Raw genomic sequence first — 56,648 nt, forward strand, 5'->3', positions numbered from 1 at the left:
GTAACTTTAATTTTACAGAATGGACTTTCTCTTTTTCTACCCTAAATTTCTATTTACACAAAATATTTTACGCTATCCATCCTCACTCGCGGTATAACTATTCTCGGTTACAACAAAAGGAATTGGTTCATTGTTTTTTTCATACCCGTTCGGTGCTTTCATCTCCCGCAATGAATAGGAACCCCACGGTAATCCAGTTACCTCGAAATTTCCATTTCTATCTGCAATTAGCTTCAAAATATCTTTCGCATTTTCTGAACGGGTCCAACCATATCCAGTAGCATTTTGGGTTAAATACTCCTTGTTCTGATTCAAAACCGCAAACTCAGCATTTGCTAATCCTTTTGACGAATCCATCAAATCAACTTTCCGAAACTTCTTCCCACCTGTTTTTAAATCAACTTTTTTGGTGATCTTTTCATGATCAGTAATTAAATTCGCTGTATTTAGAATGGCAGTATCGACCTTTTCATGGCTCATCAACGTCATCTCATAGGATATCGTCAACGTCTTTTTCTGATACTTGCCAAAGTCATTAATCTGATTCGCTGAAAGTTCAAAACCATGATCACCTAAATTTTTAGCAAACAAGTTGGACACATCCGTTCCGTCGATAGAAATGTTTAAACTCTCTTTATTTAACGACAGAACATCATCCGCTGAATCGGCTACTTTAAAAAATTTGTAATCCAATATATCTGCTGGAATTACGGTTGATAACTTGAATGGAATCACAGAACCATATTCATAACTAGCATGCTTATCAGGAATTATTTTGGAAAACGGTGGTTCCTGATGTGCTTCTTCTTCATTTTTAGGATACAAATGGATCGTACTTAATTTCTGATCCCCATCATACATTGGTAGTACCACTACCAAATTTCGACTATGCTCTTTTATATTTTCTGGTGCAGCAGTTTCTTTGAACAGATACACCGCATCTTGATTTCCAGATTTTGTGTTCAAAGAGAATTCCGCAATTCCTGCTTGACCAGCAATTGTACCAGTTTCTTTTTGTGCAATCGACTGACCATTAGTGCCCTGCTCAGCTAATTTCGCTTGTGCCTCTTCTACTGACTGACCATTTTTTCTCAATTGATAAAACTCTTTAGTTAAATCATATGCCTCAAACGTTACACCATCGAGCCCACGATAATCCTTTAATAATTCCGCATGAGCATCATCAAGTCGTCCAGTATTTTTCGTTTCATCCGGCATTTGCCCTTCCGGAAAAACAATCTTGTGTAAAATGATTTGCACGTGATTATTCTCTTCCGCATGAGCAGATGAAGCACTCATTCCTACTATTGGTAGTAGGAAGAACAATGCAAGAAAAATTCGCAAAATATTCTTCATTTACGCCACCTCCTTACGAGTGCGACGATAAATGACATAGCTGCCGACAATAACCAACGCAACTGTACCTAACAGGTAAAACGACTCCGTACCCGATCCGCCTGTTGCAGGAAGAGGGACCTTAGCTTTATTTGGTACATTAAAAGAAAGAGTTAACGTATTGTTAGCATCGATAGGTTTGATTGTATTAGGATTTTTTCCATCAATATTTATTGTAAAAGTATGATCGCTATTAGGTGTGATCACAATGGGTTGATTCAATTTGTTGTATCCTTCAGGTGCCTCTATCTCAGTAACGGTATATTTTTTGTTAAAGTCTAAGTTATCGAATTTCACACTACCATCCTTAGAAGTCAGTTTTGCTAGTACACCTTCATCAGAGGAAAGTTCAAACACTGCACCGTCTAATTTTTTATCCGCATTATTAGCATCAGTCTTCTCTAAATTAATGGCAAAATCTTTTTTCTTATTTACAATTTTGTAATCTCCGTTTGCCTCAAAAGTTACTCCATCAGCATTAAGAACTAATTCTGTGGGATTCGCATCATTACTTGCTTTTATAGTGGCAACAGGGACTGTTATTCCGTTACTCGTACTATCCGAAATCGAAATATCCCATGTTTTATCTGATTGAATATACCCGTACGGTGCTGATAACTCTTTCAAGGTGTAATGCTGTCCAGAATGCAAATTAGCATTTTTGAAACTCATTAATCCATCATCTGTAGTAACTGAAAGTGGTTTGACTAAGTCCCCACCAGACAATTCAAAAGTAGCCCTATTCACTTTTCGACCGGATTCATCTGTCTTTAATAATTGTAGATTAAATGACCGAACTACACGATTCATTACTGGATTTGTCGCTTTAATACTTGAATCCATCACTACGACTGCTTGATTTTCAAATTTATAAATTCCTTGTTCTTGTAAATTGTTTCTTGACGTAAAAGGATCTTTTACTGTTGTATCTCTTTTAAGAAATTGCCTGTTTTCTACTACGGTACCGACCCTATCTAAAGCCTTCTTTTCTACGACAAATGGTATTTCAAAAACTAAATCTTGACCATTCAATTCAAGTTTTGCTAGCTCATCTGCGTTTAAAGGAATATCAATCTGAGTGGTTGCCGCACTTAATACTCGCGTACCAATATTTTTTCCTGCAAAATAAATATTTATCGGTTGACCACTAGCAAGTTGAGTTCCCGGTGGCAAATCATCTTGCAACTCAATCGAACTAGGCAATCGATTTACGATCGTATCAACTCCCAATTGAGCAATTTTTTGTGAAATATGGTAATAATAAATTTTTTGTTTATCTTTAGCGCTAATATCTAAAGCAGCGGCCAAATTTTTGACCTCTTTTGTTTGTCTATAATCAGAAAAAACATGATTATAATTAACAAAATTTGAAAGATCAGTGAGCTTAGTGTCTGAAGATTCTGCATATGCATCTCTGCTATTATTTAATCGCCCGTCATACCCCGCCTGATCACTTACCGTTTTTATCGGTTTCGGTTGTACTTTAGTAATTACTGCACCATTAAAGGAGATATACGCCCTATTAGCTAAGGAGCCAAAGGTAAAATCTGTCGCATTGCCTGTTGGGGTACCGTTTATTGAAAACATAACTGCGCTTTTTTCGTAGCCAGTTTCTCCTAACTTGTCATTAAACGCACGCTTTCCGAAATAAGCTGGTTGATTCCCATACGGATAAGGACTTGTAATTTTCTCATTAGATCCTTTTTCTGGAATTCCGAGATCCAATGCCGTGTCTGCCGTGGTTAATCCTTTTTGATTTTTTTTGTCATCATTTTTAAAAACGAACTCAGAGCCGAAACCGCTGTTACCTCCAATTTCACTTTTCGCATCAGTCGCATTGTTTAACGAAGCAAAGGTAAGATAAGAATCATTTATGTTTTCAATTTGTTGTTTTGTTTCCGGATCTATAAAAGTAAACGTCGCAGTTAAACCATTAATATGATCATAGACCATTCCTGAATATAGACTGGAAGCAAAATCTAATAGTGGTGTATCCCAGTTTGTAAATGATTTTTTCGAACTAGGTTTAATATTTTTAATCGTTAAAATTGCTCCTACTGCTTTTCCTTGGTATGTCCCTACAAAATGATAATTAAGAGTGACTGTTGCCTTTTTTGCCGCTTCCACATTGTTAAAAAGGATAGCTCTAGCAGACATGACTTTCTGACCATATAATACGTACACGTTATTTTTTAAATCTGTTTTATTATTCAATCCATCACTTGGACTTTTAGGCCCTTTTTCATATAGCGTATAATCATTTGTTCCGGTTACCGCGATAGTAAAGTCACTTAGCGAATTTATCGCATTAGAATCAATTAGCAATTCATTCTCTGATGGTAATAATTCGGAATTTTTGGGCACTACACTGGCGCTTCTAGTAATTTCTTGCGCTGCCCCAGTTTCGCTTTGCCGCTTTTCAGCTTCCTTTTTAGCAGATTCAAAAGTGGCCTCATCCGCATCTCCAAGATCTACTTTATCGCTGGATGAGTGAGTAGGACTCGTTGACTCACCAGATTCCGCTGTAGTTGAAACTGTACTTTCAGGTGCTGTCGTAGTTGTCAAAAGGGTCGAGGATGATTCCGATCCGTCACTTGAAGTTTCACTTGAGCGATCAATTGTTAAATTAATCGGAGCCTGATTTGCCAAAAGATTGATCGGCTCATTAGATTCATTTTTTTCAAGAATTTTAGGCGTTAACGTAACTTGACCCACTTTAGCCGTTTCAAATGTCAGGACATTTTTCCGATTTTCTTTTGATGCAGATTTTTCTGTAACCTCTTTAATTTTAGAGTCAAAAACATAAGGTTGAGCATTATTTTGCACGTTCAAATTTTCAATTTCTAACGATTGTTCTCCTTGTTTTAACTCTAATTGGAATTGATTCTCTTTTTCTGTAGCTTTCTGCTCTAATTCAACTGTCCATTTAATTGAAGTTTGGTCAACTTGATAGGATATGTTTCCTTTTCCATGATTCGTATCAAACAGTTTTACTTCCTTTCCTGGATTCCTCGTATCTTCAGCCCATACCATTTTCCCTGAAACAAGTGCACTAATGAATGGCAGTAGTACAACAACTAGCATAAACCCTGCCCACTTTGAATGTATCTCTTTCCTCTTAAACAAACGAATCCCCCCTAAAACAATTGTCACTTTTAATTAATGAGAAATACAATTGATCACTTATTCACTATTTCCTATTAAAAAAACCAAAAGCTCCCGCAAAAAAACACTCGTTTTCTTTCCTGAGAATATAATAACTATGTTATAAAAGCAAATTATCTGTAACAACCAATAACTATATATGTAATATTTTTATAATTCATATGTTACGAAACCTACATCTTCCTTTATATTATAGTTATTTTTATTTTTTTTGAAAAAAACACACTATTTCGTTAACCAAATTCCCACAAACCATAGCACTATAAAAAAACAGATATCCATACCTGAAATAAAATTACTAAGAAGTTAATGAACACTGATATAGAAGTAGAATATGAAGAAGCCCATCGCAAGTAATCTCCGGCGCTGCTAACCAAGTCAGCGACTTATTTCAAAATCGCCAAGGAAATCGTCAAAAACAAACAATCATCCGTAAAAATCTACAAACAAGACGGACAACTTCAACAAACGTTTGGTTATTCAAAATTAAAAGATGAAGGGCGCAATAGTCTATCCATAGTCTCTGGCAAGTTGCAGTATTTACTTGTGTACTTAATTGTAGCTTTCTTAATCATTTTGAGACTCGCAATAGTCACTCTCTTTTTTGGGTTCAGTTTTCGTCTCAGTTATTTTCATATCCTTCCTTGTAAATATTTTTGCCAATTATAGGTAAATTCTTGCTTTTTACCATTAATATTCTTCAGGTAGTAGCATCGCCTGATACGTCTGATTAGTGATAACCAAAAGCATTTTTAGGTTGAATTTTTTTAATGTAGCTTCCATCTTAAACTGATGGTAATGATTGAAGAACGGTTCTTCTTGACGTTGACTATCTGGATTAAATTCAAAGATTTATAAATAATCTAATGATACGTATTAGAAAAAGGCCAACACGGTTAAACCGTGTTGGCCTTTTTCCCTTTTTAGCAGATTACAAATAATCTTATCAAAGTAATCATTATTATCCATAGAATAATCCTTAGCTTACTTATACCCAGAGTAGAAGAATAGCTATAATCATCTATTAAAAATTTCGGATCAACACCACTCATTCCCTATCAGTATCCTACGATCAGTCTCTATAAGTCCCTCTGTATCAACAGTCATTTTAGCAAAAGATTTCGATACATAGCTATTTATCTTTCATTTGATATCGTTGTACTGACTCCGTAACTAGTCTAACGGCTTTCTCAATCATCCTATTAATAGTTTCTTCTTTGATAATTTATGATATGATGCCCTAATCATTGTGCGCACTTTTCATTTTCAACAATTGCTTCCATAAAATTCACTTTAATCTTTACGATAACAACTTAATTATTGAACTATTTTTCTTTCGAATATAGCTAATTCGGATAATAATAGTTCAATATCTGGGAATATTGATCGGCGAACGTTTTTATGAATAATAGCATAAGTCGTTTTAGTTGGAGGGTTATTTTCGATACTATATACATTAATAGTATGGAATTTTCGAATTGTTTCAACATTTTCTTTAGGAACAATGGTCCAAGAACCGGATGGGATTTCCATACTACATATAGCTCCAATTGTATCTATACTTAAATAAGGTTCGGTATTGGCTGGTAACCAATACTGGCGCCAATTTAAATATTCTCTTCCCCAGCTCTGAAAAATTTCATTTTGAGGTTCTAAATTTTGAATAGATTTGCTACTCACATTATGAGGTGAATTTGAGAATTCAACTAGAACATATGGCTACGTAAATAATTTTTTACATAAAACATCAGGATAATTTATTTCATCAGAAACAAACCCTATATCTACCTGTCGACTTTGTATATAGCAATAAATTTCAGAAGTTTGTGCCGTCCGAAGCGACAATAACATTTCTGGATTTGTATATTTTAAAGAAATCATCAATTTTGGAAGAATAGAAGTAGCCAGACTGTCAATAGATACAATCGATAATTTTGTTTTATTTCTTTTTTTCAGCGATTCCATATCAGCGTATATTTTGAGCCATTCTTGAGCCAGATCTAAGAACTGTTCTCCTTTTACTGTTAGTTCTAGTTGTCTTTTACCTCGCATTCGGATAAATAATTTATACCCCAATTCATTTTCAAGTATTTTAATTCGTTTAGAAATGGTTGGTTGTGTAACAAACAGAAGATTAGCAGTTTTGGTCATGTTTAAGGTTGTAGCAGCTAGTACGAAGGTATCAAGTAGTTCATAATCCATTTCCTATTCTCCTTATATGTTGTAGTTATTATTTTAGTTTCTGTGAAATCATTTATTGTTATTAATACACGTAACTTTCACAATAAAAAGAGTAATGATTCTTGAGTAATATGTAACAATATAGCTAGTCCATTTTATTATACCTAAAAAGTAATTTTTAATGCATTATGTAAAAATTGATAAAAATAATGAAGCTATTACGGTTGGATAGTCAATTAAAAAATTCGATTTATATTTTGAACGTTTACCAAAATATAAATCGAATTTTGCTGGTTACCTATTAAAATTAAATGGTTGTTAATTCGGCTATTATTTTTAAAAATTGTTCCATTTCAGCAACAGTATTCACATGTAATGGTGAAATCCGAACAACTCCTTCACTTTCAGTATCGAAAGCCTCAATCATTCTCTTCGAATACATGCTTGCAGCTGAACGTTCGTAGGCAACGACTCCTCGTGCATCCAACTCTTTTGCTACGGATGCACAATCCAAATTATCCAATTCAATACTTAAAATTAAATCTTTTTCTTCCAAATTCGGACTATCCATTTGTACTTTTACACCAGCCAAATGTCGTAGACCCGTAGCGCTTTTGGTACCTTCTAGCAAAGTATGCAATAAAAATCGTTCATAATTTGCAATTCTTTCCATCCCTTGTTCAAATTGCTTTCTTCTAGTCTCAGATTTTGCTTGGTCAAGGGAACACACGTAATCAATAATTGTAGAAATTGCAGCAAAGTTGGCGGGGGCAGGGCTCCCAATATCCCATTCATCTTTTGACTTTCCTAATAATCTATGATGTTCAAAGGAGGCAATACGATCAGAGATGTAGGCGACACCAAATCCTCGTATACCAAAGAATTTGTATGGCGCAATATTCATGGCATCAATTCCGTACTTTTCAGGATCTAAACTTGCGTGTGGAGCATGCTGCACTGCATCACAGATGATAAAAATATCTGGGTTAATCTTTCGTGCTTCAGTAAAAATAGTGTCAATATCATAAATATAGCCAGAAATATTAGAAGCAGCCATACAACATAAAATAGCTGTATTTTCATCAATAAGCGATAGGATAGCTTCGTTGTTCACGCCACCTTTTGTTACATCCGCAGTTGCAACACGCAGCTCTCGATCGTACTTATTAGAATAATAGGTCATAGCATCAAATGCTGAAGGATGTTCTAATATAGTAGTTACATTATTTGTACCTGAAGAATTTTCGCTAATAACACGTACGAGTTCCATCATAATTTGAGAAGCCGTGTAACTAGGGTATATCACTCCCTTTTGGGCATTGAAAAGAACCTCTTTGATATCTTTTCTTCCTTTGTCCTCAATTTCTAATAATTCCAAAGCAACCCTATTGGTATGTTCAGATGCATCTGGCATCTCATCAATCTTCTTAAAAGATTCTTCAGCAGCCTTCAATCGTAGCGATCCACCAGCATTGTCTAAAAAAATCCGTTTTTTACCTTTATAGTCTTCTTCAACATACTTAAACTTAGAGCGAATACTTTGTAACTCCGCTTCTGTAAAATACTTATTTTCCATTTTCTATTCCCCCTACTGATGTATCAGATTTTGCATGTTTAGTTTTGTAAAAATAAATAGGTAATCCAATGAGGACAAGTGCAATACTCAATAAAGCAATTCCAGGTTGATAAATAGTCGTGGAGATGATTACAAATACTCCACCTAATACCCCTATAATAGGGATGAATGGATACATTGGTACTTTATAAAATCGCTCTGCATCAGGCCAACGCTTTCTTAATATAAATATTCCGACAAAGGCCATTGTATAAAATACCCAAATAACATAAGAACCAATATCCGTTAAGACGTTGAAATTTGGTAAAAATATTGTGGCAGTTACAGTGATTACCGTAATAAAAATCCCACTGTTTACCGGCATTTGATGCTTTTTACTTACTTTTGCAAACCAATTGCTATAAGGTAACCAATCACGTAATGCCAATGCATACGGAACACGCCATGATGCACGAGTAAATCCTGTGTGCGATCCTAAAATTGAAATTAAAATTCCGACAGCTACAACTTTCCGCCCTAATTCACCCATAAGTTTTAGCGCAACATCAGAACCTACAGTGGCACTGCTTGCAAGTTCAGCCGGACTCATTACTCGCAAGTAAGCAACATTGATGATTAAATAGGCCGCGCTAACGGTTAGCAGTCCAAAAGTAAGTGCTCTAGGAATATTTTTTTGTGGATCTTTAATTTCTCCAGCGATATTTGTAATATTAATCCAGCCATCTGTAGCATATAAAGATGCTAGAATACTCAGTGATAATCCTTGCAGTAATGGATGGGAACTGACAGTAATAGGAAGAATCTGAACTGGCTCGGGATTACTATTAAAAAACAAACCAAACAATATAATTAATACGATAGGAACAAATTTTAAAAATGTCGCTATACTGATAGAAAAATCGATTACTTTGTTGCCAGACAGGTTAATGAAGAAAAGATACAGAGTTAATCCAACTGCAATTGGAATAGCATACTTTTGATCTAAACCAAATAGAGCAACAGCTTGAATGCCAAAAACTACAGCACTTGCAGCCTTTCTAATAGGATAAAACACAATTGTTTGAGCCCAACCAACCATGAATCCTAAAGGCTTAGAATAAATTTTTTCTATATAAGTCATTAACCCACCTGTTTCAGGAATTAAAACACCTATTTCAGCAATAATTAATCCCCCACATAGCCCTAGAAAACATCCAATAACCCATGAAATTAATCCAAGTGAAGCAGTTCCAGTTGCAGCAAAAATAGCCTGGGGTTTAAAAAATATCCCTGTACCAATGACTGTACCAATGACCATGACATATGCACTAAATCCAGAGACGTTCCGCTCCAGATTATCGTTAATCTTTATTGATTTTTGCGTATCCATGAGCTCCTCCTTAAAAAATTAATATAGAATGATTGCAATCGTTTTCTATAAAACAATAATAATACAGTTGTATTATATTGGAACTTCTTTTTTTTCATTAAAGATATTCCATATAGTTATAATTTTAAGATTTGTAAGTACACTAACTGTACATCTGGTCGTTTCTACTTGGTATTAATCATTTGCCAGTATCACAACTAAATTTCCTTAGGGACAATTTCATTCACTCCCTTAGTGATGTAGCGATTTTCGTGTGCATCAACATGCTTGCTCCTACTTTTAGACACAAAATAGCCCAATCATCAGTTGGATGATTGAGCTGTAAAGTAATAATATATGTCTACGAATCTAGTTGTTTCCCATTATTAACGTATACAATATATCCTGATATCTACTTAATATATAAGCTGGTAGCCCTTTTGGAGGGGCTTGCAATGCCACACTAGCTTTATTTTTTAGCACTCCTACATGGGAGTCACTATATAATCTAAAATAGTCATCTTCAGTAATCTTTTTGCCCGCTTCATCTCTCAGTTCAAAATAATTTTCAGAAGCATTATATACAGCATCCATATCCTCTTGCTCATTATAACTGTCAATTATGGATTTGAGTCAATATCTTGGACATATTTTAGTAGAGACTGCTAAATAATTTTCTCTGTTTCTAAATCTTCTAACTCCTGTGGATCGATTTAGCAAATATAGATCTTCCATTTGTAAATCATTGCTTCGGATAAGCCCTATTCTTTCACCCATCCTCGAACAAAACGTCCAATTTGTTTCAGCTCAACAATTATCTGTTTGAAATTTTCTTGTTATCAATTCATTCTAACCGATAGATTAGGTTGTAGTAATAAAAGTCCATTCCATATAAAATGAATGGCTTGCACATCGAGAAAAACGTATAGTATCAAAGAAAACGGATGCTGTTAAGCGCCCGTTTTCCTATTCCTCGTATTGGCAGGCAAGGTTTTATTTCTTGCGAACCGGCATCCATACCTCGCCATATGCATAATCTTTCTTATGATCATCCATTTTAGTGAAAGAGAAAGAAGGGACATCAATCACCTCATAATCCGAAATGGGTAGCCACTCGGTATAAATTCGAGCCGTCGTATTTTGCAAAGTATCTGGAAAAGGCCCTTCATTGGGAAATACCGCCCAAGTGCAGGACTCCACTTTCACCTTTTCCAAAAGTTCGCTTGCAGACCCATTTGTCGTCAACACACCAATTAGGTGCGTCAGGTCGCCTTCCTCTTTAATGAATCCAGCATCAGCATTATAGGATGCATTGACGACCTGATAAGGCTCAATATTTTGCAGTGTGTGCATTTCATTTCTCTGCTCCGGCGTGATGCTCATTGCTAATTCCACAATAGCGCTGTTTACGCCTTCGAACTGCATGGGAACACGCTTGCTAACCCCGGCCAGATAAAACTCCGACTTTTCTACAATTTTACATTCCATACTATTTCCTCCCGTAACTGTAATGATGAACGAAAGCTTTGGGAAAGATTTGCTGATCTTTTTCTTTGCAGCATCCGAGGGCAGAAAGCCGCTCCATGCTTTGAATGCACGGGTAAAACCGTCCAACGACTGATAACCATATTTATAGGCAATCTCCGTAACCTTTTGTCCCCGCAGTAAATCCTTATTCGCTTCTGATAATTTTCGATTTTTGATATATTCGCTGAGCGTCATTCCCGTAAGGTGAAAAAATACCGTTCGGAAATGATAAACGGAAGCCCCTGCGTATTCGGAAATTACTTCAAGTGACAAATCATCGGTAAGGTGTTCTTCGATATATTCAATCACATGATTAAGATCTTTTAGCACATCCATCTCCCCTTTCGTAGCTACATCATATCAATTCTATATGAGCGATTACTCGACTTTTTGATACAAAAAAAATCGAATATAAAATATCCTAATTCTGTTTCTTCACCCTTCGCATAGGAGTAGATACATTCAATACCTTCATCTGCATCCGTTATTCCGCTTCGGCGAGCTTAATTCATCCCTAACTGCTTGCACCTTTGCCTTATTTTTCCGTATGTCCAAACAGACATCCATCACCAAATTAAAGCACTCAGAGATGGGTAGCGCAGATCTTCATCCACCACTAATTGTTGTAAAAACTCCAGCATTTTTTATATACTCGGTAAACAGGCGTTCCAGTTTTGGAGAGATGTACAGCCAATCCCAAATGTTAACCCTAATATTAATTTACCCTTTTTCATTTGTTTAACACTACTTCTCACTCAACTCTCTTTTCATACTAGCAATAATGACTACTGTCCGTTCAAGTATTAATAATCTATTTCACATAATTACATCTAATGTTTTAACATGGGAATAATTAAAACGAAACTTTCAACTTTTTTACAAGTCGTGTTGTCTTCAATTTTATCCCTATCTATTCAACATACTTTACATCATTACCTTCAAGTATGACTTCACAAATTTAACTTCACTGCCCTATCATTATGGCCATAATCTTCTAGAACAGTATTAAATCTTTCGGATCAACACTAACTCCTCCGTATCATTATCCTGCAATTCAGCTCTATAAATTCCTCTGTATCAACATTCATTTTTTCAAAAATATCATCATTTGTGGTAGGGTTCCCCTGCATTGATCCTCATTGCTCGATAAATTTGCTCCACCAGAATCAGCCGCATCAACTGATGTGGATAAGTCATTTTCCCAAAAGATATTTGTGCATTGCTTCGTTTAAGCACGTCATCACTTAATCCTAAAGATCCACCGATAACGAAGACAAACTGGCTATTGCCACTGGTCTGCAACGTATCTAAAGTTTTCGCGAAGTCCTCACTGCTGGGATTTTTTCCATTGATAGCTAAAGCAAAGACGTACTCGCTTTCTTTGATCTTGGCGAGAATTCGTTCGCCTTCTTTAGCTTTGACTTGGATCATTTCAGCCTCGCTGAGTTTTTCTGGGGCTTTTTCATCGGGAACTTCAATTAATGACATTTTGCAATACTTTGATAAGCGCTTTGTATATTCGGCAATGCCTTGGACAAGATATTTTTCTTTTAATTTTCCCACGGATATAATTTTAATGTTCATCAGTTTTCTTCCTTTGATTGTTTTATTTAGTCTGTCTGCATATTTTTTCTTCATCTGTAATCCTAGTTGACTACTTTTCCACTGCAATTTTATTTCAAAAAGTAAATTCGCTACTTTTTTCCACTAAGTTATACACACTAATCACAGGTTTATCCCCAACTTTCGACTTATTTCTTCCTATTTTAGGTGTGTTTTCATATACAAACGTATGTTTTGCACCGAGTTATCCCTATTATCCACAGTTTTGTGGATAACTTTTTTTATTCTATCAACAAACTTTTTCCTTATTTTTCCACGACAACTGTGGAAAAAATTTTTTTCGTCATTTATCCATAATTTCTTACAATTTTTTTTCATAGAAAAGTCAAATCAGTGTAGTAGACTTAACTCACAGTAAAATATTATACTTAATATAACTTAATTTGTAGCAGAGGTGGAGAAAAAGATGGTAAGAAAAGATATTACACCGACTCCTAGAAAATCTGGCGGTTTCTTCAGACGTTTTGGTCTAAGTTTACTTGGCGGCGTGATTGGTGCGGTTTTGACGATTGGCGTTTTTTATGTCGCAAATGGTTCCTTATTATCCCCTGACAATCAAAATGCTAGCGGATCCCCAAGTGCTGGTAACACAAAAGTCAGCAACATGAAAGTGGATGTGAATTCCGATGTGACTGAAGCGGCGGGCAAAGTGCAGGATGCGGTTGTTTCCGTTATCAATTTGCAAAAACAGCAATCACAAGGTGGCTTAGGTGGCTTTTCAGATATTTTCGGTAACGGAAGCGAGCAAGAACAATCGGATGACAGTGGTAAATTAGAGGAATCTTCTGAAGGTTCCGGCGTTATTTACAAACGCGAAGGCAACACCGCGTACATCGTAACGAATAATCACGTGGTAGAAAAGCAAGATGGACTTGAAGTCTTGTTAAAGGACGGCTCAAAAGTGAAAGCCTCTTTAGTCGGTACTGATTCTTATACGGACCTAGCCGTTTTGAAAGTGGAATCAGACAAGGTGGCTGATATTAAACCCGCGACATTTGGTGATTCAAGCAGCCTGAAAGTCGGCGAACCAGCGATTGCTTTGGGTTCTCCATTAGGCTCACAATATGCGAACTCCGTAACGTCTGGGATTATTTCATCGCTCAATCGTCAAGTCATCAATCAAAATGAAGACGGTCAAACGGTCAACATCAATGCAATCCAAACAGATGCTGCAATCAACCCAGGGAATTCTGGTGGTCCGCTTGTCAATATGGCTGGCCAAGTAGTGGGAATTAATTCAAGTAAAATTGTTCAAACCCAATCAAATGTCAGCGTTGAAGGGATTGGTTTTGCGATTCCAAGTAATGATGTCGTGAATGTCATCAATCAATTGGAAAAAGATGGGAAAGTGATTCGTCCAGCATTAGGGATTTCAATGGTCAACTTATCCGATCTTTCAACGGAACAACTTCAAGAAATCGTCAAAATTCCAAGCTCTGTGACCCAAGGTGTCGTCGTAGCCAATGTACAATCCTCAACCCCAGCAGATCAAGCTGGTTTGAAGAAGTACGATGTCATTACTAAAATTGGTGATACGGAGGTTTCTACCGGAGTCGAATTGCAATCTGAATTGTACAAGCACAAAGTTGGTGATACCGTAAAAATTACCTATTACCGAAAAGAGAAAAAAGAGACAGCGTCAGTTAAATTAAGTCTCGATGCAAACTCATTAAAATCCAATAGCCAACAACAACAAAATAATCAATAAACAGGAATTAAGGGCTGCGAGGATTCGCGGCTCTTTTTTTCTGTCTTCAAACAAATAGAGAAAAAGCCCAGAGTAAAATTGCTCTGGACTTAATTGCTCAATTATTTTCCTACTTCGAACTTTTCCCCGGTCTTAGCATTCTCGTCCAATACTAAAATCCCTTTTTTCTCTGGTGCATTTGGTAAATGCAATTCTTTCGCGGAACAGATCATGCCGTAGCTTTCTACGCCTCGCAGGCTGCCTGGCCAAATCATCATACCATCCGGCATCATCGCACCAGGTTTGGCTACAACAACTTTTTGGCCCGCTTCGATATTGGCTGCACCACACACGATTTGTAATGTTTCGCCACCATCAATCTCTGTTTCTGTAATATGCAGATGATCAGAGTCTGGATGATCGATACAGGTTTTTACATAACCAACCACAAATTTGGGTGTCAGATCAGCAACTAAGCGCTCTTCAAAGCCGGTTCGTTTTAATTGCTCATTTAATTGGTCGATTTCTTTTTCTGTCAGTTCCACTTGGCCATTGCCCTTGATTGACAGATAGTCTGAAACATCAAAAAAGTTCCAAGCAACGGTGGTGCCTTCTACGGTTTGTACACGAGCAATGTTGCCTTTTCGCTCGACCCGATTTTCTTTATTTTCATCATTCTTGACGATTACCATTAAGGTATCGCCGACATTCTTTTTATTATACGCAAAAATCACGCTGCTACCTCCAGTCATAGTCCTCTCGTATCTTAACAAATCTAGCGGACCTTGTGCATGAGATTTTTTTCATTTCTGGTTTAATTTTCTGCAAATTCTTCAGCATGTATTTCATTGCAAAATAAAAAGCTGAGACATTAAATGAATCCCCACTTCTTTTTTGCGAATAAACGGTGGCACAGAAGTCGCTTCTTCCCAAATAAGCCGAACACTTCTGTGCCAATCTCTTATTTTTTCGTTGGATGAACGATCAGTACGTCACACAACGCTTCCTTGATGACATAACTGGCGACGCTTCCCGTCATAAAGCGTTCCACTGCGTTTAACCCTGACTGACCAACCATAATCAAATCAACGTCATATTTTTCTGGTAAGGTTTTAGCCATAGCTTCTTTCGCTGATCCGTAAGCAATGACTCCTTCAATTTTATTGTAGCCAAATTCCTTCCCTACCGCTTTACACTCATTGATCAAGTTCTTGGCATCGGTGGTTAATTGGTCCATAATATTTTCATTTAATGGGGAATAACTCATGAATGTATAGATTTGATGATCGATCACATTTGCCACATAAACCGTTCCGTGGTTTCTTTTCGCGACGTTCAATGCTTTTTTGAATGCCTCCATTGCTTGATCGCTACCATCGATCCCAACTAATATATTTTGATATGATTGTGTGAACATTCCGATCTCCTACCCTTCCACTCGTTGCAAGAAGCCAGTGATTTCATCTTTTGTTTTACGATTTTTATTGACTAAACGACCTATTTCTTCGCCGTCATTCACTACAACAAAACTAGGAATCCCAAAAATATTCCATTCTGCAGCTACATCGATATATTCATCTCGATCGACTTGAATAAATTGAAATTGAGGAAATGCTGCTTCGATCTCCGGCATTTGCGGCTTGATAAAACTGCAGTCACCACACCAATCAGCAGTAAAGAAAAACACATTCTTGCCTTTTTCTGCATAACCTGCTAATTCTTCAATACTTTTAGGGATAATCATTCCGTCACGACCTTTTCTTTTACTACCTTGATTATACACGTTTCCGACTTTTTGAGAAAGAAGAGGCGCCTCTCCCAGATAAATAGCGAACAGGAACGATTTCGAAAAAGATTGGCGCATGTTTTTCATTTCCGCGGTATCAATGGTAAAATAAAAGCGAATAGACTGAAAGAGGAGGCAAGATTATGAGTACAGCAAAAAGATTCGCTCAAGGGCTGGCCATCGGCTCATCCATCGGATTAGCTGCAGGAATTGCAACAAATCATTACTATCGAAAAAAACAAAAGCTTTCTCCTGATAAAATTTTACATCAAATCAAGGCAGATTTTTTAAATGAGGGCCCGATTGAAGGCTCTTGGATTTCTTTTGAGACTGAACGCATGCAAAAATTTGCGATTACAATGGATATTCTTTCCGGTGGTATCACCCGTACCGAAGATGATCAATTAGTCGCCTATGAGTTTACAGCGGACGCGAAGACCGGTACCGTTCTAAGTATTGATCGTGTGATTGAATAAGTAAAAGCTCTCAACTTTTCAAAAAGTTGAGAGCTTTCTTCTTATTTATAAATTAAACGGTTCCCCGCCAATTCTTCCGTAAACTTGCGAAGTGCATCAGTAGACGCTAGGGATAGATAAACCAGAGCTAGTTCCAGGTTGCCCAGCGACTTCTCATAATGAATCCTAACCAAATTTCAGCAGTGCCTCCTTTGGTTATTCTTGATCTAATTGCAGTAGTTTCAAATTGAACCTACTGCCGCACCGTTGTACGAATGACTTTTTGATTAACTGGACAGCTAAGCTGACAATAACATTTGCGATAGCGGCCTTAGTTGTCGCATAATTCATTAGATAGTCGCTAAGATTGAAGGCTTGTACAGAAGTCATTGTGATGATACTGCTGGCGATTGTTAAATAGGGCAGCGACTTTTGGTCGAGCTCAAGCATTGAAATGATATTGACCTTGCCTTTTTAACTTCTGCTCGTCAAGCATTTTTCTCGGGTCAATTAACTTTGATTCAGTCATTTGCTCCCTTCATTTTCTAGCACAATTAAAAAGGTAAAAAATATTTTGATTATCCACTGAAAATCAAGTCCTATCAAACTGTTTTTGCGAGAGAATCAATGAACCATTCTTCAAATTGGTTTGCATCCACGCTGATTGCTACTTCTGCATTCGCAGGTAGCCCTAGGAAATTTTCCAGATCAATTAGGGAAGCCCCGTAAGTTAACGAGGCGGCCGTTTCGATCTCTACTCTAGTAGCAACGAGCGAAAAAATTTCCAGTTTTACGATCAAAGCAATGGCTAACGCATCGTACATACTCAACCCTTCCGAGAAGCTGCCGCTACGGTAATGAGTGAACAGTCGATAGATCATCTCGCCGATCTCACCAAATCCTTTGATTTTTTCTGAGGTGGCGGGCATAATCTTGGCTTGATCCCCCACCTCTAACGGCGCAACTTGGATCGGTACGCCACTATCAAAGACCATCTTCGCCGCTTCTGGATCAGCCGCAAAGTTAAACTCCGATAAGACGCCGGAATTGCCTCGACCAAGACTACCGCCCATCACGACAATCCTTTCGATTTTCGGCAAATCTTGTGGATATAAATGCAGGAATAACGCAATATCCGTTAAGGGGCCGATCCCGACTAAAATCGTTTGCTCAGTCGCCTGGCTCACCACCTCGTGCATCGCCGCCACCGCTGTTTGAGCAGTCTCGGCAAACATTTGTGGCTCAGGAAAATCATAGCCATCCATGCCTGATGCTCCGTGAATTTCACTCGCATCGATGCGCTCACGAACCAAGGGTGTTTGACTCCCTAAAACCACGCGTGGGTTCTTTTGGTAAAGGGTCAATAATTTCTCAGTATTGGCTTTTGTATAAGCCAAACTCACATTACCAAAAGTAGGGCAAATCAATTTTACTTCTAGCTCTTCACTAAAAAGGGCTAACGCTAAAGCAACGGCATCATCGATTCCCGGATCGGTACTGATCACGATTGATTTTTTATTCATAGACTCTCCTACTTTCTATTTCTCAAAAATATCATACAATAGCCCGCTTTATTTCGCCAATCTGCAGTCAGAAAAAAACGAGCGCTCCTAAAAAGGAACGCTCGTACGAATTTATTTCTATTTGACCAAACGATAGATCGCATCTGCATAGATCACTGCAGAATTCAAGATGTCTTCAACTGACATATATTCGTTGGCTTGATGCATCGTATCTTCAAAGCCTGGGAATTGTGCGCCGTAAGCAACGCCTCGTTCTAGTAAACGACCGAATGTTCCACCGCCGATGACCATTTCTTCCCCTTTGATGCCTGTGTGTTCTTCAAAAGTATCTAACAATGTAGCCACCAATGGATCATCTGCTGGTACATAGTGAGGCAGCATGTGGTGTCCACCTTGTGTGACTTTCACATCTGAGCCGAATAGTTCGTCTAATTTTGCTTTGATTTCTTCAGCCGTTGTGCCTTTAGGATAACGGAAGTTCAAAGTGATATGGTTGTCATTGTCTTGACCATCTTTGAAACTAAAGATTCCTGCATTCATTGTCACTTCGCCCATTTTTTCGTTGTTGAAAGCAACGCCTAATTTTTTACCATACACATCTTCATGGATATAGTTTGCGCTGTTTTCGATGAAGGCTTTCGCCCCTTTATCGAAGTCATAATTATTTAAGAAGACCGCTAAGAATGTACCGGCATTGGTACCTAGTTGCGGGCTCGCACCGTGGGCAGCTTTACCGTCCAAGTGTAAAGTAACCGTATTGCCTGATACTTCCGCTTTTCCGCTAACTGGATTGTTTTCTACATAGTCAGCAAATTCTTTCGCTAATTTTTCAGCAGCATCGCTGTCTGCAACTTTAACTTCTGCTACCGCATTACCGGGAACCATATTTTCACGAAGACCTGCTTCGAAGCTTACTAGCACATAAGCCGTTCCGTTTGTTCCGTCAAAATGAGGAATCATTGTTACATTCCCTTTTTCACCGTTGATGATTGGGAAGTAAGCATCTGGTGAGAAGCCAAAGTCAGGTTTTTCTTCATGCTCGAAATAGTAATCCATATCTCCCCAGCCGCTTTCTTCATCAGTACCAAAGACGAAACGGATTTTTTTAGAGATTGGCAACCCTAATTCTTTAATAATTTTTACAGCGTAATAAGCCGCTACAGACGGGCCTTTATCATCGCTTGAACCGCGAGCGTATAATTTTCCGTCGCGAATTTCTGGTTCGTAAGGATCTGAATCCCAACCATCACCAGCAGGTACTACGTCTAAGTGACCGAAAATTCCTAATGTTTCATCGCCTTCACCAAAATCAAAATGGCCGGCATAGTTGTCGACATTTTTAGTTGTGAAGCCATCGCGTTCTGCGATTTCAAGCATTTTTTCTAATGCTTCCACCGGTCCAGGTCCGAATGGTGCTTCTTTGGTTGCTTTGTCGTCTTCACGTTCACTTTTAATGCGTAATAAAGTGAATAGATCTGCTAATAGATCGTCTTTACGTGCTTCGACTTCTTTTTTAAAATCGATTGTCATTGAAAGATTCCCCCTTTAATTAAAACCATTATAATGATAGCATTCTCTGAGCTATAATAAAAATGAAAACTCTTTAATAAACGCTAGGAAAGACGCGGCTTTTTCACGTATAATGAGAACCATAATGAATTTTTTCGATTGAGTTGTTAAATATTCATCAAAAAAAATTTACTTAATGAAAGCGGGTGACAAAATGACGCAATTAACGAACGAAATTTTACACCAAGTTATTACCTCGCGACCCGAAAATTCTCACAAAGGAACCTTTGGACGCGCAGTCTTGATCGGCGGCAACACACAATACGGCGGCGCTATCCTGATGAGTGCAGAAGCCTGTATTAAAAGCGGTGCTGGATTGACGACCGTAATCACTGCCGAAAAAAATCATAACCCACTACACACACGTTTGCCAGAAGCGATGGTATTAGATTTTTCTGAGACAGCTTTGATTCATGATGTACTTAAGACTGCAGATATCATTTTGATTGGTCCTGGTTTGGGACTAGATAAAGACGCCCTGAGCTTGCTAAAACAAACTTTAAAAAATCAACGGCAAGATCAATGGCTGATTATCGACGGCTCTGCTATCACTCTGTTTAGCAACGAACACTTCTCTTTAAACTACCCAGCGCAAACCGTCTTTACCCCTCACCAAGCGGAATGGGAACGCTTGAGTGGACTCGATTTCATCCATCAAACCGATGAAAACAATCGCGCTAAACAGGTCCTGTTAGGAGCTAAAATCGTTTTAAAAAGTCATCGCACGACGATTTACGATGAGGCGGTGGCCTATTATCATAATCCCCTCGGCAATCCCGGGATGGCAACTGGCGGGATGGGGGATACCTTGGCTGGGATGATCGCCGGTTTTTTGGCTCAGTTTGAAAAAAATATTGATACGATCGGTGCCGCCGTTTATCTTCACAGTTTGATTGGAGACGAGTTAGCCAAAGAAAATTATGTCGTCTTACCAACAGCTATTAGCAGCGCTCTCCCTCACTATATGAAAAAATACGCAGACGAAAGGAACTAACCATGAAAAAATATCCCGGCTACATCCGTAAGCCCTTCTACTACGAAACAGATAAAATGGGCATCATTCACCACGCCAATTATATTCGTTGGTTTGAAGAAGCCCGTGTCGATGTTCTCTCCTTTATGGATTACCCATTTGAAAAAATCGAAGCAGAGGGGATCATGATTCCAGTCTTAGGCGTCAGCAGCGAGTACAAAGAAATGATCCGATTTGGCGATGAGATCGTCATTCAACCGATCGTTACAACATACACCGGTACCCGGATGAACTTCGAATATCGGATTTACAAAGGGGATATCCTAGCCACCGTTGGCACTAGTCAACATTGCTTTATGTCATCAGAGACCAAGCGGCTAATCCATCTAAAAAAACAACATCCTCGACTACACGAATTGTTTTTAGACTATTACGAATCGACGAAAGAAAACTAAAAAAATGCCCCTGTGACAAGAATTTGTCACAGGGGCATTTTTAATTAGTTATATTTTTTCTTCAAGTATAGATAGAATGGAATTCCTAATGCGGTAATCGCAATACCGACCATCGCTAATTGGAATTGGTTGATCAATGTCATCACTAAGATGAAGACACCACCAATGATCGCAACGATTGGAATGATTGGATAAAGCGGTACTTTGTAAGGACGAACCAAATCTGGTTCTGTTTTTCTTAATTTAATCACTGCGATAAAGACTAATGTGTAGAAGATCCAGATAACGAAGACCAACATATCTGTCAACATATCGAATCCGCCGATCATCATCATACCGATGGCGATCACTAATTCTAACATTCCTGCGATATAAGGAACTTGGTTTTTGTTTAATTTAACTAATTTGTCAGAGAATGGTAATTGTTTTTCAAGACCCATTGTATAAGGCAGACGCATACCAGTCATGGTGTAGCCGTTGATTGTTCCGTATACAGAGATCAAGATACCGATGGTTACTAATTTACCACCCATGCCACCGAAGATTGTATTAGCAACTTGCATGGCTGCGTTGTCGTTTCCAGCTAGATCAGAGATATTCATTGTACGTAGGAATGCAAATTGAACTAATAAGTAAACTACCATGATTCCTAAGATCCCACCTGCAATCGCACGAGGTAAATCGCGGGCTGGTTTTTTCAATTCACCGGCGATATTACCGACGTGAATCCAACCGTCATAAGCAAACATTGTTGCTAATAAACCGGCACCTAAGGCTGGAGCAAAGCCGCCAACTGCAGGGCCTGCTTCTACTGGGAACAAGCTAACCGTTACATCACCTTGACGTAACAGACCGAAAATTACGATTAATGCCAATGGTACTAATTTACAAACTAACGTAAATGATTGGAACATTCCACCGGCTTTTGAGCCTAGGAAATTGATCAACATGATTGAAGCTGCTGCAACGATTGCGATTGGTACTAACAGCCCTTGACTCATGCCGAACAAGTTAATGAACTGCGTTGAGAAGATGATCGCCAACGCTGCGACGTTCGCTGGGAAGTAAATGATTACCTGCGCCCAACCTAATAAGAAACTCCAGAACTCGCCATAAGCGCGTTCGATGTAACGTAGCATGCCCCCTGTTTCTGGGATTGCTGCAGCTAATTCCGCTCCGGTCAAGCCGGCACAGACACTGATTAATCCTCCCAAGAACCAAGATAACATATGTAAGCTCGTTGATCCTGTAACTGCTGCCACACTTGCGGCTTTAAAGAATACTCCCGCCCCGATTACGGTACCCATTACTGTTGAAAGGGCTGGGAAGAATGTCATTGTCCGTTTTAATTCACCTTCGTGTGAACCAACGACATCTTGCTGGTTGACTGCCATAATTTTTCCTCCTTATGGTTTGCGAAGCGGCTCTTTGCTCACTTCTTAACTTGATTTTTTAAAAACAATAGACCTCATCACCTGACAAATTAAATAAAATAAAGAATTGCTCTATAACAACTATTCAAGGCGTAAAGTCTCTGTCTGAAAATTATTCTAACATGAGCAAAGAAAAAGGGAAACGTTATTTTTAACATTTCCTTTTTTCTTACTCTCCCCTCATGCTGCATTAAGAATTACAGACCACTTTAAGAATTTACTCTTCCGAAAGAGATTTTTGTTTCGACACCTTCTGCTTCAAATTTTTCTGATAATCTTTCTAACATTTCATCAGTCATTTTATCTAAATCAAAATGAGGATTGAAGTCCCATTCTTTGCGCGCATCGCTGTCATCGATTGAGTTAGGCCATGAATTGGCAATGCCTTGACGAACAGGATCCACATCATATTTCATTTCGAAATCTGGAATACGACGTTTAATTGAAGCAGCAATTTGTTCAGGTTCAAATGCCATCGCTGTAATGTTAAATGAGTTGCGGTGTTCTAAACGGCTAGCATCCGCGTTCATTAATTTTACGATTCCTTCGATCGCATCGTCCATGTACATCATATCCATATACGTTCCTTTGTCGATGAATGATGTGTATGATTTGTTTTTCAATGCTTCGTAATAAATATCAACGGCATAGTCTGTAGTTCCGCCACCAGGTTCTACTTTATATGAGATCAAACCAGGGAAACGAACGGAACGAGTATCAACACCATATTTTTCATGGTAGTAATTTTCCAATAATTCGCCGGCTACTTTTGTAACACCATACATTGTTGTTGGGTGCATCACTGTATCTTGTGGTGTATTATCTGGTTCAGCATCTGGTCCGTATGCCGCGATTGAAGATGGCGCGAAGAATTTTGTTTCTGGTCCGATTTCACGAGCGACTTCTAAGGCGTTCATTAAACCAGTCATATTCAAGTTCCAAGCAAACGCTGGACGTTTTTCAGCCGTTGCTGAAAGTAATGCTGCTAAGTGAATAATGGTATCTACTTCATAACGTTTTGCCATATCTAAAAAGTTTTCGTAGTTTGTTACATCTAATTCTTCAAATTGACCATTTTCAACGACTGGACTGCCTTCAACTGTACGAATATCTGTTGAGATGACATTTTTAACACCTAAGTCTTTGCGTAATCTTTCTGTTAATTCTGATCCGATTTGTCCTAACGCACCTGTGATTAATACTTTTTTCATGACTGTGACTTCCTCTCTCATTATCCTATTTTGGTTTTGCTAATCAGTTTTATTTGATGATATTTAATTCTTTACCGACTTTTTCGTAAACTTTGATTGCATCGTCTAACATTTCTTTTGTATGACCGGCATTTGGCATGTTCCGTACACGGCCTGTTCCTAATGGTACCGTTGGGAACACGATTGGTTTTACATAAACGCCATTTTCAATTAATTTCTTAGAGAATTCTTGTGCTAACTTTTCATCGCCAACAATTACAGGAGTAATCGGTGTTTCTGAGTTACCAATGTCATAGCCAATTCGTTTTAATTCTGATTTGAAGTAATTCGCATTTTCCCAAAGTGTTTCAACGTATTCAGGATGATTTTGAATCAAATCAATCGCTTCGATACAAGCACCCGCAGCTCCCGGAGTTAATGAAGTTGAAAATAAGAATGGACGTGCTTGAGATTTTAACCAAGTGATCAATTGTTTTGTTCCAGCCACGTATCCGCCAACTACACCGATTCCTTTTGATAAAGTACCCATTTGGAAATCAATATGATCTTGCATGTGGAAATGTTTCACTGTTCCGCGGCCTTCGCCCATAACGCCTGTTCCGTGAGCATCATCTACGTAAGTGATTACATTGTATTTTTCACAAATTTCTACGATTTCAGGAATTTTTGCTACGTCGCCATCCATTGAGAAGACACCGTCAGTGATATACATTACTTTATTGTATTCGCCGCTTTCAGTTGCTGCCTTAGCTTTCGCCTCTAAATCTTCCATATCTTGGTGATTCACGCGAATGATTTTTGCGCCGGATAAACGACAGCCGTCAATGATTGAGGCATGATTCAATTCATCTGAAAGGATCGCATCGCCTTTTTTCATTACTGCTGAGATTGCGCCCATATTACAGTTGAACCCTGATTGGAAAGCAATCGCTGCTTCTGTTCCTTTGAACTCAGCAATTTTTTCTTCTAATTTTTGGTGAATGTCTAAAGTTCCGTTGATTGTCCGGACAGCTCCAGCTCCAGCTCCGTAATGTTTTGTCGCTTCAACATCTGCTTCGATCAATTCTGGACGAGTAGCGAATCCTAGATAGTTATTAGAGGCTAAGTTGACCATTTTTTGACCATTCACAGTAATGATCGGCCCATTGCTTCCTTCTAAAACATCGATTGTGTTAAACAATCCCTTTTCCTTTAAATCTTCCAAATTCGTTTCTAGAAATTGATCAAGAACTTTTGAACTCATAACAATTCTCCTCCATACTGATTATTGCGCAATTTAAGTTGTTATTTTTATTAGCAAAAAAAGCGAACAGCTTATTTTAATGTTTGCGCTTTCGTAATTTACACTCTTAGTTTATCGGCGATTGATAACGTTTACAAGTTTGTGAACAGACAATTCTTTGAATTATCATAAAACGCTAACTAATTCTAATACATTTTATTTAATAATTGATCTCTCCCCCTTTTTAACATAACAACCCAAAAATTGTTCACTAAAAGTGAGAAGTTTTTAAATGAATTTTTTTCACAATAAAACGGATTTTTTTTATTCTAACGTAAAATAATACCTATTAAATGCTTTTTGGGTCGGAATATTTGAAACTAGTTTACTCACAAAGAAATTTTGACGATCTGCTAATTTGAATAAAGAACATTTTTTTAAGTGCAAAAAAATTCTAATACAATTCAAATAAAATCAGGAAACGTTTTCATTTAAACTGAGAGTTTTACTTTTTTGACTATTCATTTGTGAAAATCACTGTTTTTTTAAGTAAAAAAGTTATTCACAAAGAAATATTTTTCTATTTCTTAAGCCTAATTTTTACCCACGAATGTTCTTCCCACTCGACTTTTCCATCTGTTTTTTATTAACACGCAAAAAAAGAGTCCTCACATGATGTGCATCGATAGATATTTCCTTAAACAAAAAAACGAGATACTGGACTCAGCATCTCGTTTAATCATTCTTATGGTAAATCATTTCCCGCTGCAAAATATACGTCATACCATTCTTGCTTCGTTAACGTAATCGCTCCGCCAGCTGCACTCTCTTTAATGCGCTTAGGATTCATGGTACCAAGGATCACTTGCATATTCGCTGGATGACGTAAGATCCAGGCTACCGCAATCGCGTTTTTATTCGTATCATACTTCTTGGCTAATTTCGCCAATAGCTCATTTAATTCTGGGAACTTGTCGTTATCAACAAAAACCCCTTCAAAGAAGCCATATTGGAATGGTGACCATGCTTGGATCGTCACCTCATTGCGGCGAGCAAATTCCAAGATGCCACCATCATGATCGAAAGAGCGTGTATCCGTCATGTTCGTATGCATCCCATAGTCGATCATTCCTGTGTGCATAATAGAGAACTGCAACTGATTAATCATTAATTTTTGATCAACAACAGCTTGCAACATTTGGAATTGCTCTGGGTTGAAGTTGGATACACCGAAGTGACGGACTTTGCCATTGGCTTGTAAAATATCGAAAGCTTCCGCGATGGCTTCAGGTTCCATCAATGGATCTGGACGATGTAGTAAATAGCTATCTAAATACTCGATTCCCATCCGTTCCAAAATACCGTCTACTGAATCTAATAAGTGTTGCTTCGAAAAGTCATAACGCTTCTCATCACCGGTGACGATGCCACCTTTTGATTGAATGAAAAATTTATCCCGTGAGATGTTTGCTTCCTTCAGCGCTTCACCAAAAATCAATTCTGATTTCCCGTCGCCATACATATCTGCTGAATCAATAAAATTAATCTCATTTTCTAAAGCTGTATCTAAGACTTCCGCCGCCTCGGTTGAAGTTAGCGCTGCCATTCGCATGTTTCCTAAAGCGATTGCTGAAGTTTCCCAATAGCTGTTGCCGATTTTACGTTGTAACATGGTGTTCATCCTCTCTGAAGAAACTTTTACTTACCTCTAAAAGTATAGACTATTTTGAACAAATTACTAGTGAAAAAGACAGAACAGTAAGTTGATGAACCTCCACTTATTCCTATCAGTATTAATCAGCTACGGCTTGACCCTCTTTGACTTTCTCCGTATGCTAGTTTTTAAAGGGAGGGATCATTGATGTATTCGATGCTAAAAAAAATCATTACAGAAAAAGATATTTACCGTCAAATTTTACTATTAGAACAGTTGCTCAATCACTCCCAGCTAACCGCTAAAGAATTGGCGAGGAAAATCGGAACGACCGAACGGACCATTTTTTCTGATCTTCAACTCATTCGTGATTATTTACCAGAAAATTGGGAATTAGACACAGATAGCAATGGGATTCGTTTGATCACTCATGCGAACTCCCTGACCAATGATATTTGGGAAGTATTTTTGCCCCATTCAGTGAGTTTACAATTCATTAAACAGCTGTTCTTTACTAAAGAGCTGAACGTCCCTGAGTTTCTCTTTGAAACAGGAATCTCATACGAAACATTGAAACGCCATAAAAATAAAATCAACCAACAATTAGCTTCTTATCAGATAAACATCAAATTAACCACCCAGCAAGCAAGTTTAACTGGTGCTGAGAGTGCCATTCGAATTTTTTATCATCGCCTGCTGCTCCCCTTCACCCATAACAATTATTTTTTTGAGGAGTATTCGATTCATGAGGAACATTATTTATATTTTCTAACCAGGGAACTCGCTGATGACATGACAGTCGATACAGAACAGGTTTTTGGTATTTGTTGGTTTTTCATTAATAGTATCCGAATCAAAGCCGGTTGCCGGATCGATGACTTCAGCTATGATTCCAACGATTCCTTGTTCAAGCTCTATGCACCACTTTTACAGCAGCTCTATAAAAAGGAAGGCATTTATTTGCAAGGCTCGGATATCTTTTTTGCTTTTTTCTGTTTTTTAGAAAGTTGGAATTACGATAATCACTTAGGGTCTCAGGTCGAAAAAATTCTTATTAATGATTATCTCTTTTTATTGGAACACGCCCAACAAACGGTTCAAGAAATTGCAGATGAATTGCAGCTGCCTCAACTGTTAACGACTAACCTAACTGAAAATTTACTGCTGCTTCTATTAAAGTACGCTGAATCGCCAGCTCTATCCCAGCAATTTCAATTAGAATATCAAGAATTGTTGATTCAACATAACGAAGGCTATCCTAGTCTGAACGATACCGGGAAGAAACTTTTTAAGCGGCTTCCACAATTTTCTACGATTGAAGACACCACTTATTTCGTGAATCTTTTTCTGCTTTTGAGTCGCCAGGCCATTTCGTCTATTCGCTCCGATGCCAAGCTTGTTTATTTCATTTTTCAAAGCGAACCTGCTTGGAAATGTTTCCTTTTTCAAGAGCTGACTGATTTTCTAGGAAAACGAGTCAAACTTGTTCCCATCGAAATTTCTCAATTGTCTGATTCTGAGATTGAAAAAGGTGATTTGCTCGTTTCCAACATCCCGGTGGACGCTGTAAAACTGCCCGTGTTCTATTTATCCACGACACCAACAAAAAATGAGCTCAATCAATTGATTGAACTCACCTCTACTTCTTATTTCTAAACAAAACGGTTAGAGGACTATGTATTTTTGTACCGGCTGACCGTTTTGGCTTTTCTTTGGAAGATTCCTTTACTGATTCGCTTCTCTAGTTCTACCACAAAGAATAGTAGTAACGCATTTCCAAGTATCACTGTTTGTTGTCCCAAACTTAGTGCTGTCGTTCCTATCAACTGTTGACCGATAGGCAATAAAACGACGGCGGCTTGTAATAAAATAAGAATACCTAGTGAAATAAATAATACTTTATTCTTCCACATGCCACGATTGATTGACCGATCCAGTATCTCACGGCAGTTAATCATGTAGACTGCTTGAGCAATAACAATATTTTGTAATAGAATCGTCTGTTGTAACGCGGCTCCTTCAAAACGCATCGCTAATAAGTAGGCCGGGATCATAATCAACAAGGAGACATACATAATTCTGAAGAAGCTGTAACCAGTTAAAATACCCTTCTTTGTCTCTCTTGGCGGACGCTTCATCGTGTCTTTACTTGCTCGTTCGAATCCTAGCGCATAAGACAATGTAATCGTTGTAACCATATTGACCCATAAAATTTGGATAGGTGTCAACGGTAGTGGGCGATTCATTAATAAGGCCAGAATTACGATCAATCCTTGTGCCAGTGCCGTTGGTAAAAAGAAATGAATGGTTTTTTGCAGATTGTCAAAAATTCTCCGCCCTTCTTTAACTGCCTTGATAATCGTATAGAAATTATCATCCGCTAAGACCATATCGGCTGCTTGTTTGCTGACTTCACTTCCTTTGATTCCCATCGCAATCCCAATGTCCGCCTGTTTTAAAGCTGGAGCATCATTCACACCATCGCCGGTCATCCCAACTACCTCACCTTTTTTTTGGAGGGCCGTCACGATCCGCAGCTTGTGCTCGGGTGTTGTCCGAGCAAAGACGTCTACCTCTTCAACTTGTTGGGCAAGTTCATCAGCTGAAAGTTGATCAATCTCCGCTCCTTCTAAAATTTTTGAGGTGTGCTTTAAGCCAATTTGTTTACTAATCGCTTGGGCGGTTACTTTGTGATCTCCTGTAATCATTTTTACCGAGATTCCCGCCTGCCGTGCCTTTTCAACGGCTCGAATGGCACTCTCTTTTGGTGGATCAATGATTCCCGCCAAGCCTGCAAAGGTTAGTCCGGATAAAGATTCATGTGTTAATTTCTCTTGAACGGATACTTTTTTATAAGCAAAGCCTAGCACTCGTTGACCGTTACTTGCTAAAAGCTCGCCTTGTTTCTCCCAATTCCTTCGTTCTTCCACCGTCAAGTTGGCTTTTTCCAACAAGACTTCTGGTGCTCCTTTAACAAAAATTACTTGCTCCTCATCTGATGCATGCAACGTTGCCATATATTTGTATGAAGAACTAAAAGGAATTTTCCCTGAAAGGGGTCTTAACCTTTGGTTCTCCCCAGCTATGTATTTTAATAATGCTCGTTCAGTCGGATTTCCTTGAATGGTTTCAATCGCTTGATCATCTTGGGTTTTTAATTCTTGACAATTATTCATGATTTCTTTTACAATCGGTAACTCTTCTGTGACAACGTCTGTGACTGTCATTTCATTCTTTGTTAACGTTCCTGTTTTGTCCGAGCAGATAACCGTCATCGAACCTAATGTTTCAACTGCCGGCATCCCTTTAATAATCGCATTTTCCTTCGCCATTTCTTTTACACCCATTGAAAGAATCATTGTTAAAACGGCTGGTAATCCTTCAGGAATCATAGATACAATCAACGCAATACTAGCTGAGAACATTAAGTTCCAATCCATTCCATATCTAAACGTACTAAAGAACAGCAAGAAAACAATCAGTGCTAAAATCCCTCTAAAGATTTGTTTGTTCAACTGATGCATCTTTTTAATAAGTAGGGTTCTTTGCGCTTGAATCGATTGCAAGGCCTGGTTAATTTTACCGATTTCCGTAGCATTTCCAGTTTCAACCACGACACCTTTCGCCGTTCCTGTTTGAACCAGGGTCCCCGAAAACGCCATATTCAATTGATCGCCGGCGAGCACTTCCCGATCAATGACAGCAATACTTTTTTCGACTGCTTCAGATTCTCCCGTTAAGATGGCTTCTTCGATTGTTAAGTCATGAACCTCAATCATTCTTAGGTCTGCCGGAACAACATCTCCTGCCTTCAATACCACGATATCTCCTTGAACTAAGTCTTCTGAAGCAATTTTGATTGGCGTTCCCTCACTCAGAACAATCGCCTCTTGACCCATCATCTGTTTCAATCCATCTAAGGATTCCTCTGCTTTTCGTTCTTGCCAATACCCGACGATTCCGTTCACGATAACAACTAAGAATATAATGCTGCCTTCAACAAATTCTCCTGTCGCAAATTTTAACAGTGCCGCAACGATCAGAACAACCATTAATAAGTCTGTAAAATGTTTGGCGATTTTTTGCCACGTTTTTAATTGCTTTTTTTCTTCTATCTTATTCGGGCCATTGGTCATCAATCTCGCTTCACGCTCTTGTTTCGTTAACCCTTGTATTTGTGTTGCCGTTTTCTTTACTATCTCTGCACTTGAAAGGTTATACCATTTCATAATTATTCCTCCCTATCCTTTACTTGATACTCTTAGTATACGGAGAAATATATTTTTTAAAGGTCGATAATTTCAGTGCAGTCTGAAATTAGTGCATACAAAAGAAGAAGCTGTGACATTTTTTTGTCACAGCTTCTTCTTGATTCACGTTCTAGCCTGGACTTAATGTAAAAAATCTTGCAGATCGTCCCCATACTTATCAATTTTCTTCGCGGAAAAAACTGTCCCTGCTACTAAAATCCCACTAACAATCAGCGTACTAGCAACCATAAATTTAACTAATGATTTCATAGGAACCTCCTTTTAAATTTTTATTAACCTACAAAAATTTAAGTTCAAATGACTATTTACCTTACAAGCTAACCATAGCACAAAACATTCAATCCAGCTCCTGATATGCTTATCAAAATGGGGCACTGACAGGGTAGCCCTTCTAGTGCTTAAGCAGTTAAAAGTGATCCGGCAACTTTTATTATCCAACAATTCTAACCTATCAACTTTTTATTTAAAAAATGCTGTGTCTCGATCCAACAACCTTATCCCACCATCAATCCAACAATCAATCCTCCCGTAATGACTGAAGTGATCGTAATAGTAGAAAAGCCAGCAGTTACCATAATCGGTAAAATATTTTGTTCAATTACCGCGATTTCTTCTTCTGTCTCCCCCACAGCCGCTGCGGCTTCTTTCGTTAGAACCATTGTTCCAGGGAAACCAAACAGTGTTGTCATACCAACCGCAATGGATAATGGCCCGGAGTAACCGACTTTTTTACCAATAAGAAACGAGGTGATAAAGATAATCGCTAAACCTGCCAATAAGTAAAAGGCGATTGGCCCAACCAATTGTAAGAGATCTGCTGGAACAATGTCCGCTAATGGTCCAAAAGCGATAACCATGATTGAAACCATAAGTAATCCAAAAGAATCCGTTGTAGATAACGCATTTGGTTTCAATATTCTAAAGTGACGCAAAATGATACCAAGTAATAAAGCGATGACAAATGCATTGAGCGTGCCATTCGTTAGTTGACTTAAAAACCTTGCGACATACATCGTCAGCCCTAATAAAAAGAGGGTACCGTAGGGTGTCTATAAAAATTCTGGCAATCTACTTTCAGGCGCCTCCGTCGTATTTTCAGCTACTTCTTGTTCAAAAAATGCCAACTCTCCATTGCGGTATTGTTTCTTCACGCGAAGCGCTTCTTTCTTCAAAATATTCGCCGTAAACAAGAAACCAACAAGATTCTTTAAATTTAAAACTAATAACGGGAAAACCGCTAATAAGTAACTAGACAACTGACCTAAATTCCCATTTGCTTGTTGAATCTCACTGACCTTTTCTTGCACCATCAAAATCGAAAGTGTTCCCCCAGTGATAGACGCTGTTCCAGCTACAGCAATATTTCGATCAAAAATCATTTCTCCAACGACTAGCAGGACAACCGTCATCAAAACAACAGTCAGTGAACCAATCACAAAAGTCTTCCATTGCAATTTCAAATCTTTAAAACTCATCATCGTTCCCAAATGAACAATAATTACTCCAATAACGGCATTTCCCAATCCTAGTAAGCCCGAATCTTGAATCAAATCATGTGGCAATAAATCTGCGGCAAAGCCAATCAAAAAGATTAACGAGGCCACTAACATCATTGAAATCAACGCTTTACTTTTATTTGAAACAAATTCCCCAACCGTCCAAATAAACATTACAATCGTAAAAGCCAATACAGTTTCCATAATTATTCCTCCTTATTATTGAATCGGATGATAGCTAAATCCCAATCCATGCACTTCTGCTACGTTATACGTAATCATAAAACTCTTAGGATCAATCGCATCTACAATTTTATGGACCACCGGATACTCCTGCTCGCTCACCACAACAAGAATCATTTCTCTGTCACAATCATTTTTTCCGCCTCTCGCATCAAAAACCGTCAACCCTCTATCCACCTCACGTGTTAATTGAGCGCGAATTTCTTTTGTATTGTCTTGACTGATAATCATGACCGCTTTTCTTCGTTTTAAGCCATTTTCAATGTAATTCATAACAATCGACGTGATCCCAATAGACAAAATAGCGAATAAGAACTCTTCGAAACCAAATACATAAAGACTCATAAAAACAATAATCATGTCTGTCAATAATAATCCGAGTGAGGTATTCACACCAAAATATTTTTCGAAAATCAATGGTGGAATCGTGGTTCCACCGCTAGAAGCTTGAATTTTATATAAAATGGCGACTCCAACGGCAAAGATAACACTTCCAAAAATAACTGAAAGCAACCGATCTTCAGTTAACATGCGATTAGGTACAATGCTTAATGCCAAAGGAAACAACAAACTTCCAATCAACGTGTTAAAGAAAATCTTTTTTCCTAATAACAAAGCAGCCAGTACTAAAACGAGGGCATTCAATGACAACACAACCCATGAACGGTCGATTCCTAAAACAGACTCTACTAAAATTCCAATCCCACTAGCACCCCCAGCTGCAATGTCATGTGGTCCTAAAAATAGATTAATACTGATCGCCAGTAAGACTACTGCTATGGTTATTTTTGACACCTGAATCAAAAAAGGAAAGAAAGTAGATTGGCTTCCTATTCTATTTAGAAAAAAAGGTTTCCTTTTTGCCCCGTTTTCTATACCTAATGGTGTATGTTTTTTCATATGCTTTCCTCCTTCACACCTGTTTCTCGCTTGCTATGACTTAAGTTTAAATTAATTAAGCATGGTCTCTCAAACAAACTATTTCTGACTATTAGAAAAAATTTATTTCACTTTCTAGTTATGCTAGGCCCTTTTAAGTGCTCCCTCTTACTCACTCAATTGGACAAAATAACTCAGAGCAAAGACAGTGCTCTTCGACTAAACATACCATTTATTAATTGGCAAAAAAACACGATGAAAAGCAGCCAAAAGAGTGATTGCTTTGAAATGTGTTCCTTTTTTTACTGTTAAAAACAGCGTTTCGTCCCAATTTTTGTCAACTATCCTAGTCTTTTTCAGTTCTTCAACAAAAAATCTCCGCGTCAGTTCATGTGTTATCGCTAAGTTTCAACATTTTTGCTAGTGAACCCATCCAACTTTCTTAAGCAGACTATTTTTATAAATAGAAATAGTAACTATCCCTCCCCTCACAAATAAAATAATTCCCATGATTGGAAATAATTTGTCTAGTATTAGCAACAAAAAAATTTTAAATCTTATCATCTAGTTTTTTTATAGAGTCATTTCGCATTATAATGAAAACGCATTCATTTTATAACTAAGGAGCGCTTCGAATGAATACTTACTCTTACGATTTACTCGTCGACAAATCGATCAAAAGAAAAATCAAAATCCTTCAAATCTTACTTGAAGCCAACCGGCCGGTATCGTTAAAAACATTTAGCAGTCTTTGTGGGGTTTCCTATAAAACGATTCAGCAAGACGTGGCTTATTTAATCGAAGACTTGCCAAACGCACTGTTATTAGAAGAATTCAATCACTCCTTATCACTTGAGAAATGTGGCACTACTCGAGAAATTGTCACTTATATTGATCAATTAGTTTCTGATAATCCAATCTTTCATCTCATCGAATCCATTTTTTATGAAGAAAAAAAAGATTTAATTACCTATGCGTTGGATCTATATATTTCCGAATCAACCATGAAAAACTATATAAAAACCTTCCGCAAAGTGCTTAAAGACTTTAAACTTGACCTAGACGTCGCCAATTTTTCATTCATTGGAGAAGAAGCAGATATTCGCTATTTTTTCTTTCAATATTTCCGTTCCATTCATGAAAGTAGCGCCCCGATTATTCACAATGATCAATACCACGAAATAACAGAAGTGCTCGAGAAAATGAAAAATGACTACGATTTAAACTTAAATTTTGACTATTATCGAGCGACAATTTGGATGTTTATTATCGAAAAACGTATCGAAAACCAGCACTTCATCAAGTTTGATCCTGCCGCACTAAAAAAATATGAACAGAAAGATAGCTATCGTCGGTTTAAGACCGCCTTCTCGACTTTTTTCCATCCCAAAGTACTCGATGAAGCACATCGCAATCAAGAAATCTTGTTTTCCTATTTTGCTCAAATCGATACCATTATTTATGAATCAAACAGCTCCTACTTAACCAACGATTTCATCCAAGAATTTACTGCCCAAGATGTATTGATCACTAATTTTTTTATCGAATCAAAACAGAATTTAGTCCTTAATCATGAGGCCAAATCGGCGATTCAATCTTACCTAACCAACTTGTCTATCTTGACTGAATGCACGGATCTCTTTCAAAAATATTCGCGGATTCTGATTCGTAAAGCAAAGACCAATTACTCAACAACCTTTTCCATTTGGTGTCGTATTTTGGAAAATCATCAATCTTTTTCACACATTGAGGATGTCGCTGCCCGCTTGACCTTATTATATGAAGTAAAAAAATATAATAAAAAGAAGGTACTCTTTGCTTTAACAGGTGATTCCTCTTCCGTCAGTTACTACAAAGCGTTAGCAAAAAAAGTAATTTCTAATGATGTTGAATACCACTTTTTATTCAACCGCCCTTTAACAAATGAACTATTGAGTACGTTACAAATTGATCTATGCGTCTATAATTTTGAACCACAACTCACTTTGTCTTCCTCTGAACTCTATCGACTTTCAGACATTCCTTTAGATAGTGAGTGGCAGGAGTTACAAAAGTTGCTTTTTACTACCTAATGAAAGTAAATCGCTACTTTCATTAGAGTAGCGGAGTTAAAAATTCGCTTAGGCGCTCCTTTACAATCGTTAACACTTTTCTTTTTTTCTGAGCCTCACTAGTCAAACGCTTTGAATGTCGCAGATCTTCTTCAAACTGGGATTGAATTTCAGAAACCACTGCACTAGGCCCGTATAAAAATGCGGATAGTTCGTGGTTTAGATGGAAACTTCTCATATCAAAATTTGTCGATCCTACCGATGCAACCTGACCGTCTACAATCAGATATTTGCAATGTAAAAATGCCGTTGAATCATAGGCATAAACTTCCACCCCCGCAGACAATAGCCGATCGATAAAAGAATTATTTCCATAATAAGAAATTCCACGATCCCCCTTGCCTGGAATGATTAATTGGACCTTTAGGCCGCATCTCGCCGCACGCCGAATAACCGAGAGCGATTCCTCGTCTGGAACAAAATATGGGGTGGCAATCTGGATAGATTTTTCGGCTTTGCCAAATAATTCTATGATAGAATCTCTCAATGTTCGTTCTGAATCATAGGGACCACCAAAAATAAGTTGACAGATTTCCGTTTGAGCGTCTGAACTAACTTTTTCCAATGGAAAATAATGTTCTTGATCCTGAAAAAATGGGTTCAACGCTTGGTCATCTTCGTTTAAAAATAACCAATCCAGCAAAAAGACATACTGGACATAGATCGTACTAGGCCCAATTATTTTTAAGTTGGTATCCCGCCAATAAGCAAATTTATTGGTAATACTACGATATTCATTGCCTAGATTCATCCCACCTATATGAGCAATGCGACCATCGATTATAACCATCTTACGGTGGTTCCGCCAATTTATTCGTGTACTTAGCGAAGGGGAATTGACTAAATCATACGCTCGAACGAAAATTCCCGCCTCTTTCAACCTATCTATAAATTCAAAAGGTAATTTTATAGATCCGACACTATCATAAATAAAACGAACTTCCACTCCTTGTTTCGCCTTTTCTATCAATACCTCAGCTAGCTCACGACCCGTTTCATCTGCTTTATAAATAAAATACATTAAATGAATGTGGTGTTTCGCTGTTTTTAAATCACGTAACAATTCTTGATACGCTTGTTCTCCATCTGATAAATGAGTTATCTGGTTCCCACTCAAGGGTTCATTTCCGGATAGATACGTTAGTTCTTTAGAAATTGAATAAGGTTCACTGAATATTTCTGGATGTTCCTTTAACAGCCGGTCCATACCTTGGTGCAACAAACGTTCATTTTCTTTTTGAACTGAAGAAAAACGTCTAAACACCGGATTATTTCCTATTAAGAAAAAAAGCAATAATCCCATATAAGGAAAGAATAAAATAGTAAATAGCCAGGCAATTTTTGCCGTAGATGGTCGCTTATCAATTAGGACTAAATACCCACACAGAAAAAAAGATACCGCTTCCAAAAAAAGTGTTAAAAGAATAAAGCTATCAAAAAGTTGATAGGCCACAAAGCAAATACCGATAAACAGTCCTGTAATAACCAACAACCGCTGCAGCTTATTTTTCATTTACATTCTCCTTAATTCTCTCGTTCTTGTCCTTTTATTCCATCAACTTGATAAAGTTAATTTTACGCTATATTTTCTTTTCAAGCTAGTTTACTGAATTTGTGAACAAATGACTTTCCTTCCTCGACTGAACACTCAAATTTATCTGGACAAAAAAAACCACTCGAATGAGTGGGGTTCACGTTGTTAAATCAACGTTTATAAGCTTATTTAGCCAATGAATCTTTTGCTTGGTCAGCGACTAAGCAGGTTTCATGGAGTCTCATAGGAGTGAAAAAAAGAGAATTTATAAACATTAAGATCGCATCTGAATTCACTTGATTTCATAAAATTTCAAACGGATTTGGGTCAATTTTCGGTCAAAATAAGAAACATGGGGCGCTGAAAAATGTTTATCTCAAAAATGAATCTCAATATACATTTACGAAAAATAATTTCTTTTGTATAGAAGGAACTATTTTTAACTCATCCTTTAAAACCACTAATTCTATAATTTATGGGCTGTGCAATGAATACTCTATTCAATTCTTCATTGAAGTCTCTTCCTATAAGACTTCTTTTAAACGGAATTATTTCAAAATATTTCGGCTTTTTTTCCCTAAATTAAAAACTCTTCCGATTCTAAATTGTTTACCAAGTTCCATCCCGGTCATCAGTTCGTTTCGCGAGATATAAAAGGGAGTATCTGGTTTCTCAGACAATGAACTTTTCACCTCGATATAAACCTTTGACGGACTATCAGTATTTAATGAGTCAACATCCCAAGCTATAATATCGTATCCCCGTCCATGTGTCTTTCCGGTATATTCCATTTCATCAATGAATTGCTGAGCTTCCTCTGTATCTCCGAGCTTATCAATAATCTTTTTAGTATAGTACTTCAAGATAAGTTCTTCACCAATATCACCATAATGCTTTTGATCTAAACGACTTATTTCAAGATAATCATCTGAAATTATTTTAGTTGAAGTTTCCGCTATTGATTCTGAGATAGGAGATTTATTTCTCAATCCTGGCTTTACTTCAACAATTTCATCATAATCAATAACATTAGAATGTTCCTTTCCTAGTTCAAACAACCACTTAGATATTTTATCATTTACCTCAATATTTAATACTTCTTGCACTTCTCTTTCTATCAATGAATCATTTGCTCGTTCTAATAAATCAGCAACTACAGAATGTTTCATATCTCCGAACATTCTTAATTCACTAATCGCAGTATTTATTGAAGTGTTTATATAAAAACCTTTATGAGGAGCAGTCAATCCATAATAATGCAAAATATTCATTGCATGGAAACCTTTTTTGGTTATGTTCAACACTTCAGTTTCCAATGTTCTATGAGATTTTCCGTCAAGTAAATATCCTGAGACAACATGAGCGCGCTGAACTAATGTGAATTTGTTAGCCTCTTTTACTATTCTATTTTCTTTGTAACTATCCTTAAATGTTAAATCTGGAAACGTCATTAATATTTCTCCCACTAAAGAATCCCAACTCTGGCTCTTCTAAACTTCCAATTAGTACACTTCTATCTAGGAAAACATTCATTTTCTCACAACTAGTTTCCGAAATAAGTGAACACGCATGACAGGCTGCACCGTTTAACGAATCTCTCCCTTGAGATTCACTTTCAATACACACCGGATCAAAGCTACACCATTTAGCTTTTTCTAATGCAGCATTTAATAGGTCAAAAAATTTCTCTGGAACGCCTTGTTTAACAAGCCCTCCCAATGTTCCTTCCGAATCTGAACTTGATGTATAAATCAATATCCCATACATTTCTTTTCCAAGTTCATCTGAATAATATATTCTTTCCTTTAAAGAGGATGAAGAATAACCACTACACATACTTAATTCTTTAATAAAAAGGTGAGATAGTGTATGAATAAGGTAATAATCCGGACGAATGTAACCTTCTTCATCTGGGAATCTTACATTACTCATTTTCTTATAAATTTTATTCGAAATTACTGAGTCTTTAATTTTATCTCTCCATTTTCTTATTTCTTCACTATTCAAGGAAAAGAATATACCTTCTCCTAATGAGCGCATGCCAACATAATAATTGTCTTTTCTACGAAGTGATACTTCCTGCGCCTCTCCAGAAGACTCCTCACCTTCTAAAACCTGTTCTTTCATTAATTCAGAATCAGTAGTCTGTATCCTGCTGTAGCTTCGAAGAGCACTAACTACCTCGAGTTGATGTACCAAAGTTATCCCGTTCAATAATTCACTGTAAATGTGACCAGAAATTTCCTCTGAATTGAAAAGTTTCATTTTGAATCTCTCTGAATCCTCATCATATTTTTCTTTTCCAGAAAGAACTTCAAACTCAGCTCTCCTATAATCCATTACAGTATCTGGATAATCATCACTTATCTCATTAAAAAACTTAACGGAAATTATTTTTTTAACTTCATCAAAACTATATTCAATTTTTTCCGCTAATCGTGTAATCATTTTATTTACTAATTCATCTTTCTCAAGTTTTTCAATTCCTTTTTCTCGTGTGACTCCTCTTAGCTCTGATTCCAAAGCGTTATAATACTCGTCACTCTGGATTAATTCAATTAATTTATTTTCTTTGAACGGTATATTCACTGAACTTGAGATATTAGGGAAAAAGAAATTGTTTGCATTTCTAAGAAGTACGTGAACCTCTTCATCACATTTAATTCTATTCTCTTCTTTTTTCCAAATGTATTCACCCTTACAACCAATTCCTAATTTCTCTAGTTGATGTGGAAATCTCTTTTCATCAAAAACTCCGGCTAAATTTCGGCTCTTATTGCATCTTTTACAAGATACTATTAAATCTGAAATAGAACCTGATTGTGCTGTACTTCCCAATGTAATTTCATGATCTTTATAACTATCATAGGACATCCCCTCATGAACCCATTCTAACCAAGGAAAATCTTGTGCATGCCCATTGCAACATGCGCATATAATCCGGACAGGAACAAGCTCGGTTTTCCTTTTACGAACATCAATTGGTTTCTGATTAAAAGCTTTGACTAAACTTGGTATCCCCTTTGCCTCTACCAACTGACGCCATGAATCAATTTTCCTCAAACTCCTATCTTCTGGAGAAAAATACCACTGTGGGAATCTTTTTCCTACAATATCATCTTCCTCCTTAAATGGCGGCTCAATGAAACCTTCAGCATCCATAGCTTTTTCTAATCTAATATCATGGACTTTCTCACATCTGCTAGTATTCCAATACTCCGAATCTGCAATCATGACAGATTGATTATTTATATCCATTAAAGCCCCTATACCAAATGGCGTTAAAAGTTGCGATCTTCTAACGTTAAATTCCGGTTTGTCTTTCTGTTTATACACCATAACATCTCCTAATCTATTATTCTCAGATAGGCTGTATCTTCTACATTCCTCATTGTACCCATTACTTTAGTAGCTTCCCAATGTGTACTTTTATCTTCAAATGATCTAAGCAACAATTTTCCTTGGAATTCTTCTGCTTTACTTTTATATAAGTAATATTTGAATAGTTCCGCAGTATCTTCTACTTCTTCAGCAATATCGCACCAGTTATCACCAAAATTATTAATTATTCTGCTTGCATCTTCTCTATATAACTTGTGTCTGTCTTCGCTAGCTTTAACACGTTCCATAAGATAATCATTCACTTTTTCAAGTGCATCTTCAAATTCTAAAATGTTTTTTGCAGAATTATCGCCAGCTAATGAATCAATCGTATTCCTAAGCATTGCAACAATGACTCCAGCAGCGGCTTTTTCCAGAGCAGGTACTGAAAAGGGAGTTACACTACTTGATTCGACAAATTTATATAAACTTTCATGATACGATTGAAATGTTTCATAATGAGATCTATCTCGACTTCGAGAAGAATTATACAACGTGCATACTAAGCCTAAAGATTGTCTTCCTACTCGACTGGTCGCTTGAATATATTCTGAAGTCAGTTTCGGCTGACCCACTACAAACATGGCATTTAAACGATCAATATCAACACCCACAGATAACATATTTGTTGCAATTAACGTATCCACAGTTTTTTGGTATCTTTCCGCTCCTTTACATTCCTCTGTAATTCTATTGTGTGGAATGTCTAATTTCTTTAGAATTGTAGGGATTTCTATACCAGGTATACGCGAAGTCAACTCCACGCTTGTATCGTCATTCATGAAACGTTTATTAGTATTATTTCGCCTGTATAATTGATTGATATGTTCTTTTACATCATCCTTAATCAATCCTGAAGCTTTTCCAAGTTCTCGAATACTGTTAAAGTACCCAGCAACTGTCCAATATAATTCTTCTTCATCAATACTTAGGCCTAATTCTCTTATTGTTTGTAACATTGAAGACAGTAGCCGTATTTCTGCTGTTACTTGTGATTTCCCTGTCGGCATAATTCCAAGGTATTTTCTTCCATACGCATGTGTATCTTCTTTTACAAAGAAGTTATCTGTTATATTTATTCCGCTAGGTGGAAATTGGGAAACTTTCCTGTCAAAAATCCCTTTTACCTGATCATCAGCGTTTCTGATTGTTGCAGTTGAAGCTATATATTTTGGAGCAATACTTCCATTTGCGTTTTTTAAAATATAATCAAATCCAGCTTCATACAGCCCAACGATGCTTCCGAGCGGTCCAGAAATCAAATGCAACTCGTCTTGAATAATTAATTCAGGGCGTCGATATTTTTCTGGATCGTCCGAACCAAATAAGCTTGCTGTTTCTTCCTTTAAAGGGACTTGGGCGAACTTATCAACAGTACCAAAAAGTAATGTAGGTCTCTTCTTGTAGATTAATTCATCTACTACATAAATCGGTAATCCCTTAGAAAACTCACATTTCTTGTTCAAACATTTCATATTGAAATCATTTTTCTTTTCAATTTCATAGTATCCCCATCTTCTTTTGCTTTGAAAGTTTTTATCATCAGGAATAATACTATGTTGTTCATGACACCAAGGACATTCCAAAACCTGAAATGTATTTTTTTTCTTCGCATATTCAATATTTTTTTGTTCAACCATATCTTTAAAATCTGCCTTAGCATCTTTTAATTTATTTTGAGTTCCCTCTCCTATCCAAAGTCCAATGCTAATTTCTGATTCCCCTAGATTACCTTCTTTTCTTCTAATAAACTCTAACGCACAAATTAATTGAGAAGCCCTATCAAATTGTTGAGCAGTTAAAAGTCGTAAAGTATATCTCATGATTACCGTCACGCCTGAGTAATTTTGATATTTCAATCTTCTATAAATTACAACGGCTGCGATTGCAAAAAGGTATGCTTCCGTTTTACCACCACCTGTACTAACCCAAATTAAATCCAGTAGCTCACGATCAGAGCTTTCTTCATTCAATATAGACTCTAATGAGTTTAATACGAACGCCAATTGAAATGGTCTCCATTTAAAGTTTGCAATTTGATAGTTTTTTGAATTATATGCCTCTTCTTTTTCAATTGAGTTCTTTAATCTTTGTAAAAGCATTGCCTCATTAGCTTTATTGAAAGCCGCAAAAGCATCTTTATCTTTAGAAAGGAAGTCTATTGTTTTCTTCATGCGATGACTACAATTTCTACACTTTTCAATGTTTTCCTTTGAAAGCTCTACATATTCAGGAATTAATGTTTTAGACTCTTTCGTAATTGAATCAATCCATTTATCATATTGCTCAACAAACTGATTTAGTTTTTCTAATTGTGCCTTATAGTCACTCCCTATATAACTTTCCGCACTCAAAACATCTGGCGAAATACCATCAATATCAAAAGACATTGGGCGTAATTCATAGCTCGGAATATATGATGTTTTTATTTCGGATACTTTTCCATGCTCTTCTTTCCAAACTGCGGATACACCTCTTCCAAAGGCATATGTCCTTTTATCTCTATATAAAAAAAAGTTCATAGCGTCTTCTGAATTTAACTTAGATAAATCTGGAAGTTTTACATCTTCAGAAGCTTTAAACTCAACACTTTTTTGAGCTTTTATAGAGATTTCTGTTTGAAAAAGATGATTCTCTGAAATATTTTTTAAAACTATAGTTATTGCCGTCACCGTTTCCTCTTTTGCCACGTTGATTTTTTGTACTTTCGAAAATACTTGAAACGTTTTTTCTTCTTCAACTAATAATTTTTGAGAAGAAATACCTTCCTTTGAAAAGTCCAATTTCACTTCAAAGAAAACTGGAACACGTTCAAAACAGCTCTTGTTTTTATAATTTATGTTTTTAATCTTTTTTAGTAAAAATAGCATCTCCGAATCTTTAGCTTTATCGTCTGGTTTTAGTTCATTTAGAAAATCAGATATGGTTCCATCTCTATCTTCGAAGCTATCTTCATATTTAATTTTTGAATTTTCCAGATCAAATTTGAAAAGCTTTTCAATATTCATAACTTCTGATAAAGCAATTTTTTCTTGTAGCTCTTCAAGCACCTCTTTTTTCGTTTGAATAAATGGATTCTTTATTTTTTTGTAATAAGAGCTGTGAATTTCGATACCTATATCTTTTTTGCTACTTTTACAATAGAATGTGATACCTAAGGAAGATGGAAGAAAGCTATTATCAATCTCGGCTGATTCTTCTTCTTTATTCAAAAACTCTTGAGCTTCAAGAGTTGTTTCAATATCTTCTGTCGAAGCTTCTTTTAACTCCTTAAAAGGATATAAAATACCTGTAACGTATCTCGTTTGAGGTTTTTCAGAAATTATCTCGTGCTCAATATCCTGATTAATTCTTTCTGACCCCGGTCCTAATAATAATTGCGAAATAGCATTAGAATAATTTTCTCTTATACTATTTTGTTGTTTCTTATCCGTAATTTTTACCATTAACTTTTTCCTCCCAAAAACTTATTAGTCAGGTATCTCGGTACGTCTTCTATATCTATATCTTCAACTAAAATTACTTTATCCACCGAATAAGATTTTATTGAGCTATCTTTTATTATTTCATTCAGTTTCCTACCGTCAATTGAGTCCATAAGTCTATCTCTTTCATAATTCAAATTTTTCTTTACTATTGTGCTTGCACTATAATACTTATCAGGTTCATTTGTTAATTCAGAGTTTTTAGTAAGTAATCCAATATAATAAATAAAACTAGAATCTCTAGGTAGGATTGGCATTTTATCAATTGAGGACCATGATCCATAAAAAGTTATTGACTTATCTATCGCACCTAGTTCATCCATTCTTTCTTTGAATTGAGTTGGAGTCATTTCTCTTTCTTTAATGTATTCAAGTAAAATCATTTTCCAAAAATAATCAAGCCTTAAATTTTCATCAAGTGTACTATCAATAAAAATTCCATTTATGAAGTTATACTTTTTCAATTGTTCTCTATAAAGGGTATCGGAATAAGGAACCTCAAATTCAACAATGTTTTGCCCAATTTGAATATTATTCACATCCGTTTTTCTACAAAAATTTTCTTGTAAAATAAAAACTTTTCCAAACTCGGTTCCAAAAATATTTTTTCCTGACTCTAAATCTATCCCACGAACAACATTGACAAGTTGTTTTTCACTTTCAGTCTCAATTCCAGAAGTAGTGATGATTAAATTATTTATCAAGCTTAAATATTCTTTTTGTGGATCTTCTTCTTTATCCAGTTCATCATATAGTACCTTGTCATCGCAGTTATTATTTACTTGTTTTTCTCTCATTGTTTTTTCAAAATATTTATTAATTGCTTTTAAATATGCAGAATCTCGATCAGAATAGCTATTATCCAAAGTATATAAATGTTGAATTATTCTTTTATCTCTTTTTAAGGAGTGCATGAGGTACTTCTCTTGCAAATCCGGAAAAACAACAAAAAGTTTATTTGTTAGATAGCTCGATAACCATTTTTTCCTATCCCTTGCATATGGGGAAAGCAAGATGACACTATCAAATGTTCCATATAGGTCTTCATATATCTTTTCACTATATGGCAGAACTGTTATCGTATCATCATTCATGTAAATTTTTTTTGTTTCTTCAACCATTTCATCCATGACTACAAGTGCACACTTATCTTTACTTCTTATAGAGTCGATAATTTTCTTGTTTTGAAAACCAAATCTATTACAATAGATATCATATAAAATACCAGAAATTTTTTCGGTCTCTTCCAAATTTAACTTTTCCATATATTCTGATACAATTATCATTTGTTGCTCAAGGGTACGGGAACACCCAATTATTTGACTGTAATTCATCTTCAAGAATCGTTTTAATAGTTTATCCAGATATTTTAATCTGGGTATCTCACGAATATCTCCTATATACTCATTGAGTTTTGCTATCGCATTATCAAACTCTTCATTACTAGACACAAAATCAAATGAAATTTCCATTTTGCTAAATTCTTTCGATTCAAGCCAGCAAAATTCTCTATCCATTTTCTTCAAAAATTTAAGTTTTGATTCATCCATGACTGATGGTATACTAGAAAATACTGTCATTGGAATTCCGAAATCATCACACGCATCCTCAAGTGTAAATAAATTTGAAAATTGTCCATTTGAAAACCATTTGTCTCCAATAACATATACTCGTTTTTCTGATATATCTCCATCGCTTTCATCTAAATACTCTATGACAGCTCCTATACTTGATGAAAAAATTACCATAGGTTTTTCTGTACTATTAGAATGTGGTATTCGTTCAAAAATCAATGATTCTTTTAAATACTCCGCAGTACAAAATTCACCCAAATATGAATATCTATTATTAATATTAAATTTTACATTTACTATTTCATCTAATAGCTTCTTTTCAAGAATTACTATCACGTTTTCATCATTTGTCCAACTTATAGAAGAAAGCCCCATTTGCTTTCCAAAATCCTCTTTGGTACTTTTTACTTTTCTACTTTTTGTATTGGTTACAATGCTAGCTTTACTTTCAATTACATCTTTTTTTAAAATCCGCGTATAAGAATCTTTCTTTTTATATATCGGCTCCAATATATAGCCGTCACTTCTATTGTCCTGTCCCTTGAAACTATAATAGGTCTTTTCAAATAGAAGTTTAGTCTCATCACCCAAATCGTCTATATTAATCTTTTGACCGTTTGAGAGATTCTTAAAACTAGTTACCAAACAAATTAGCAAAACAAGTTCTTTATAGTAGCTAGAGTTTAAATACTGATATGCATATGAGCCTTCAAACTTTTCATATTTAAGAAAATCATTCAAAACATTTTTTTTATTTTTAGAAATGTAGCCAAATGGGCTAGTTAATAGTAAAAGTTTCATTACAGCATCCATGTAGTTTTCTCCCTTAATGAATCTATCACAAAAATTATACCTCAGTTCATGTGGCTATTTACAACTATTTTTGTTAATTTTTGCTTTCCCACTAGTAGGTTACTTTTAAACCTGGTATAATTGCGCTGAGGTGAAATCATGCTAAACATCATAGACCTGTTTTCTGGCGCGGGAGGATTAACCGAAGGATTTAGAAAAGATGATTTTAATTTACTTGCTCATGTTGAAATGGATGAGGCTGCAAGTAAAACATTAAAAGTTAGAGATGCTTACTATTATCTAAAAGAAAATGGAAATTTAAATAGATACAACGATTACATCAATAAGAAAATTTCGTATGATGAATTTTTGTCTGAAATCCCTGAAAAAATTGTCGAAAAAGTAATTAATCTAGCAATATCAGAAGATAATTTACCAGAAATTTTCAGGCAAATTGATTCTCAGCCAAATTCAAATATGGTTCACGGTATCATTGGGGGACCACCATGCCAAGCCTATTCAACGATTGGTAGGGCAAGAAATAAAAAAATCAAAGAATCTGACGAGCGAATCTACTTATATAAGTATTATCTGAGGTTCTTGGAAAAATATAACCCTGATTTTTTCGTGTTTGAAAACGTAAAAGGACTATTATCGTTTAAGGACTTAGACGGAAATAGCCTTCTGGAAAAAATAAAGTACGATTTTATCAATGTAATTTCTACAGGTCATTACCATATTCAAATAAAATTAATTAACTGTGCTGATTTCGGCGTTCCACAAGTTAGAGAAAGATTAATCATTTTTGGATACAAAACTTCAATGATAGATTTTGATTTTTTCAGAAGCCTTGATCAATTTCAGGAAAAACCACCAATAATTAAAGAGTTATTTCAAGATCTGCCTATATTAAAATCCGGAGAAACTAAAAATGCATATTCGAAAGTTCCTCCTTCAGAATATGTTTCAATAAATCTAAGAAATAGCAAGATTCCTTTGACCCAAAATATCTGTCGTCCTAATAACGAAAACGATTTAAAAATTTATAGGATCGTAGCAAAAGAAAAAAAGAAGAATCGAAATGTTAAGTATTCCGATCTTCCAATTGAATTAATCACACATAAGAAATCAAATATTTTCTTGGATAGATTTAAAGCAATAAATGATAACGGATATAGTCATACAGTTGTTGCTCATATAGCAAAAGATGGTCATTACTATATTCATCCTGATGTATCTCAAAATCGTTCAATCACAGTCCGAGAAGCTGCAAGAATTCAGACATTTCCCGATGATTTTTATTTTGAAAGCTCTCGAACTTCTGCTTTTAAACAAATAGGAAATGCAGTACCACCACATTTTTCAAAAATTATTAGCCAAAATATTTTAGAAAATTTGTATGCAATTACAGGGTGAATATTCAAAGACTATTCATTCTGTAAACAATTCGATTGATTCTTATAAAAGATGTTAACTCGCAGAGTATAATCGAATCGAACATTTTACTTACTTTTAAAGCCAAGCTTATCGAGAGCTTGGCTTTTTTGTGTTTAAGTTTGCAAAGCGTTGAAACAACAACGATTTTGACGCTGTTTCCTTAAAACTTAATATCGAAAGTTTGCACTGTTTTGCAGAGAAATGAAGGTCGAGTTAAGCTAAATTTAAGCCACTTTTTTAGCCATAAAAAGATGGGCTTACGCCCCGATAAAGCTTTTGATAAAAAATCGGGGAGTGTGATATAAATGGTATTTAACTACGATCAAAAAAGACGGGACTACTTAAAGGGTGCTTTATCACATGAAGAATTTTATTTGGATTTAGCCGATGCGATTGCTTTTGATGATCTTGAAGTATTAGTACCAGAAACTGCGTGTAAATCAAAAGACCCGAACTTAAATGATGTACCACTAAAACTTTGGGATTACAGATTTCCAGCTGTCAGGATGTTACTAAGTCGCGCAATCAACCAAAAACGTGTCATCAAACGGATCAATGGGTTATCAGCATCGGAGTCAGTTTGCATCTTAAAAGCCGTTGCGAGAGAATGCACAGCATCGCAATTAGTATAAACTAAAAACGCTCGGTATCACATACCGGGCGCACACGAGGATGGCTATCTAGCTGTCCTCTTTTTTTACACGCAAAAAAAGTAGCAATTCAATTTTGCTACTTACTTCACATATTAAAACTATGTATTTTTTTCGCTAACTACAATACTAAGTTAACAAACAGTATAAAAGCACAAATTCCGAAAACTACTGCAAAAAACTAAAAACAAAAGCTTTTACTTTTCTAACTATGCGAAAATATATACACATAGCACACAGAATTAACGAAATTAAAAGATATCCCGTTCCCACTTAAGCACCCCCTTTATTAGTTATTTTAATTTTCATAAACACCCCCCTTTTCTCTTAATATCATTATTATATCATGTATAGATTCAAAAATAAAATTAAAACAGGGATTCTCTATCATTGATGTATCGTTATTTACTACCGTTTTTTTTAGATATCAGCAATGTTTTCACACTTTTTTTAAATCATCATTCTCCGCGAAACGTTATAAAGCGAAATATTCGAAATATTTTCTAAATTTCTAGCAGTAATTTATTATCACTTTGTCAGCAATCTGTTAACAATCTGCTTACACCTTGTTAACTCTTTGCACCATTTTGACAGCAACACCCACCATCAAATCCCGCGCACAACAATTTGACAGCAATCTGCTTACACTTTACTAACTACTTGCTATCTTTCTTCCAACAAACTGCTTGCACCTTCGTGCAGCCGGTCCACTTCTTTTTTTACCTCAACATAAAAAGCCACCGGGTCCCCGCTGCGTTCACGAAATAAATCTTTTAACTCAATTCAGAAAATCTTGCTCACTCTGCCCCACTGTCTTTTTGAGACGTTATTTCTACGGTCTTGACAGACAGTCTTCTCACACGCGTAAACGCAGCAAATTCGTCTATCACTGTTAACGCCCCAATACGCTTTAACGAAAACCAACTAAAAACCACCCCCAAGCGCTTGCGCATACAAAAAATACAAACTTTTAGGGGGAGGAAGCGCCTCCTCCCTCACGCCACGAAAGGTTTTCAACAGGGAGGAGACACCCTCGACGCTTGTGGTAACTTATACCATAATCAAAAGAATGCTTATACACCAACCTTTTCAGACGGTAGGCGCCTCAAGGTGCCTTATCGAAGCGCATCGGGGAAAGAGCATAAGGAGTGTGTATGTCAAAAAATGCTCCGCCGCATTTTCCTCCAGCCAGCAGAGCTGCCCCCACTCCTTACAGCGTCAATCAGCTTAACGCTGTTTGCCTTGCCCTCTCTACCGTTCGGGTGCTCCATCGGCTCTCGCCGCGTTATTTTTGAAGTGATTTCGCCATCAGATGTGGCGACGAGGAAATGTATGACAAACGAGAAAAGGAGCTGGCAATAAATGATTTACTATATTTTTTCAGAACTATCCCCGGTGCTGATCTATCATTTTACCTGATGATTTTTATCTGTGTCTTTGGGTACTTTGTGGTCAAATCAATTCGCCATAAAATCGAACAATATCGATATGAGCGGGAAAACCGAATTGAAGAAATGCAGAAAGCCGAATTAGCCAGAAAAGAAATGGAGCAATTTGAAAAAGAACAAATAGCACACATCAAAATGGAGGATTTTTGGTATGGAAAATAATAATGATACACTAATTTGCGAGGAAATAATGACACTCAAACAGATTAAGCGTAAACGCAAAAATAAGAAGATTCCTTCCAAAGTCACGTCATCGTTTGCTCTCGCACAGTGGCTTAGCGATCTAATCGGAAATGAAAGTCAAGAGCATCTACTGGTAATTTGTTTAGACACAAAAAATCAAATCAATAGTTATGAGACAGTCTCAATTGGGTCACTTAATCAGTCCATAGCTCACCCAAGAGACATTTTGCAGCGAGCTTTGCTATCTAATGCTGCGCGCATCGTAGTCGCCCATAACCACCCATCGAGCAACCCAACGCCATCAGAAAATGATAACGATTTTACTTCCCGCATGAATAAAGCATGCACACTACTAGGTATTGATCTGCTTGACCACATTATTGTTACCGACACAGATAAATACTATTCGTTCAGAGAAGAAACGAGCGTGATTTGATGGCAAATGTTGGCGTATTAACTGCGCGCGAGATTAAAATGATCATGAGTCGTCGACAAACACTCTTTTTGTCGTATTTAGTGGCTGGAAAATATGTAAGCAAATACGACGACGAAGCGGTCATTTTGCTCCGAAACTACTAAAAACGATAAAAGCATAGTTGGTCGCAAAAATCTCATGATGATACTCACGTATTTGTCGTTGAGTATGATTTTGAAACAAATATCGTATCAGTGCACAGCAAAATCAACACCAACGTCTATTTTTGTCACGGTGTTTTTGATTTATTAAGAGTGGATGATTACACACGAACACGTTTCCTCGCGGGATTATACATTTGTGAATATGAAAGAAGGTTGGATGAGATGGTGAGCAAATTCCGACTGGCAAAACCACCAAGTATTGAAGATTATGAGTTCCCACTTTGATAATTGGTGTATAATCGGAAAAAGTGGAGGCAAAAAATTACTATGAAATCAAACTTAACCGCAACACAACGCGTCAAGCTAGAAAAAGAATTAAACGACATCATGTTGGGCGCTGAAAAAACAGACGATCAAACAACCATCAAAGATCGCTACAAAAAAGCTGGAGAAATTATGGTACAACTTAATCTACTTGATCCAGCTCATAAAACGATTCCAGAAATTGTTGCGAGTGTCTATGCTCAACACACTCGCAACAAAATTGAAAAGATCGTCAATACGACACAAGATTGATGCCACTTGACACGTATGTTAAAATTAATTTTTAAACAAACTTTGGGTCAAACAAAAACCCCGCTCGAATGAGCGGGGTTTAACGTTGTTAAATCAACGTTTATAAGCTTATTTAGCCAATGAATCTTTTGCTTGGTCAGCTAGTGCTGTGAAAGCAGCTGCATCGTTAACTGCTAAATCAGCCAACATTTTGCGGTTGATTTCGATACCGGCAAGTTTAAGACCGTGCATTAATTTTGAGTAGCTCAAGTTGTTCATGCGAGCCGCTGCGTTGATACGAGCGATCCACAATTTACGGAAGTCGCGTTTCTTTTGACGACGATCGCGATATGCGTAGTTGTATGAATTCATTACTTGTTCTTTAGCTGTTTTAAATAGAGTGTGTTTAGAACCGTAGTAACCTTTAGCTAGTTTTAGTGTCTTTTTACGACGTTTACGAGTTACTGTTCCACCTTTAACACGTGCCATGTTTAATTCCTCCTAATAAATAAATCATTGAATTTTTTAAGTTGTAAAGCGGGTTGCGCAATTATTTCATGCGTGCCAATTGTTGGCGGATACGTTTGTAATCGCCTTTTGATACCATAGACGCTTTACGTAGTTGACGACGTTGTTTTTTAGTTTTCCCGTGGAAACGGTGACTTGTGAACGCGCGGAAACGTTTTAAACCGCCGTTACCAGTGCGTTTTACGCGTTTTGCTAAACCGCGGTGTGTTTTTTGTTTTGGCATGACTAAAATTCCTCCTACTTTTCATTTCGCCTACTCTTCAACTAAGTCGAAGAAGCATTCTCAAAATTATTGCTAGTCTTTCTTCTCTTTCGGTGCAAGCACTAAGAACATGCTACGTCCGTCCATCTTCGCTTTTTGTTCCACTGTTGCGATATCATCAGTTTCTTCAGCTAAGCGATTCAAAACTTTCTGACCAATTTCTTTATGGGTAATGGCACGGCCCTTGAAGCGGATCGAAGCTTTCACTTTGTCACCTTTTTCTAGGAATTTACGTGCGTTACGAAGTTTAGTATTAAAGTCATTCACGTCAATTGTAGGACTTAAACGAACTTCTTTAATATTGATCACTTTTTGCTTCTTGCGAGCTTCACGTTCTTTTTTCTGTAATTCGAAGCGGTATTTTCCATAGTCCATAATACGTGCCACGGGTGGTTTCGCACCTGGGGCTACTAGAACTACATCAAGGTTTGCTTGTTCAGCAATTTTTAAGGCTTCTACTTTCGAAATAACACCTAGTTGTTCGCCGTCTTGTCCGATCAAACGTACTTCACGTGCACGAATGCCGTCGTTAACCATCATATCCTTTGCTATGGTCATTCACCTCCAAAATTTTTGAGAGAAAAAAAGCAAATAAAAAAACGAGTTCTTTATGAACCCGCACCTAGTATGACTCATCAAAACGATCAGTCATTAACTATCTAGCCCAGCGAGATGTTCGCGTAAGGCGAGAAGCGGGTGCTTCTGCTTTCATTTCTCAACTAGTATAGTATACAAGCTATTTCAATAATTGTCAACAAGTATATTTCGTTTCTTGTTTGCTTTCAGAAAACATCAGTTGAGTTTTCTTTCATTTTTGTGTTAAGTTAGATAGGAAGGAAGTGATAAGATGGAACAATCTTTTTTTAAAGAATTGATTCATTACAACAAACCAAAGGAGTCGCCCTTTCGCTTGATCGGCGCTGGCCTTTGTATGATCTGCGTTTTATTCACCGGCTACTTCACTCATCAGTTAGCCATTTCTAGTTTCGGTTCATTAGGTATTTTCACCTTTCTCTATTATCAACGCCTCCCTTTAAAACAATTAATGCTTCGATTGTCGCTCGTTGGGGGCTTTTTAACAGCTGGAAATTTTTTCGGGATGCTTTCCACACACGCGGCTTGGACCGCTCCAATCGCAGTTGCTATTATTGGTTTTTTAGGGCGATTCTTTTTTAGGCTTTACGACATCGCTAAGCCGGGACCTTTTTTTATTGTGATGGTTGCGGCAATGGGTGTCAGTACGAAGATTCCCCTAGCAAAAATCCCCGTCATGAGCGGCTACTTTTTTATAGGCGTTTTATTTGCACTCGGTTTTGCTTTCATTCTACATTTTTTAGAAACAGATCCAGTCCCAAAGAATGACGTTCCAAAAACATTGACCCAAAGGATCAATCAAGATCCTACCGCCATTATGGATAGTCTGTTATACAGTGGTATTTTATTTTTTGCAGTCTATCTAAGCGTCGGACTTCAATTACAAAATCCTTATTGGCTCGTTGTCTCTTGTGCTTCTATTTTGCAAGGAGACAATCTGCGAGCAATGGCTCATCGAAATATTCAACGGATTTTCGGTACAGTGGTGGGCTTAGCCATCGCAGCTTTACTATTAAACTTATCCTTATCCGTTTTCGCCACTTTACTAGTGATTACCGTTTTGTTTGTGACGGTTGAATTTTTCGTTAAACGCAATTATGCGATCGCACAATTTTTTACCACCCCAATGTCCTTGATGCTTTCCATGCTTGTCAAACAGCAATACCTTTATACGCTACTACAGTTTCGTTTTTTAGGAATCGTGATCGGCAGTCTATTAGGTTTATTAGCTGCTTGGCTGATGACAACTAGCCTAGCTTTTTATAATCGAAAATTCCATTCAATTGAATAGAAAAAAAATGAAAATCGAGTGTCCGCACTCGGTTTTTGCTATAATGAGAGCAAGAAAATGAAGGAGGCACAATTATGTATCGATTAATTGCTTGTGACTTGGACGAAACATTGTTAGATAAGCAGCGTCACGTTTCGCCCAAAACAAGAGAAGTGATAAAAGAGGCAGAAGCACAGGGTTTGGTCTTCGCACCAGCGACTGGTCGTGGATTCTACTCTATCAAACAAACATTGTCAGAATTAGCTGCCGATGACAAAGCGCAGCATTATATGATCGGCTTCAACGGCGGAGTGGTCGTTGAAAACCAAGGGCCTACCATCATCAAGGATTTTCCGTTAGCCTATGATGTTCTGGCGCAATTGTTTGAATTCGGTTCAAAATATGAAGTAGCGATCCACCTTTATACTTTCGAGCAAACCTATGTGTATCATAGCAATCCCGATGAAGATGCCTACTTAACGACGATTCCTCATGAGAAACGCTTAGACGATGACATTGATTTTCTAAAAGATCAAACCTGTTACAAAGCCTTATTCCAAAACTTGGACCGTCATTACTTGGAACAAATTGAAACCGACCTGCCTGCCGATTTGAAAACTGCTTTAGAAATTAGTTATTCATCAAATCGTTACATCGAGTTCAATCCAAAAGGTGTCAATAAAGGTGTGGCTTTGCAAACTTTAGCAGATTATTTAGAGATTCCAATGGAGGAAACCATTGCTATCGGAGATAACACCAACGACCTAGCGATGATTCAAGCGGCTGAATTAGGGGTCGCTGTTGCCAATGCCGTACCGGCTGTCAAAGCAGCTGCTCAGCATACAACTACTGCTGACCATGAAAATAGCGCCGTCGCCGAAGTGATTGAAACTTTCATTCTTTAATTTATTGCTGCACTGTTATGCCAGAAGAATCTTAGAACCATTTTACTTTGCTTTCGAAGAAATGATTTCTGACACAAAATTTATTCAAAAAAAGGAAGTGGGACGAAATTCCGTCTCACTTCCTTTTAACGTATTCTCCGCCATAGAATCAAAATCAGCCATATGGAAAGACCCAAACTGATCACCAATGAAATTAACCACCCGGCCTCCGAATGAGCCAGCGGCAATGGCATATTCATACCGAAAAAACCGGTGACGATCGTGGGGATCGTCAACATTAGCGACCAGATTGTTAAGATTTTCATGGTGTCATTCAAATTATTATTTAATAAATTATTGTAGGTCCCCGATAATTGATCCAATATTTCACTGGATAATTTGGTCATCTCCACCGCCTGTTTGGCTTCAATCAGCGCGTCATCCAATTCCTCTTTTTCCTTATCCGTGAAACCGGAAAAGATGGCTTGAACCTTGACCTGCTCCAGCAGAACCGCATTTTGTTTCGTGGCCGTTACCAAATACACCAAGCCAATTTCCAAATCGGACAACGCCAATAAATTTTTATTGGTGGTTTTTTCTCGTAATTTCGCATTTAAGACAATCCGTTGACTATCCACCTCTTCAACTAAAGGAAAATAGTAATCAGAAATCAAAAAAAGTGTATGGAATAACAGACTCGCCGTACTTTGGTTCGGTTCGTTCTGTAACAGATTCTCAATAATATTTGCCACATAAGCTGTCCGTTCATTGACAAACGAAAAGAAAAAATGATCCTTCAAAACGAAGGCCATCGGACTCGTTTCATAATGATTGTCTTTTTTTAAGAGGTTCGGCACGTTAAAAATTAATAGCAATGCTTTTTCCATCGGATCATATTCTACCCGCGCCCGTTCATTGTCATCTAGCGCATACGTCAACATCTCATCGCTGATCGAATAGCTGGCTCTTAATTTTTTGATCTCGTGAGGCTGCGTCGCATCGACATTGATCCATGAACACATCTCTTGATTAAATGTTTGTTTGCTGTCCATTAGAACCTCCCGGTATAAACTCTTGTTATAACCAGTATAACAAAATCTTTACTTCTTTATTAGTTTTAACCTTTAAAAAAAGAACCATGACCTGACCGTCATAGTTCCTACTTAAACTTATTCTGCTATAACTCCTTGAACCTCTAAAATTTTCTCATCGATCATGCGGATCACTTCATCCCGTGCGTCAGCATTATCAACGAAATTCAAGCGATCACCATCGATTTGGATCTTGGGACTTTCATGATAGTCTTCATACCATTGATCGTAACGGCTGTTTAACTCCTTGTAATAATCATACAAAGTGGGATCAAATTCTAATTGTTCGTATTCACGTCCACGTTTTTGAATTCGTTCCATCATTGTTTGAAAAGAAACCTTAATGTGAACCAATAGATCAGGATGCTTTTTATGAGCCGCATAAGGCAACTCCTGCATCATATTGTCCAATAATTCATCGTAGACCTTAACCTCTGTCTCGGTTGCTCGGCCAAGATCAGCGTTTAAATGAAATAATAAAGAATCTTCATAGATTGAACGGTCCAAGACATTGTTGTCGTCTTGCATCGCCTTTTTAATACTCTTAATTGTCAAATTAAGTTAGACAAATCATCAATACTTACGTAACTCAAAAATACTTCCAAAGGTGTTCGATAA

General features: G+C 37.0%; 47 protein-coding genes, 1 pseudogene and 1 other annotated feature. Of the genes and pseudogenes, 14 read left to right on the plus strand and 34 right to left on the minus strand.

All coding sequences use genetic code 11. The features are described 5' to 3' along the window. Positions 1–72: 72 nt before the first annotated feature. From FFM67_RS08535 to rlmH, 9 genes are all read right to left on the minus strand, one after another. Entirely contained in the window at positions 73–1,356 is a 1,284-nt protein-coding gene (locus tag FFM67_RS08535; protein ID WP_137614152.1) for a SpaH/EbpB family LPXTG-anchored major pilin, read from the minus strand. Further along, positions 1,357–4,521, minus strand: a complete 3,165-nt coding sequence (locus FFM67_RS08540; protein WP_137614153.1) for an MSCRAMM family protein — start codon at positions 4,519–4,521, stop codon at positions 1,357–1,359. Between the two features lie 1,356 nt (positions 4,522–5,877). Beyond that, a complete protein-coding gene (locus FFM67_RS08545) occupies positions 5,878–6,093 on the minus strand; it encodes a hypothetical protein (RefSeq protein ID WP_137614154.1) in 216 nt (71 codons plus the stop codon). Positions 6,094–6,279: 186 nt separating this feature from the next. Further along, on the minus strand, positions 6,280–6,762 hold the full coding sequence (locus FFM67_RS08550; RefSeq protein WP_137614155.1) for a LysR family transcriptional regulator: 483 nt from the start codon (positions 6,760–6,762) through the stop codon (positions 6,280–6,282). A gap of 286 nt (positions 6,763–7,048) precedes the next feature. Then, positions 7,049–8,317 (minus strand): aminotransferase class V-fold PLP-dependent enzyme, encoded by a 1,269-nt coding sequence (locus FFM67_RS08555; protein WP_137614156.1) that lies wholly within the window; start codon positions 8,315–8,317, stop codon positions 7,049–7,051. Beyond that, the gene (locus FFM67_RS08560; protein WP_137614157.1) at positions 8,307–9,686 is read right to left on the minus strand and encodes an APC family permease; all 1,380 of its coding nucleotides are present in this window, start codon (positions 9,684–9,686) and stop codon (positions 8,307–8,309) included. Before FFM67_RS08560 ends, FFM67_RS08555 begins: the two co-directional genes overlap by 11 nt. A gap of 348 nt (positions 9,687–10,034) precedes the next feature. Beyond that, the gene (locus FFM67_RS08565; RefSeq protein ID WP_137614158.1) at positions 10,035–10,259 is read right to left on the minus strand and encodes a hypothetical protein; all 225 of its coding nucleotides are present in this window, start codon (positions 10,257–10,259) and stop codon (positions 10,035–10,037) included. 399 nt (positions 10,260–10,658) lie between these two features. Further along, a complete protein-coding gene (locus tag FFM67_RS08570; RefSeq protein WP_137614159.1) occupies positions 10,659–11,522 on the minus strand; it encodes an AraC family transcriptional regulator in 864 nt (287 codons plus the stop codon). Positions 11,523–12,296: 774 nt separating this feature from the next. Then, positions 12,297–12,776 carry a 23S rRNA (pseudouridine(1915)-N(3))-methyltransferase RlmH gene (rlmH, locus tag FFM67_RS08575; protein WP_137614160.1) on the minus strand — a complete coding sequence of 160 codons (480 nt, stop codon included), beginning with the start codon at positions 12,774–12,776 and terminating at the stop codon, positions 12,297–12,299. A gap of 445 nt (positions 12,777–13,221) precedes the next feature. Between rlmH and FFM67_RS08580 the strand changes: the two genes are divergently transcribed. Next, positions 13,222–14,523: a S1C family serine protease gene (locus FFM67_RS08580; protein WP_137614161.1), complete on the plus strand. Its 1,302-nt coding sequence runs from the start codon at positions 13,222–13,224 to the stop codon at positions 14,521–14,523. A 101-nt stretch (positions 14,524–14,624) separates the two neighbouring features. Here the strand turns inward: FFM67_RS08580 and ytpR are convergent, their stop codons facing one another. The 3 genes from ytpR to FFM67_RS08595 all read right to left on the minus strand — a co-directional run bounded on the left by ytpR (position 14,625) and on the right by FFM67_RS08595 (position 16,246). Continuing rightward, entirely contained in the window at positions 14,625–15,236 is a 612-nt protein-coding gene (gene ytpR / locus FFM67_RS08585) for a YtpR family tRNA-binding protein (RefSeq protein ID WP_137614162.1), read from the minus strand. Positions 15,237–15,463: 227 nt separating this feature from the next. After that, entirely contained in the window at positions 15,464–15,919 is a 456-nt protein-coding gene (locus FFM67_RS08590; protein ID WP_137614163.1) for a universal stress protein, read from the minus strand. A gap of 9 nt (positions 15,920–15,928) precedes the next feature. After that, positions 15,929–16,246: a thioredoxin family protein gene (locus FFM67_RS08595; protein ID WP_137614164.1), complete on the minus strand. Its 318-nt coding sequence runs from the start codon at positions 16,244–16,246 to the stop codon at positions 15,929–15,931. A 185-nt stretch (positions 16,247–16,431) separates the two neighbouring features. Between FFM67_RS08595 and FFM67_RS08600 the strand changes: the two genes are divergently transcribed. Further along, on the plus strand, positions 16,432–16,764 hold the full coding sequence (locus FFM67_RS08600; protein WP_137614165.1) for a hypothetical protein: 333 nt from the start codon (positions 16,432–16,434) through the stop codon (positions 16,762–16,764). A gap of 195 nt (positions 16,765–16,959) precedes the next feature. Here FFM67_RS08600 and FFM67_RS08605 read toward each other — a convergent pair whose 3' ends face one another. From FFM67_RS08605 to pepV, 3 genes are all read right to left on the minus strand, one after another. Beyond that, positions 16,960–17,193, minus strand: coding sequence for a Rossmann-fold NAD(P)-binding domain-containing protein (locus tag FFM67_RS08605; protein WP_137614166.1), 234 nt, complete (start codon positions 17,191–17,193; stop codon positions 16,960–16,962). Between the two features lie 152 nt (positions 17,194–17,345). Beyond that, entirely contained in the window at positions 17,346–18,266 is a 921-nt protein-coding gene (locus FFM67_RS08610) for a nucleoside hydrolase (protein WP_137614167.1), read from the minus strand. Positions 18,267–18,383: 117 nt separating this feature from the next. Then, positions 18,384–19,796: a dipeptidase PepV gene (gene pepV, locus FFM67_RS08615; protein ID WP_137614168.1), complete on the minus strand. Its 1,413-nt coding sequence runs from the start codon at positions 19,794–19,796 to the stop codon at positions 18,384–18,386. Positions 19,797–19,989: 193 nt separating this feature from the next. Here pepV and FFM67_RS08620 point away from each other — a divergent pair, with 193 nt between their 5' ends. Both FFM67_RS08620 and FFM67_RS08625 read left to right on the plus strand, forming a co-directional pair. Then, on the plus strand, positions 19,990–20,829 hold the full coding sequence (locus FFM67_RS08620; RefSeq protein ID WP_137614169.1) for an NAD(P)H-hydrate dehydratase: 840 nt from the start codon (positions 19,990–19,992) through the stop codon (positions 20,827–20,829). Positions 20,830–20,831: 2 nt separating this feature from the next. Next, positions 20,832–21,263: an acyl-CoA thioesterase gene (locus tag FFM67_RS08625; RefSeq protein WP_137614170.1), complete on the plus strand. Its 432-nt coding sequence runs from the start codon at positions 20,832–20,834 to the stop codon at positions 21,261–21,263. Between the two features lie 44 nt (positions 21,264–21,307). Here FFM67_RS08625 and FFM67_RS08630 read toward each other — a convergent pair whose 3' ends face one another. The 4 genes from FFM67_RS08630 to FFM67_RS08645 all read right to left on the minus strand — a co-directional run bounded on the left by FFM67_RS08630 (position 21,308) and on the right by FFM67_RS08645 (position 26,801). After that, positions 21,308–22,657 carry an APC family permease gene (locus tag FFM67_RS08630; RefSeq protein ID WP_137614171.1) on the minus strand — a complete coding sequence of 450 codons (1,350 nt, stop codon included), beginning with the start codon at positions 22,655–22,657 and terminating at the stop codon, positions 21,308–21,310. 248 nt (positions 22,658–22,905) lie between these two features. Then, on the minus strand, positions 22,906–23,907 hold the full coding sequence (locus FFM67_RS08635) for an NAD-dependent epimerase/dehydratase family protein (protein ID WP_137614172.1): 1,002 nt from the start codon (positions 23,905–23,907) through the stop codon (positions 22,906–22,908). 49 nt (positions 23,908–23,956) lie between these two features. Beyond that, a complete protein-coding gene (locus tag FFM67_RS08640; protein WP_137614173.1) occupies positions 23,957–25,150 on the minus strand; it encodes a glycine C-acetyltransferase in 1,194 nt (397 codons plus the stop codon). A gap of 724 nt (positions 25,151–25,874) precedes the next feature. Next, positions 25,875–26,801 carry an aldo/keto reductase gene (locus FFM67_RS08645; protein WP_137614174.1) on the minus strand — a complete coding sequence of 309 codons (927 nt, stop codon included), beginning with the start codon at positions 26,799–26,801 and terminating at the stop codon, positions 25,875–25,877. Positions 26,802–26,990: 189 nt separating this feature from the next. On the opposite strand from FFM67_RS08645, the gene mafR reads away from it, so the two are divergent. Next, positions 26,991–28,439, plus strand: a complete 1,449-nt coding sequence (gene mafR / locus FFM67_RS08650) for a global transcriptional activator MafR (protein ID WP_137614175.1) — start codon at positions 26,991–26,993, stop codon at positions 28,437–28,439. Positions 28,440–28,456: 17 nt separating this feature from the next. Here mafR and FFM67_RS08655 read toward each other — a convergent pair whose 3' ends face one another. From FFM67_RS08655 to FFM67_RS08665, 5 genes are all read right to left on the minus strand, one after another. Continuing rightward, positions 28,457–31,012 carry an HAD-IC family P-type ATPase gene (locus FFM67_RS08655; protein WP_137614176.1) on the minus strand — a complete coding sequence of 852 codons (2,556 nt, stop codon included), beginning with the start codon at positions 31,010–31,012 and terminating at the stop codon, positions 28,457–28,459. A gap of 162 nt (positions 31,013–31,174) precedes the next feature. Beyond that, positions 31,175–31,303, minus strand: coding sequence for a hypothetical protein (locus tag FFM67_RS12530; protein WP_281279101.1), 129 nt, complete (start codon positions 31,301–31,303; stop codon positions 31,175–31,177). 245 nt (positions 31,304–31,548) lie between these two features. Further along, complete coding sequence (locus FFM67_RS12430; protein WP_246042963.1) at positions 31,549–32,067, minus strand: hypothetical protein; 519 nt, start codon at positions 32,065–32,067, stop codon at positions 31,549–31,551. A 36-nt stretch (positions 32,068–32,103) separates the two neighbouring features. Continuing rightward, the gene (locus tag FFM67_RS12435) at positions 32,104–32,754 is read right to left on the minus strand and encodes a hypothetical protein (RefSeq protein WP_246042964.1); all 651 of its coding nucleotides are present in this window, start codon (positions 32,752–32,754) and stop codon (positions 32,104–32,106) included. A 15-nt stretch (positions 32,755–32,769) separates the two neighbouring features. Next, positions 32,770–33,693 (minus strand): YitT family protein, encoded by a 924-nt coding sequence (locus tag FFM67_RS08665; protein ID WP_137614177.1) that lies wholly within the window; start codon positions 33,691–33,693, stop codon positions 32,770–32,772. A 614-nt stretch (positions 33,694–34,307) separates the two neighbouring features. Between FFM67_RS08665 and FFM67_RS08670 the strand changes: the two genes are divergently transcribed. Beyond that, positions 34,308–35,744: an AcpB/EbpR/MafR family transcriptional regulator gene (locus tag FFM67_RS08670; RefSeq protein WP_137614178.1), complete on the plus strand. Its 1,437-nt coding sequence runs from the start codon at positions 34,308–34,310 to the stop codon at positions 35,742–35,744. Between the two features lie 22 nt (positions 35,745–35,766). Here FFM67_RS08670 and cls read toward each other — a convergent pair whose 3' ends face one another. The 5 genes from cls to FFM67_RS08695 form a co-directional block, all read right to left on the minus strand. Further along, positions 35,767–37,296 (minus strand): cardiolipin synthase, encoded by a 1,530-nt coding sequence (gene cls, locus FFM67_RS08675; RefSeq protein ID WP_137614179.1) that lies wholly within the window; start codon positions 37,294–37,296, stop codon positions 35,767–35,769. A 569-nt stretch (positions 37,297–37,865) separates the two neighbouring features. Then, positions 37,866–38,768: a protein NO VEIN domain-containing protein gene (locus tag FFM67_RS08680; protein ID WP_137614180.1), complete on the minus strand. Its 903-nt coding sequence runs from the start codon at positions 38,766–38,768 to the stop codon at positions 37,866–37,868. Further along, positions 38,743–40,653 (minus strand): MrfA Zn-binding domain-containing protein, encoded by a 1,911-nt coding sequence (gene drmB / locus FFM67_RS08685; protein WP_170178017.1) that lies wholly within the window; start codon positions 40,651–40,653, stop codon positions 38,743–38,745. The genes FFM67_RS08680 and drmB overlap by 26 nt, the downstream gene beginning before the upstream one ends. An 11-nt stretch (positions 40,654–40,664) precedes the next feature. Beyond that, positions 40,665–44,144 carry a helicase-related protein gene (locus tag FFM67_RS08690; protein WP_137614182.1) on the minus strand — a complete coding sequence of 1,160 codons (3,480 nt, stop codon included), beginning with the start codon at positions 44,142–44,144 and terminating at the stop codon, positions 40,665–40,667. After that, positions 44,144–46,570 carry a DISARM anti-phage system protein DrmE domain-containing protein gene (locus FFM67_RS08695; protein WP_137614183.1) on the minus strand — a complete coding sequence of 809 codons (2,427 nt, stop codon included), beginning with the start codon at positions 46,568–46,570 and terminating at the stop codon, positions 44,144–44,146. Before FFM67_RS08695 ends, FFM67_RS08690 begins: the two co-directional genes overlap by 1 nt. A 138-nt stretch (positions 46,571–46,708) precedes the next feature. On the opposite strand from FFM67_RS08695, the gene FFM67_RS08700 reads away from it, so the two are divergent. The 6 genes from FFM67_RS08700 to FFM67_RS08720 all read left to right on the plus strand — a co-directional run bounded on the left by FFM67_RS08700 (position 46,709) and on the right by FFM67_RS08720 (position 51,422). After that, positions 46,709–47,965 (plus strand): DNA cytosine methyltransferase, encoded by a 1,257-nt coding sequence (locus tag FFM67_RS08700; RefSeq protein ID WP_137614184.1) that lies wholly within the window; start codon positions 46,709–46,711, stop codon positions 47,963–47,965. 326 nt (positions 47,966–48,291) lie between these two features. Beyond that, the gene (locus tag FFM67_RS08705) at positions 48,292–48,618 is read left to right on the plus strand and encodes a hypothetical protein (protein ID WP_137614185.1); all 327 of its coding nucleotides are present in this window, start codon (positions 48,292–48,294) and stop codon (positions 48,616–48,618) included. A gap of 1,346 nt (positions 48,619–49,964) precedes the next feature. Then, positions 49,965–50,246, plus strand: coding sequence for a hypothetical protein (locus FFM67_RS08710; protein ID WP_137614186.1), 282 nt, complete (start codon positions 49,965–49,967; stop codon positions 50,244–50,246). Further along, positions 50,236–50,703 carry a JAB domain-containing protein gene (locus tag FFM67_RS08715; RefSeq protein WP_137614187.1) on the plus strand — a complete coding sequence of 156 codons (468 nt, stop codon included), beginning with the start codon at positions 50,236–50,238 and terminating at the stop codon, positions 50,701–50,703. The genes FFM67_RS08710 and FFM67_RS08715 overlap by 11 nt, the downstream gene beginning before the upstream one ends. After that, positions 50,703–50,846 carry a hypothetical protein gene (locus tag FFM67_RS12275; protein WP_170178018.1) on the plus strand — a complete coding sequence of 48 codons (144 nt, stop codon included), beginning with the start codon at positions 50,703–50,705 and terminating at the stop codon, positions 50,844–50,846. Before FFM67_RS08715 ends, FFM67_RS12275 begins: the two co-directional genes overlap by 1 nt. A 327-nt stretch (positions 50,847–51,173) precedes the next feature. After that, on the plus strand, positions 51,174–51,422 hold the full coding sequence (locus FFM67_RS08720) for a hypothetical protein (RefSeq protein ID WP_137614188.1): 249 nt from the start codon (positions 51,174–51,176) through the stop codon (positions 51,420–51,422). A gap of 108 nt (positions 51,423–51,530) precedes the next feature. On the opposite strand, the gene rplT is transcribed toward FFM67_RS08720, so the two are convergent. The 3 genes from rplT to infC form a co-directional block, all read right to left on the minus strand. Further along, positions 51,531–51,890, minus strand: a complete 360-nt coding sequence (gene rplT / locus FFM67_RS08725) for a 50S ribosomal protein L20 (protein ID WP_137614189.1) — start codon at positions 51,888–51,890, stop codon at positions 51,531–51,533. A gap of 61 nt (positions 51,891–51,951) precedes the next feature. Next, positions 51,952–52,152, minus strand: coding sequence for a 50S ribosomal protein L35 (rpmI, locus tag FFM67_RS08730; protein ID WP_010742869.1), 201 nt, complete (start codon positions 52,150–52,152; stop codon positions 51,952–51,954). A gap of 72 nt (positions 52,153–52,224) precedes the next feature. Further along, positions 52,225–52,749, minus strand: coding sequence for a translation initiation factor IF-3 (gene infC / locus FFM67_RS08735; RefSeq protein WP_071861642.1), 525 nt, complete (start codon positions 52,747–52,749; stop codon positions 52,225–52,227). 27 nt (positions 52,750–52,776) lie between these two features. Then, positions 52,777–52,905: a sequence feature (ribosomal protein L20 leader region), on the minus strand. 133 nt (positions 52,906–53,038) lie between these two features. Here infC and FFM67_RS08740 point away from each other — a divergent pair. Continuing rightward, positions 53,039–54,076, plus strand: coding sequence for an FUSC family protein (locus FFM67_RS08740; protein WP_137614190.1), 1,038 nt, complete (start codon positions 53,039–53,041; stop codon positions 54,074–54,076). A 74-nt stretch (positions 54,077–54,150) separates the two neighbouring features. After that, positions 54,151–54,960 carry a Cof-type HAD-IIB family hydrolase gene (locus tag FFM67_RS08745; RefSeq protein WP_137614191.1) on the plus strand — a complete coding sequence of 270 codons (810 nt, stop codon included), beginning with the start codon at positions 54,151–54,153 and terminating at the stop codon, positions 54,958–54,960. 125 nt (positions 54,961–55,085) lie between these two features. Here FFM67_RS08745 and FFM67_RS08750 read toward each other — a convergent pair whose 3' ends face one another. Both FFM67_RS08750 and FFM67_RS08755 read right to left on the minus strand, forming a co-directional pair. Next, complete coding sequence (locus tag FFM67_RS08750; RefSeq protein WP_137614192.1) at positions 55,086–55,991, minus strand: magnesium transporter CorA family protein; 906 nt, start codon at positions 55,989–55,991, stop codon at positions 55,086–55,088. Positions 55,992–56,108: 117 nt separating this feature from the next. Next, positions 56,109–56,591, minus strand: a pseudogene (locus FFM67_RS08755) (deoxynucleoside kinase); the annotation flags it as partial. Between the last annotated feature and the right edge of the window lie 57 nt (positions 56,592–56,648).

Origin of the sequence: Enterococcus viikkiensis (genome assembly GCF_005405345.1) — a bacterium.
Lineage (GTDB): Bacteria > Bacillota > Bacilli > Lactobacillales > Enterococcaceae > Enterococcus_A > Enterococcus_A viikkiensis.

Coding starts and splice junctions, on each gene's coding strand:
- FFM67_RS08600 (WP_137614165.1), top strand. CDS start 16,432: ATGAGTACAGCAAAAAGATTCGCTCAAGGGCTGGCCATCGGCTCATCC.
- FFM67_RS08625 (WP_137614170.1), top strand. CDS start 20,832: ATGAAAAAATATCCCGGCTACATCCGTAAGCCCTTCTACTACGAAACA.
- FFM67_RS08740 (WP_137614190.1), top strand. CDS start 53,039: ATGGAACAATCTTTTTTTAAAGAATTGATTCATTACAACAAACCAAAG.
- FFM67_RS08645 (WP_137614174.1), bottom strand. CDS start 26,801: ATGTTACAACGTAAAATCGGCAACAGCTATTGGGAAACTTCAGCAATC.
- FFM67_RS08630 (WP_137614171.1), bottom strand. CDS start 22,657: ATGGCAGTCAACCAGCAAGATGTCGTTGGTTCACACGAAGGTGAATTA.
- FFM67_RS08750 (WP_137614192.1), bottom strand. CDS start 55,991: ATGGACAGCAAACAAACATTTAATCAAGAGATGTGTTCATGGATCAAT.
- FFM67_RS12275 (WP_170178018.1), top strand. CDS start 50,703: ATGGCAAATGTTGGCGTATTAACTGCGCGCGAGATTAAAATGATCATG.
- FFM67_RS08670 (WP_137614178.1), top strand. CDS start 34,308: ATGAATACTTACTCTTACGATTTACTCGTCGACAAATCGATCAAAAGA.
- FFM67_RS08695 (WP_137614183.1), bottom strand. CDS start 46,570: ATGGATGCTGTAATGAAACTTTTACTATTAACTAGCCCATTTGGCTAC.
- FFM67_RS08545 (WP_137614154.1), bottom strand. CDS start 6,093: ATGGAAATCCCATCCGGTTCTTGGACCATTGTTCCTAAAGAAAATGTT.
- FFM67_RS08535 (WP_137614152.1), bottom strand. CDS start 1,356: ATGAAGAATATTTTGCGAATTTTTCTTGCATTGTTCTTCCTACTACCA.
- FFM67_RS08705 (WP_137614185.1), top strand. CDS start 48,292: ATGGTATTTAACTACGATCAAAAAAGACGGGACTACTTAAAGGGTGCT.
- FFM67_RS08635 (WP_137614172.1), bottom strand. CDS start 23,907: ATGAAAAAAGTATTAATCACAGGTGCGTTAGGACAAATCGGATCAGAA.
- cls (WP_137614179.1), bottom strand. CDS start 37,296: ATGAAAAATAAGCTGCAGCGGTTGTTGGTTATTACAGGACTGTTTATC.
- pepV (WP_137614168.1), bottom strand. CDS start 19,796: ATGACAATCGATTTTAAAAAAGAAGTCGAAGCACGTAAAGACGATCTA.
- FFM67_RS08710 (WP_137614186.1), top strand. CDS start 49,965: ATGTATGACAAACGAGAAAAGGAGCTGGCAATAAATGATTTACTATAT.
- FFM67_RS12435 (WP_246042964.1), bottom strand. CDS start 32,754: ATGGAAACTGTATTGGCTTTTACGATTGTAATGTTTATTTGGACGGTT.
- FFM67_RS08550 (WP_137614155.1), bottom strand. CDS start 6,762: ATGGATTATGAACTACTTGATACCTTCGTACTAGCTGCTACAACCTTA.
- FFM67_RS08680 (WP_137614180.1), bottom strand. CDS start 38,768: ATGACGTTTCCAGATTTAACATTTAAGGATAGTTACAAAGAAAATAGA.
- FFM67_RS08715 (WP_137614187.1), top strand. CDS start 50,236: ATGGAAAATAATAATGATACACTAATTTGCGAGGAAATAATGACACTC.
- FFM67_RS08605 (WP_137614166.1), bottom strand. CDS start 17,193: ATGCTTGAGCTCGACCAAAAGTCGCTGCCCTATTTAACAATCGCCAGC.
- FFM67_RS08655 (WP_137614176.1), bottom strand. CDS start 31,012: ATGAAATGGTATAACCTTTCAAGTGCAGAGATAGTAAAGAAAACGGCA.
- FFM67_RS08690 (WP_137614182.1), bottom strand. CDS start 44,144: ATGGTAAAAATTACGGATAAGAAACAACAAAATAGTATAAGAGAAAAT.
- FFM67_RS08665 (WP_137614177.1), bottom strand. CDS start 33,693: ATGAAAAAACATACACCATTAGGTATAGAAAACGGGGCAAAAAGGAAA.
- FFM67_RS08555 (WP_137614156.1), bottom strand. CDS start 8,317: ATGGAAAATAAGTATTTTACAGAAGCGGAGTTACAAAGTATTCGCTCT.
- rpmI (WP_010742869.1), bottom strand. CDS start 52,152: ATGCCAAAACAAAAAACACACCGCGGTTTAGCAAAACGCGTAAAACGC.
- FFM67_RS08640 (WP_137614173.1), bottom strand. CDS start 25,150: ATGAGTTCAAAAGTTCTTGATCAATTTCTAGAAACGAATTTGGAAGAT.
- FFM67_RS08620 (WP_137614169.1), top strand. CDS start 19,990: ATGACGCAATTAACGAACGAAATTTTACACCAAGTTATTACCTCGCGA.
- FFM67_RS08580 (WP_137614161.1), top strand. CDS start 13,222: ATGGTAAGAAAAGATATTACACCGACTCCTAGAAAATCTGGCGGTTTC.
- FFM67_RS08745 (WP_137614191.1), top strand. CDS start 54,151: ATGTATCGATTAATTGCTTGTGACTTGGACGAAACATTGTTAGATAAG.
- infC (WP_071861642.1), bottom strand. CDS start 52,749: ATGACCATAGCAAAGGATATGATGGTTAACGACGGCATTCGTGCACGT.
- FFM67_RS08590 (WP_137614163.1), bottom strand. CDS start 15,919: ATGTTCACACAATCATATCAAAATATATTAGTTGGGATCGATGGTAGC.
- FFM67_RS08700 (WP_137614184.1), top strand. CDS start 46,709: ATGCTAAACATCATAGACCTGTTTTCTGGCGCGGGAGGATTAACCGAA.
- rlmH (WP_137614160.1), bottom strand. CDS start 12,776: ATGAACATTAAAATTATATCCGTGGGAAAATTAAAAGAAAAATATCTT.
- FFM67_RS08610 (WP_137614167.1), bottom strand. CDS start 18,266: ATGAATAAAAAATCAATCGTGATCAGTACCGATCCGGGAATCGATGAT.
- FFM67_RS08720 (WP_137614188.1), top strand. CDS start 51,174: ATGAAATCAAACTTAACCGCAACACAACGCGTCAAGCTAGAAAAAGAA.
- FFM67_RS08595 (WP_137614164.1), bottom strand. CDS start 16,246: ATGATTATCCCTAAAAGTATTGAAGAATTAGCAGGTTATGCAGAAAAA.
- FFM67_RS12530 (WP_281279101.1), bottom strand. CDS start 31,303: ATGAAATCATTAGTTAAATTTATGGTTGCTAGTACGCTGATTGTTAGT.
- mafR (WP_137614175.1), top strand. CDS start 26,991: ATGTATTCGATGCTAAAAAAAATCATTACAGAAAAAGATATTTACCGT.
- FFM67_RS08565 (WP_137614158.1), bottom strand. CDS start 10,259: ATGGATGCTGTATATAATGCTTCTGAAAATTATTTTGAACTGAGAGAT.
- FFM67_RS12430 (WP_246042963.1), bottom strand. CDS start 32,067: ATGTATGTCGCAAGGTTTTTAAGTCAACTAACGAATGGCACGCTCAAT.
- rplT (WP_137614189.1), bottom strand. CDS start 51,890: ATGGCACGTGTTAAAGGTGGAACAGTAACTCGTAAACGTCGTAAAAAG.
- FFM67_RS08560 (WP_137614157.1), bottom strand. CDS start 9,686: ATGGATACGCAAAAATCAATAAAGATTAACGATAATCTGGAGCGGAAC.